Here is a 55486-nt window from a genome sequence, read left to right on the forward strand (position 1 = left end):
GACCTTCGCGCTTCTCATAAGGCTTGCCTTCTGGACGCGGCCCTTTGCTGAATGGCCTGTCGCCACTTTTGAAGTCGGGCTTCGGCCGCTCGCCGTCGGCAGCTATCGGTCGGTCACCGCGCGGCGCGTAGGGCTTGCGCGGACCTTCGCGCTTCTCATAAGGCTTGCCTTCTGGACGCGGCCCTTTGCTGAATGGCCTGTCGCCACTTTTGAAGTCGGGCTTCGGGCGCTCGCCGTCGGCGCCCATCGGGCGCTCGCCGCGTGGCGCGTAGGGCTTGCGCGCCCCTTCCCGCTTTTCATAGGGCTTGCCTTCAGGGCGAGGCCCCTTGCTGAACGGCCTATCGCCACTTTTGAAGTCACGCTTTGGCCGCTCGCCGTCAGCCGCCATCGGGCGGTCGCCGCGCGGCGCATAAGGCTTTTTCGCGCCGAAGGACGGCTTACCGCCCTTGCCGGCAGCGGCATCACGCCCACGCGGGCCCGACGGTTTCGGGCCGCTCTTGCCCGGACCCTTTTGGCGCGGGAATTTCTTGTTTTTGTCGTCCATGTGGCCTTTGCTCGTTTGGGCGGGTAGATAACAGCATCACGCCTCAGTAGCGAGGAGATAATAGGAAATGGAAACCGCTTGAAGCGGCCGGATTTCATGGCGCTGGCGCTGAAGGAGGCCGAAGCCGCCGCCCTGCGCGGCGAAGTGCCGGTCGGCGCGGTCATCGCCAGCGGCGATACGGTCGTTGCCAGTGCCGGCAACGGCACCCGCGAGCTTGCCGACCCCACCGCCCATGCCGAGATGCTGGCGATCCGCGAGGCCTGCCGCAAGCTGTCGAGCGAGCGGCTCACCGGCCACGATCTCTATGTGACGCTGGAGCCCTGCGCCATGTGCGCCGGCGCCATTTCCTTCGCCAGGTTGCGCCGGCTTTATTTCGGCGCCGCCGACGAGAAGGGCGGCGCTGTAGTCAACGGCGTGCGCTTCTTCGCCTCACCGACCTGCCACCATGTGCCAGACATTTATCCAGGCATGGCCGAGAGCGACGCGGCGCTGCTTCTGAAGGATTTTTTCAGGGGACGACGCGAACCGTAGCGTCGCCAGCTTTCCCTAGCGCCGGCAGCTTACCACGGCAGCCAGTCGAACATGCCGCCGCTCTTGTTCTTGGCGGCCGCTTCCTTCTTGAGGCGGCGTTCTTTCTTGTACTCGTCCTCGCCGAGGTCGTCCACCGGCGCGGTGGCGGCAGCGGCGCGGTATTGCACCGGCGGCTCGCTCAGATATCTGCGGCTGTTCGGATCACCCTGCTTGGCTTCGGCGAGGCGGCGCTTGACCTCGGCGGCGCGGCCCTTGTCCGAATCCGCTGGCGTCCAGGCCGGCGGATGACTGGAAGCCGACTGCGCCATCGCAGCTTTGATCGCCGCCGGATCCGTCTGGACGTCATCGACGATCTGCGCCTGGTAGGACGGATCGTCCTGATTGAGCGTGGCCTCGGCGCGCAGGCGAGCCCGGCGTTGCTCGGGCGATTCCGGCCAATCGGCGCTTGCCGTCGCGATGCTATCCTGCGGCGGCGGCAGTTCCTTCTGACCCGGCGCCGGCTTCACCAGTTCGGGACGCGGCTTGTAATCGATCTTTTCCTTGTTCTTCGGCATGACTGAAAAAGCGCTGGTGAGATCGCCGGCAAGCTGGGCGGAGGCGGTCTTGTCGGTCCCGTAGGTCGGCGAGCCCATGCAGCCGGACAGGGCCAAGCCGGATACGACAAGCGGCGCCAGCAGCGCAACGCGCGCGCAAGTTCTTTCGGTCATGCCAAAAAGTCCCACTCTAGACAGCCTCTCGATCGCCACCGGCCAAAGGTCCGGTCCCCATCGCCTATGCTCTTCCGACGGAAATCCGGCGACAATTTGTCGTCCGGAGTTTCGCGTGTTTACCTCAACCACTCGTTAAGGGCAACGAGCGGGGGCCGATCAGCCCCCCGCCGTGGCATTTGTGCACCGCCTTATGTACGGCCAAGCGCCTTCAATTCATGCAGAACCGCTGCGTCGCGCGCGGAAACGTCGGGGAATTCCTTGTCCCGCCCGACATCGGATGTGTAGCGCCATGACCGCGCGCATTTGACCAGACCCCGGTCCTCGGCCTTCTCGACCACCACGGCGACGCCCTTGACGTCGTCCAGCGTGAAGGCGCCAGAAGGCGCGTTGCCATACGCAACGACCAAATCGCTGGTGATCGCCATTTCGGCCATGTCGACATCGGCGATCGCCGCTTCGAGCGCCGCATCATCGAGCGTGACGACCGGCACCGCTTCCAGCGACGAGCCGATGACCTTCTGGGCGCGTGCGATCTCCAGCGCGCCGGTGACGACACGGCGGACCTGCCGCACCTTGCGCCATTTTTCCGCCAGCGCCTCGTTCTTCCAGTCGGCCGGGATTTGCGGGAATTGGTCGAGATGCACCGAGAGGGCGTTCGGGTGACGGTCGAGCCAGGCTTCCTCCATGGTGAAAGGCAGCATCGGCGCCAGCCATTTCACGAGGCAATCGAACAGATGGCGTACCACCTGCACGGACGCCTTGCGCTTCACGCTGGACGGCGCTTCGCAGTAGAGCGCGTCCTTGCGGATGTCGAAATAGAAGGCCGACAGTTCGACCACCATGAAATCGAGCAGCGTGCGGGTGATGCGCTTGAACTCGAAGGCGTCATAGCCGGCGCGCACGACTTCATCGAGTTCGGAAAGCCGGTGCAGCATCAGCCGCTCCAGCTCCGGCATCTTGTCCAGCGGCACTTCCTCGCCATCGTCATGGGCAAGCGTGCCCAGCATCCAGCGGATGGTGTTGCGGAGCTTGCGATAGGCGTCGATGTTGGTCTGCAGCACGTTCTTGCCGAGCCGCTGATCTTCCCAGTAGTCGGTCGTCACCACCCATAGTCGCAGGATATCGGCGCCCGATTGCTTGATGACGTCCTGCGGCACGACTGTATTGCCGAGCGACTTCGACATTTTCCGCCCCTCCTCGTCCATGGTGAAACCATGGGTGACGACGGTGTCGTAGGGTGCCCTGCCCCTGGTGCCGCAGCTTTCGAGCAGCGAGGAGTGGAACCAGCCGCGATGCTGGTCGGAGCCTTCGAGATAGACGTCGGCCGGCCATTTCAGGTCCGGACGATCCTCCAGGGTGAAGGCATGGGTCGAGCCGGAATCGAACCAGACGTCGAGGATGTCCATCACCTGCTGCCATTTCGAGGCATCGTGATTGCCGAGGAAACGCTCTTTGGCGCCGGGCGCAAACCAGGCGTCGGCGCCTTCCTTTTCGAAGGCGTCCATGATGCGCTGGTTGACCGCCTCATCGCGCAGAACGTTGCCGTCGGCATCGGCGAAGACGGCGATCGGCACGCCCCAGGCGCGCTGGCGCGACAGCACCCAATCGGGGCGCTCCTCGATCATGGCGCGGATGCGGTTCTGGCCGGCGGCCGGGACGAAGCGGGTGTCGTCGATCGCCTTCAAGGCACGGCTGCGCAGCGTCGTGCCGTCGCCCAGCTCCTTGTCCATGTAGACGAACCATTGCGGCGTGTTGCGGAAGATGATCGGCTTCTTCGACCGCCAGGAATGCGGATAGGAATGCTTCAACCGCCCGCGCGCGAACAGCGCGTTGCGCTGGATCAGCTCGTCGATGACCGCCTGGTTGGCATTGCCCTTCTTGCCGTTGTCGTCGATGACACCCGCCGCTCCGCCCTCGCGGTCCGCGCCAAAGCCCGGCGCGTCCTTGGTGAAGAAGCCGGCATCATCGACGGTGAACGGGATCGCGGTATCGATGCCGCGCTGGCGCAAGTCCTGTGCTGCATCCATCCAGGCGTCGAAATCCTCGCGGCCGTGGCCCGGCGCGGTGTGGACGAAACCGGTGCCGGCCTCGTCGGTGACATGCTCGCCGGCGAGCATTGGGACGGGGAATTCGTAGCCGCCATTCAAACCTTTGAAGGGATGAGAAAGCGTAAGGCTTCCAAGCTCTTCCGCCGAAACGCTGCGGAGACGATTCATCGTCACTTTGGCTTTGATCGCAGACTCTTCCGCCAGCGCGTCGGCAAAGATCAGCCTTTCGCCAGGCTGCGGCCCGAAAGCGTTCTCTGCCGCTGTGACCTCGTAGAGGCCATAATTGATGCGTGGCGAATAGTTCACGGCACGGTTGCCGGGGATGGTCCACGGGGTGGTCGTCCAGATGACGACATGGGCCTTCAGCAAGTCCAGGGACGTCTGCGTCAGCTTTGGATCCAAAGCTGGCTGTCCATCTTCGACGCTAGTGACTTGCCGGGCAAGGCTGACGACCGGAAACTTCGCCCAGATCGTATCGCTCTCGTAGTCCTGGTATTCGACCTCGGCCTCAGCCAGTGCGGTGCGCTCGACCACGCTCCACATCACGGGCTTGGAGCCGCGATAGAGCTGGCCCGACATGGCGAATTTCAACAGTTCGCCGGCGATGCGCGCCTCGGCATGAAACGCCATCGTCGTATAGGGATTGTCGAAATCGCCGACGACTCCCAGCCGCTGGAATTCTGCGCCCTGCACCTTGATCCAGTGCGCGGCGAACTCGCGGCATTCCTTGCGGAACTCGTTGACCGGAACCTCGTCCTTGTTCTTGCCCTTGGCGCGGTATTGCTCCTCGATTTTCCATTCGATCGGCAGGCCGTGGCAATCCCAGCCGGGCACGTAGTTCGAATCGTAGCCGCGCATCTGGAACGAGCGGGTGATGACGTCCTTGAGGATCTTGTTCAGCGCGTGGCCGATATGGATGTTGCCGTTGGCGTAGGGCGGGCCGTCATGCAGCACGTATTTCTCGCGGCCGGCAGCATTTTCGCGCAGCTTGCGGTAAAGGTCCATGTCCTGCCAGCGCTTGACCAGCAGCGGCTCCTTCTCGGGCAAGCCGGCGCGCATCGGAAAATCCGTCTGCGGCAGATAAAGCGTTTTGGAATAATCGATCGTTTCAACAGTATCGGTCATTGGGGTATCGGTCATCGGTCTGCCATATGCGTTGCCCGGCGGCAAAGGAGCCCGGGCGTTGAACTATCATGATCTGAAAAAAGCGCGAGAGGCCGCGCGCAAAATTCCCGGCGGCTCCGGCGGCGCTCAAGCCGTCCGGAACACCGGGCTCGTAATTCGTATCGCAATCGCTAGAGGGCGCGAAACGCTCGTCATGCCTGGGCTTTTAACCGAGACAGGCGATATTGAAAAGCCCGAACTCTCGGTGCCTTCATTGCAGCTAATGACGTCATAATGCATCCGGCCGATACGCGATTGCCGGACTAAGCACTCACATCGAGAAATCGAAGCGATAGGTCGTCGATACGCCGATCATGAACTGATCTCTGGAGCCGCGCTCCTTGACCAGGCTGGAATCGGCCGCCGGGCCCATCAGGCGTGAATATTCGCCGAACAGGCTGGCCGTCATCGGCTCGGTCACTTTCCAGGTCACCGCGCCGCCGAGACCCGCCGACTTCACGCCGCCGCCCGGACGGTATTGGCTGAGGCCCGAAGCCACGGCTTCCTCGGCGTTGACGCCATAATAGGCGTCGAAATAGTCTGACGAGGCAAACGAGACGCGCGGCCCGCCCGAAATTCTGACGTCCGGCGTCACATCATAGAAGGCGTCGGCGGCGATGTCGGCGACAAAGCCGCTATGGGCGCGAATGCCGTGCCGCAATTCGGCGCGGGCGCGCAACCAGTCAAAAGGATAGAATTCGAAGAAGCCGCCGGCTTCGCCACCCCAGCGCACCGGATCGAGGCCTTTCAGCTCGTCGGCATCGTCGCCATCGCGCGAAAACAGCAATTTTCCGGCCAGGCCGGCGCGGAGGCCGCCGTCGTCGATCAACGCCAGCGAAATGTTGTCGTTGCGCGAGGTGAAGCGGGCCTGAGGGCCAGCCTTGCCGAGCGAGATGATCGGCTGGGCGCTGAGCATATAGCTCTTGCTGCCCTCGAAATCCGGGGCGACCAAGCCCGTCGCGCCGACCGTCAGATACCAGTCGCCGGACAGCCAGCCCAAAGCGCCCTCGCCGGCTTCGGCGGCACCGGGCGCGCCCAGCACGAAGCTGGCCAAGACCACCTGAAACACTCTGACAGAACGCATCGTCACTCCATACGCACGAAATGCCGGCGGGAACAACCGGCCTGGCCAAGAGCCATGGCGCCGGTTCAGTAAACTTTGATTTAAATTCGAAACGCTGCCTCGCTTTTTTGGCGTGCGTCCGGTGCAAGCTGCTCGCTGGACGAGCAAGGCCTTCGGCGCTACCCTCCAAATCGGCAAGATGCCAGGCGACCTCGATGGAGATGGCGGCAATGACCCTGCAAGGCGATGCTCTAAAGGATGCGATTGGTCAGACGCGGGCGAAATGGGGATGGTTCGTCGGGCTCGGCGTGCTGCTGCTGATCCTCGGCGGCATCGCATTCGGCAATCTGTTCATCGCCACGGTCGCCTCGGTCTATGTCGTCGGCTGGCTGATGCTGATGGCCGGCGCCATCGAGATCATGCATGCCTTCGGTGTGAAGACATGGAGCCGGTTCTTCTACTGGCTGCTCAGCGGCCTTCTCTATGCAGTCGCCGGGTTCTTCGCCTTCTATAATCCGCTGCTGGCGTCGGCGGTGCTGACCTTCCTGCTGGCGGTGCCCTTCTCGCTTCTGGCGTGCTCAGGGCTTGGGTCGGGTACAAGCACAGACCGGAAAAAGGCTGGGGCTGGCTGGTGGCGGCCGGCGTCATCAGCGCGCTGGCAGGCTTGGTCATCGCTATGGGCTGGCCAGTCAACAGCGTATGGGTGCTGGGGCTGTTTCTTGCCGTCGACCTGATCTTCCAGGGTTGGGCCTTCATTGCGGTCGGCCTGGCGCTGAAGAAGTAGGTCCTTGTTTTAGCATGATCTTGTCCGAAAACCGGTTCCCACTTTTCGGGATCATGCTTAGAAAGCAATGGCCGCGTCGAGCTCGGAAAGCGGGCTGACGCCTGCAAGCAGCGCCCTCGCCTCAGCCTCGTCACGTTTCATCTGCGCGACCAGCGCGTCGAGCCCGTCGAACTTCACCTCGGCGCGCAGGAAACCGAAGAAGGACACCGCGCATATCTCGCCGTAGAGATCGCCGGAGAAGTCGAAGACGAAGGTTTCCAGAAGCGGCGCGCCACTGTCATCGACGGTCGGGCGGCGGCCGAAGCTGGCGACACCATCATGAAGCGTGCCGTCGGCACGGCGGAAGCGGACGGCGTAAATCCCTTCCTTCAGAGTGGCTTCCGGCGAAAGCCTCATATTGGCGGTTGGAAAGCCGAGCGTTCGGCCAAGCTGCTGGCCGCCGATCACCTCGCTTTCGACCGTGAAGCGGTAGCCGAGCAGGCCGGCCGCCTCGGCCACCGCGCCTTCGCAAAGCAGCGCCCGGATCCGGCTCGACGACACCACCTCGGCGCCCTCGTCGCGAAAGGCGTCAACCAGGGTGACGCCGAAGCCGTGTCGTTCGCCTGCCGCCATCAGATAGGCCGGGCCGCCTTGCCTGTCCTTGCCGAAGTGGAAGTCGAAGCCGGTCACGGCGTGAATGATGCCGAGATTCCTGTCCAGCACGTCGGTCACGAACGCTTCCGCCGACAGTGCGGCGAAGTCGCGCGTGAACGGCTGTTCGACGAGTGCGGCAAACCCCAGATACGACAACAGCCGTGCCTTCATCGGCGGCGGCGTCAGCACGAACAGCGGTATCCCGGGCCGGAACACCTTTCTCGGATGGGGCTCGAAGGTCAGAACCAGAGCCGGCACGCCGCGCCGGCGGGCCTCGGCAAGCGCGCGCTCGAGCACCGCCTGGTGGCCGCGGTGCACGCCGTCGAAATTGCCGATCGCCACCACGCCACCCCGCAAATGGGCCGGCAGCGGCGAGATTGCAGAAACGCGTTCGAAGGCGTCCGTCATTTCGGGGCTTCCGTCATCGAGCGACCCTACTGCAGTCTCGGAATGACCGCGACCGGCCAGTAGCCGTGCCTTTCCAGAAAGGCAATTAGCCTGGCCGGATCCGGTTGTAGCGGATCGCCGTAGTCGCGGGCATGGATGCCGCCCGACACGTAGAGCACATCGAAGCCGTTGTCGGCAGCACCCTTGATGTCGGTCATCATGCCGTCGCCGATGGCCAGCACGTCCGAGCGCTCGACCGGGTGGCCGAGCAGGTCGGCGATCTCCTTCATCGCGACGTCATAGACCGGGGCATAAGGTTTTCCGGCGATCAGCGTCCGCCCGCCGAGCTGGGCATAGTCGCGGGCCAAGGCCCCGGCGCACCAGATCATCCGCTCGCCGCGCTCGACCACGATGTCGGGATTGGCGCAGATGAAAGGCAGGTTCCTGGCGCGTAGCCGTCGCAGAAGATCGGCGTAGTCCTCCGGCTTCTCGACCTCGTCGTCGAACAGCCCGGTGCAGACCACGCCGGATGCCTCGAACTCCTCGACGAGTTCGACATCAAGCCCGTCATAGAGCGTGAAATCGCGATCGGCGCCGATATGGAAGATCCTTCGAGGGCCCTCGATGATCAGGTCGCGGGTTACATCGCCGGAGGTGACGACGCGGTCGTAGGCTGCCGAGGGAACGCCGATCGCATTCATCTGCGCCACCACATCGGCGCTGCGGCGTGGCGAATTGGTGATCAGCACCACAGGTATTTTCGCTTCGCGTGCGGTGGCCAGCGCCAGAGCCGCGGCCGGAAAATGTCGTTCGCCATTGTGGACCACACCCCACACGTCGCAAAGAATGGCAGAATAGGCTGCCGACAAATCCGCGAGCGAGCCGATGATATCGGGCGAATCCGCCATGTCGTTTCCCAGGTCATGATGGTTGCGAGCGCCGCCGCCGACGATCCGCAGCGACCGGACCGCATTAACCGAAGCTCTTGACCGTGTCACCAGCTTTCGCCGCGTTCAGCATTGCCGCCCCGCAATGAAGGCATGATCGCACGGCACAAAAATTTTCGTTTTCCAGGCTTTAGCCGATTCCGGAGGCTCCGCGGCGGTCCAATGGCGGCGGCATTGCGTTCATCGGCGGCCTGGTTAACGAGCTTTGAAAAAGTGTGTTGATCTTGGACATATTTTAGCAATTTGAAATTTAAGGATTGGTGGCATCACTCGCCGACAAAGGGGTTCTGGCGGGGTGCTGAAGACAATGATCCGAGAATTCGGTAGGGACCGGCGTGGCAACTATACGCTGATGACGGTCATCACCATGGTGCCGCTCATGGGCGGCTTGGCGCTCAGCGTCGACTACTCGGAACTGCTCCGCCAGAAGAACGCTACGTTGAATGCCCTGGACGGCGCCGGCCTCGCTACCGCTCATAAGATCGTCTCCGGCGCAAGCGACGACGACGCCAAGGCCTATGCCAAGACTTTCTTCGAAGCCAATCTCGGCCCTGTCGATCCGGCCAATACGCTGCTCACCGTCACCCTGCCCAACAGCAATGCGGGTGGCGGCACGTTAAAGCTCTGCAGCGCTCTGACGTATCACCCCTATTTTCTGCCGGCCGCCGCCATGCTGATTGGCGGCGGGACCACCAGCGATACAACCTTCACGGCGTGCTCGGAAATCCGCCTCAAGAACACACTGGAAGTAGCCCTTGTGCTCGATAATTCCGGCTCGATGAATAATCTGGGTTCCGGCACCGGCGCGAAGCGAATAGACCTGCTGAAGACTGCCGCCAAGCAGCTTGTCGATACGCTCGCGCTGCAGGCACAAAGATGAAGCAGGTCAGCAAACCGGTGCAGTTCTCCCTGGTGCCGTTCGCTGCTTCGGTCAATGTCGGTCCCACCCATGACCAAGATGGCTGGATGGACCAGGACGGCATCTCCCCGATCCAGCACGAGGATTTCGACTGGACGAAGATGACCCCCGCCAACGATCCAGACAAATACGCTGAGAAGCTCAACGGCGTCTGGTACAAGCGCGGCGCCGGCTGGGGCGACAGCGAGGATCAACCACTGACCCGCTTCAGCCTTTACGCCGACATTACGGTCGAGTCCGGCCGCGAAGAAGTGCCTAACACGAAACAGTATATCTGCGACACCTATAACAAAAAAGGCAACTGCAGCAGCGGCCACTGGACCACTCCGGAATATATCTACACCACCAGTCGCTATGCAAGTTGGCAGGGTTGCGTCGAGGCGAGGCCGCACCCGTATAATAACGACGACACGACGCCCAACACCGCCGCGCCTGCCACGCTGTTTGTGCCGATGTTTGCGCCGGACGAGGCTGGCACCCTCTGGCTCGATTTTAACCGCGACGGCGCTAACGACGTAACCTATCTGTCCTATGGTTACGGCAACAACTGGTGGGCCGACTGGCCCTACACCGCAAATCCGACCGCATCCGAGCGGCAGTCGGACATGCGCAAATATTTCCTGGTCAAGCCCTACGGTTCGAACTCGGCCGCCTCGGGCGACGGCCCGAATGCGTCCTGCACGACCAACCCGATAACGACGCTCAAGGACGTGAGCCAGATTGCCCAGAAAGAGGAGATCAATAACGCCATCGACGCTATGGCGCCGAACGGAAACACCAACGTGCCGGAAGGCCTTGCCTGGGGCTGGCGGACGGTGTCGAGCAATGAACCTTTCACCGAGGGCCGGCCAAATACCGAAAGGGGCAACGACAAAGTGGTGATCGTGCTGACTGACGGCGCCAATACCTACAGTGCCGTCAGCGACAGCGGCTATGCCAACAACAGGTCGACTTATGCCGCTTACGGCTACACCGGCCTGACATATCCGGGCTCTGGAAGCGTGACGCGCCTGTTCATGAACACGAGCACCGACATCGGCAAGACCACCTACACCGGCGCCAACTACACCGCCGCGCTGGACGAGCAGATGCAGACCCTTTGCGCCAATGCAAAGAATTCGAACGTTCTCGTCATGACAGTCGCGCTGGACCTGTCGACCACCGATGCCGGCGACAAGAAAGCACTCGACGCGCTGAAGGCATGCTCCTCGGACTCGCGCTTCCGCAAGGATTCCACCGATCCGACCAAGCCGGCCAAGCTGTTCTGGAACGCGACCGGGGCGACGCTGTCGGACAATTTCAAGGAAATCGCCAACGAATTGTCGAACCTGCGCATCGTCGGCTGACATGTAAGCGGCGAGGCGACGGGCTGGCGCAATGGCTTGCGCTGTCATGCTCTTGCGCGTGCGGACTAGCGAAGGCACTTGGGGTCGTTCGCCTGACCGTGCACATCGGATGGAGATCATCGGGAGGCGCGGACGGTCTTGTCGCCATCCGGAGATGCACCTGTGCCCGAAGCCACCAACCATCTCGCCTTCGCGCTGGTCTGCCTCGGCATGGTGCTGACGCCTGGCCCGAATATGATCTATTTGATCTCGCGATCGCTGTCACAGGGGCCGAAAGCCGGTCTGATCTCGCTCGGTGGCGTGGCGCTCGGCTTTGTCTTCTACGTGTTGTCGGCGGCATTCGGCATCACCGCGCTGCTGCTTGCCGTGCCTTACGCCTATGATGCGCTGCGCTTTGCCGGCGCGCTCTACCTTTTGTGGCTTGCCTGGCAAGCGGTGAGGCCAGGCGGACGCTCGCCATTCCAGGTCCGGGAACTGCCGAAGGACAGGCCGCGCAAATTGTTCGCCATGGGCCTCATGACCAATCTGCTCAACCCGAAGGTGGCAGTGCTTTATCTCTCGCTGCTGCCGCAGTTCATCAGCCCCGGAAAGGGCCACGTGCTGTCGCAGCTTCTGGTGCTCGGCACCACGCAGATCGCGATCAGCCTCACCGTCAACGCGATCATCGCGGTTACGGCCGGCTCGATCGCCGTCTTCCTGGCCGGCCGGCCGCTATGGCTGGTGATCCAGCGTTGGATGATGGGCACGGTGCTGACCTCACTGGCCCTGAGGATGGCGACCGACGCGCAGCGTTAACTAGAGCATCGGACCCAAAAGTGGGCACCGGTTTAGGGAAAATCCGATGCTCGAACAAAGATAGAGCGGCGGCACCGCTGCGCTAGCTTACATCGGCCGCCGGTCCTGCTGCGCCCGCTCCGGTTCGACCACCCTGCGATAGAGGTGCCACGTCGCATGGCCAAGCACGGGCATGACGACGGCGAGCCCGGCAAACAGCGGGATCGATCCGATGACCAGCAGCACGGCGACCATCAGGCCCCACAGCGCCATCTGCAGCGGATTTTTCATCACCGCCCGTGCCGATGTCTCGATTGCCGAGACCGCGCCGACATCGCGGTCGAGCAGCAGCGGGAAAGCGACGACGGTCGTCGCCAGCACGATCGCGGCGAAGACGAACCCGGCCGCATTGCCGAGCAGGATCAGCGTCCAGCCTTTGGGCGTTGTCAGCACGTCGCGCACAAAGCCGCCGATCGAGGCGGGCGGCTGATTGCCGAACAGGCCGGTGTAGATCGATTGCGCGGTGTAAAGCCAGAGCAGGAACAGTGCCACCAGCATGACGCCGATGACCGCAATCGCCGGCAGCGCCGGCGAGTGGCGCACGTCGAGCGCGTGCCACCAGGACGTGTTCATGCCGAGTTCGCGGCGGCGGCTGACCTCGTAGAGGCCTATCGCGGCGAAGGGTCCAAGCAGGGCGAAGCCGGACATCAGCGGGTAGAGCAGCTGGATAGCGTTGGAGCCGGATGTCGTCCACCGCGCCAGGATCAGTCCGACCACCGGATAGATCAGGCACATGAACACGTAGTGCGATGGCTTTGCCCAGAAATCCTCGACGCCGAGCCGCAGCGCATCCATCAGGTCCGCCGTGGTGATGCGGCGCACCGTGGGCTGCACGTGCATTCCACGTGCGTCCGACATGACATGAAAGCTGGCCATAACCATTCTCCCGTATCCGGGGGCGGCCACCGCCAGGATGGCCGCCCGTAGCTGCCACTTCAAGAGCGATGGCATGATAGCCGAATTCGATGTGCTTGTCGCGAATCGGGTGGTGTTGGAGCGCGCCGCGCGGCACAGGGCGTGTTCGCGCCGCGCGGCTGATGTATGCTAGGCAGCGAAGCGTTCAATCACTCTCAGCCAGCGGAATATGGCCAAGACAGGCACCCGAACCCGCCGGCTTTTCGCCATCCTCGATGGCCTGCGCGTACCGCACGTCCGGATCGCTTTCGATCCGGCGCCGCAACGCCGCCTGCTTGGGATAGGCGGCCCGTCGACCGCCTTGTGGAACTCCCAGCGCGCCACGCACCGCGCAGGCGCGGCCCTCCGATGGCTCATGGGCGGCTTGAAGCGGCGATCGCGGGATAGTCGGTATAGCCAGCGGAGCCGCCGCCATAGAGCGTCGCGGGGTTGAACTCCGTCAGCGGAGCGCGCGTCCTCAGCCGTTCCACAAGGTCGGGATTGGCGATGAACGGGCGCCCGAAGGCGAACAGGTCCGCTTTGCCCTCGGCGAGCCGCGACGCCGCGAGTTCGAGGTCATAGCCGTTATTGGCGATATAGGTGTTGTTAAAGCGCCGTCGGAGCGATCCGAAGTCGAACGGCGCGACATCGCGCGATCCGCCGGTAGCGCCCTCGACGACATGGATGTAGACGATGCCCAACGCGTCGAGTTGATCGACGATATAGTCGAACTGCGCCTGGGGGGCGCTGCTCGAGACGCCGTTGGCGGGCGAGATCGGCGAAATCCGGATCCCGGTGCGCTCAGCGCCGATCTCCTCGACCACCGCAGTCGCAACCTCCAGCATCAGCCGGGCGTGGTTCTCGACCGATCCGCCATAAGCATCCGTGCGGACGTTCGCGCCGTCCTTGGCGAACTGGTCCAGCAGATAGCCGTTGGCGCCGTGAATCTCGACGCCATCGAAGCCGGCCTCGATGGCGTTCGCGGCTGCTTGCCGGAAATCGTTAACGATCCCCGGAAGCTCGGCGAGCTCAAGCGCGCGGGGCTCCGACACGTCGGCAAAGCCGTTGTTCACGAACGTCTTGGTCGCGGCCCGGATCGCCGAGGGCGCCACGGGCGCGGCGCCGTTCTCCTGCAGATCGACGTGCGATACGCGACCGACATGCCAGAGCTGCAGGAAAATCCGCCCGCCCTTGGCGTGCACGGCGGTCGTGACCTTGCGCCAGCCGTCGATCTGAGCCCGGGAGTAGATGCCGGGCGTGTCCTGGTAACCTTGTCCCTGCTGCGAGATCTGCGTGGCTTCGGAAATCAGCAGGCCGGCCGCCGCGCGCTGGCCGTAATACTCCGCGGCGAGATCGCCTGGAACGAAGCCCGGGCCAGCACGATTGCGCGTCAGGGGCGCCATGACGATCCGATTTGAGAGGGTCAGCGAGCCGAGAGTATAGGGCTCAAACAGCGTTTTGCTCTTCATAGGTCACCTTTGTTTGTCCCGCCGCGGCGGGATCGTTTGTCGAAATGGCTTCGTTGGTGTTCAGGCGACCGTGCGGTACCGCTCGGCGGGATGTTCGTTCCGATAGTTCGGAAGCATGGCCTGGCGCGCGGCCTGAAGCGCGTCCCACTGACCGGCATCGGGAAGCGGCGGGATGGTCACCGGTTCGCGGCGGTCGAAGCCGACCAGCGCCGCATCAACCAGATCGTCCACCTCCATCACGTTGGAAAGCGTGTTGACGTCGGCGCCGACGTGTTCCCAAATCTCTGTGCGCGTCGTGGCGGGAAGCACGGCCTGGACGTAGACACCCTTCGGCGCGAGTTCGAGGCTGAGTCCCTGCGACAGAAACAGCACGAAGGCTTTGGTTGCGCCGTAGACCGTCATGCCGAACTCCGGCGCCAGGCCGACCACGGAGCCGATGTTGACGATCGCCCCTTCGCCGGCCGTCGCAAGACGCGGGGCGATGGCGCTGGCAAGCCGCAGAAGCGCGGTCGTGTTGAGCGCAACGAGCCGCGCGACGTCATCGGTGCTCTGCTCGATAAAGCTTCCGCCGATGGCCGTTCCGGCATTGTTGACGAGGATCCCGATGCGGCCGTCATCGCGCAGCCTCGTCTCTACCGTCGCAAGCTCGGCAGGCTGCGTAAGATCAGCCTGAATGATGTCGATCGCCACGCCATTTTCCTGACGCAGACGGGCCGCCAGAGCCTCCATTCGTGCCATGTCACGGGCAACCAGCACGAGGTCGTGCCCGCGGCGCGCGAAGCGCTCGGCATAGGCGGCTCCGATGCCGGTGGAGGCGCCGGTTATGAGGACTGACGGAATGGTGGTCATGGCATTGCTCTTTTCTCTGATGGACTCTATATTCATGACGATCATCATGATTGCTGCTAAATATGATAACCATCATGTAAATGTCAACGGGGCCGGCGGAGAATTTTGAAATGAAGGTCAGTCGAGAACAGATGGCGGAGAACCGTCGCCGAATTCTGGATGTTGCCAGCCGGCTGTTTCGCGACAAGGGGTTCGACGCGGTCAGCGTGGCGGAGGTGATGAACGCCGCCGGGCTCACCCATGGCGGCTTCTATGGCCATTTCAGTTCGAAGGACGACCTGATCGCGCAGACCCTTGCCCATGTCCTCGCTGCGGACTCAGGCGGAGGGCGCGATCTTCGCGCTTATGTGGATGCCTATCTTTCGCCCCGTCATCGCGACAACGCCGCCGGTGGTTGCCCGACGGCGGGCCTTGCCGCGGCCATTCGCCATCAGACCCCGGCTGCGCGCTCGGCCATGACGGAAGGCCTTCGATCGCAGATCGACCGTATCGGCAAGTCGCTCCCGGAGTTGGATCCGGCAGACAGGCGCCGCGCAGCGATCGGAAGCTGGGCAGCGATGGTAGGGGCAGTGATCCTCGCCCGGGCGATAGACGATCCCGCGCTTTCGGATGAAGTTCTGGAACAGACGCGTGCCTGGATCGATGCCGGGATCAGCCAAGTGTCTGCCGGCTAGCGGTCTGCGGCAGGAGTGCTCTTGTCGAGAGCAATGCGGCCATGGCGGTGGTTGGGTGACTATCTTGGAGACATCGCGCCGTAGCATGCAATCAGCGGGGTTCGCGGACGACTAAAGGCGCAGTGATCGAGATATTGAGTGCCTGCCCGGCAAAAGCCATGATTGCCGTTATGTCAGGCGGGCATGACCGCTGCCAAAATCGAAAATTCCGATGCCCGATCAAACTTTAACAGGCGAATGCTATTTAGGGCTGCCGGCCTCGCCGCGCTGGCCGGGCTCGCTGCCTGCGCCACCGTCCTGCCCACCGGCGAAGGCGCCGGGGTCTCCGCCTCCGCCGTCGGAACACTGGCGGGCATCCGTGCCTCAGCCGGTCTTGGACCGCTTGTCCCCGACCCTCAGCTCGAACAGGCAGCCCTGCAGCAGTCTGGCTATATGGCGCGCGGCGGCCGCATGACCCACACCACCGGCTGGGGCAAGGGATTTGCTTCGCGCGTCAAGGGCAACGGTATTGCCGGTGCTGCCGCCGAAAACATCGCCGAGGGCCGTTTCGATCAGCAGAAGCTGTTCGACATCTGGATGCATTCGGCCGGCCACCGCCGCAACATGCTCGACCCGCGCTTCACGCGCTTCGGTCTGGCCTATGTGCGGGACGGCCGCGACAGCTCGCTGCGCTACTGGAGCCTCGTTCTGGGCAAGTAGGAAGCGCGACCGGCACGTCGCGCCGATCCGCACTCATCAATCCATTTGCGCGGCAGGTGCTCCACCGGCGGCCGGACCCGGCTTTGGCTTGCGCAGCAGGAAAACAAACGGGATGGCGAGCAGCGTCATCATCATCAGCAGCTTGAAGTCATTGACGTAAGAGATCATCATCGCTTGGATATTGACCATGCCGTCCACTTGCGAAAGCGCCGTCGGATCGCCGCCCGCCGCTGCCGGCGACGACGCCCAGAGGTTGGGATTGAACGGATTGACGTAGGCCGAGAGCTCAGCATGGTTGATCTGCGTGTTGCGTACCAGCAGAACCGTCACCACCGATACGCCGATCGACGAGCCAAGATTGCGCACCAGGCTGAATAACGCCGTGGCATCGGTGCGGAAGCGCGCGTCGAGCGTGGCGAAGGCCGCGGTCGACAGCGGCACGAACACCATTCCCATTCCAAGGCCCTGGATGACGCCGGAGCTGAGGATGGGCCAGTTGTCCATCTGCGGTGAGAAGCCGGACATTGTGTATAGCGATTGCGCGGTCAGGAGGAAGCCGATGACGACGAGGATTCGGGCATCGACCTTATGCATCAGGCGGCCGACCAAGAGCATGGCAATCATCGTGCCGACGCCGCGTGGTCCCATAACGATACCGATGGTGAGGGTCGGATAGCCGAAGATGGTCGACAGCATTGGCGGCAGCAGCGCCATGCTCGCCAAAATGAGCACGCCCATGACAAAGATGAACGCCAGTCCGGTCACAAAATTGCGGTCGAGGAATATCTTCGGGTCGATGAAGGGCTGCTCCGCCGTCAACGTGTGAATGATGAACACCCAGAAGCCGGTGATGGAAAAACCGAGTTCGATCCAGATCTCGACCGAGGAAAACCAGTCGACCTCACCGCCGCGATCAAGCATCAGCTGAAGCGCGCCGACGCCGAGCGAGAGCATGGCGAAGCCGAAGAAATCGAAGCTGCGTATCCGCCTTGCAACGGCCGGCAAGTAGGCGGCCATACCAAGGAAGGCGAGGATGCCGACCGGAAGGTTGATGAAGAACACCCAGCGCCAGTTGAAATTCTCGGTCAACCAGCCACCGAGCGTCGGCCCAAGGATCGGTCCCAGCATGATGCCGGCGCCCCAGATAGCCATCGCCTGGCCGTGGCGTTCCCTCGGGTTGATGTCGAGCAGGAAGGTCTGCGACAGCGGCACGATCGCCGCGCCGAACACGCCTTGCATGAGGCGGAACAGCACCATGGTTTCAAGGCTCCATGCCAGACCGCACAGCATGGAGAAGACGGTGAAGCCGACCACCGACGTCAGGAACAGCTCCTTGCGGCCGAAGCGGTCGGCCAGCCAGCCGGTCACCGGCGTCATGATCGCCGCGGCAACGATGTAGGAGGTCAACACCCAGTTGATGTTGTCGGGGGAAGCGCCGAGGTCGCCGGTCATGGTCGGCAGCGCGACGTTGGCGATCGTGGTGTCGAGCGCCTGCATGATCGTCGCCAGCATCAACGCAACGGTGATCAGGCCGCGGTGCGGCACTTCGCGAAAGGGTTCTGGCGTGCTCATGAGTGGAACTTCCGGCAGGTAACAAAAACGTATACACTAGAGCGACGTGCGTCCATTTGGACGCACAAAGTACGCTCTAGTGCTTTGAGTAGCGCATCGTGCTTTCCGAAAATCGATTCCGATTTTCGGGCCGATGCGCGAGGCTTCCGGGCGGCGAGGCCTTCCGTGTGGAGAGACCCTCATCGCGTGGGACGCGAAATCGATGTGGGGGTTACATCGACCGAGCGTCTCGATAACGGGCGCCTGCCGCCCGGAAACCCGAGGACCGAAGGGGCCTGCGTCGGGTTATTCAGGCTTCGGCCTGGCCGCAATGCTGCCCGGTCCGAACCCCAACCCTCACCGCATCTCCCCTCAGACCAATCCTGTCATCTGCGTTCCTCTCCCTGCGCGGCCTGCATTCTACTCGTTGCGCCTCAGACCTCATCATCCAATGGAACGAGGTGCTCTATTGCGCCTCACCCGCTGTGGCGTGGCTGAAGATGCTTGGAAACCCGCGGGAGACGTCGGTGTCCACCGTGACGGTCGCGCTCATGCCGGTTCGCAGCGCCATCTTAGCGTCGGCATCGGTCAATTGCAGGCGCACCGGAATGCGCTGGGTGACCTTGACCCAGTTGCCGGTGGCGTTCTGGGCAGGCAACAGCGAGAACTCGGCTCCGGTGCCGGCGCCGATCGCCTTGACCGTGGCTTCGAACGTCTTGCCCGGATAGGTGTCGACCACAATTTCAGCCTTCTGGCCGGGCTTCATATTGGTGAGCTGGGTTTCCTTGAAATTGGCATCGATCCAGGTGTCGCCGGTCTCGACCAATGAAAACAGCGGCGTACCCGAGCCGACATATTGGCCGACCTTGAATGAGGCAGCCTGGCTGACGATGCCGTCGGCCGGCGCCCTGACCGTGGTCTGCGCCAAATCATAGGCAGCCTTGTCCCGCGCAGCGAGTGCCGCCATCACGGTCGGATGCATGTCGGTCTCGATATCGGGATTGCCGCCAAGCGCCGCCCTGGCGCTGAGGATGCCCTGCTCGGCCACGGTCAGTTGCTGCTTGGCCTTGTCGAGATCGTTCCTGGCCTCGTCCAGCGACGACTTGGCGTTGATGCCCTTGCGGGCAAGGTCGGCGGCCCGGTCATATTGCGACTGCGCGTAGTCGACTTGGCTGGCGTCGGACTTCTCCTGCGCTACCGCCTGGCTATAGGCCGCACGCAGCTGCTCGACATTAAGGCGCGCGCCGGCCACCGCCGCATCGGCCTGGGCCAGCGCGATCCGGTAGGGCTCGGGATCGATGGCGAACAGCACGTCGCCCTGCTTGACAGACTGGTTGTCGAAAATGTCGACCTGAACGATGCGGCCGGCCGTATCGGCGGCTATCGAGACCTTGGCCTGCTGCAGATTAGCGTTCTCGGTCTCCTGATAGCGGCCGCCGGTCACCCAGACGTAGCTGCCGCCGGCGATCAGTGCCACCGGGAGCGCAAACATTAAAAGGAAGCGGCCGGCACAGCGCTTCCTCTTCGGCGCCACCGGCGCCGACGCTAATTGCGGTGCGGCCGTTACCGGAGCTGCCGCCGGCTGCGCGGGAGCTTCCATCTCTAGCTTGGTCGCATTCTCGTCTACCTTGGCTACCGCGTTCATGCTGCTGCGCCTTCTGTACTCTCGACTTTTTCGCCGGACTCCGTCTCGCCGTCCGCCAGGTTCTTGGCCATAGCCTCCAGTCCCTTGATCAGGACACGGCGATCTTCGGGCGACACGCCGGTCAGCGATTCTTCATAGACTTCGCCAGCAAGGCTCTTGATCTCTGAGTAGGCCTCGCTGGCTTTGGCGGTCGGGAAGATCATGCGGACGCGGCGGTCGGTAGCGTCGGAACGGCGCTCGATCCAGCCGCCCTCCTCCATGCGGTCGACCAGGCGCGACACGCTGATCGGCTCGATCTCGAGAAGCTCGGCGAGCCGCGCCTGGGTGATGCCTTCTTCCTTGGCGACGCGGACCATAAGCCGCCATTGCGCGGAGGAAAGGCCGAGCCCGCTGGCCCTCGCCTCGAAGCGCTTGCGCATCAGGCGCTGCACGTCGTGGATCAAAAAGCCCAATCTGTCGATGCCGTCGGAAACCATGAGCACCATATATTATAAGCGTGCTCACTATTCAAGACACGGTATTATGCCAGAAGCCGGCAAGTGTGCATGGCAGTCGTTCAGGGTCGCTCGCAAAATCGCGATTGAGCAGGCTGAAATTGACCGATGGTCGGTCGAATTTGCGCAGTGCGCAATTTCGATCAAACTGCCTCCACCAGGAAGCGGCACCATGAGCTGGCCAATGCGACGACCAAGACCTAGTCCCATAGCAAGGAGACATATGAACCCGACCGAGAAAGCGCTATGGTTCGTCGAAAGCCATCTGCCGGAATCCGTCTCGCTCGACGATGTCGCCAAGAGCAGCGGTGTGTCGCGCTTTCACGTGACGCGAGCTTTCGGTGCGGCGACCGGCCGTTCGGTGATGGGCTATGTCCGTTCTCGTCGGCTGACCGAAGCCGCGCGCAAGCTAGCAGCCGGTGCACCCGACATCCTCTCGGTCGCGCTCGACGCCGGTTACGCCTCGCATGAGGCCTTCACCCGCGCCTTCCGCGACCAGTTCGGCACCACGCCGGAACTGGTGCGCGCGCAAGGCTCGCTCGACAATCTCGATCTCGTGGAGCCGATCCTGATGGACCAGTCCTTCCTCACCAACCTCGAGCCGCCGCGTTTTGAGGCCAGCCGGCCGTTTCTCATCGCCGGTCTCGGCGAGCGCTACAGCTGCCAAACCAGCGCCGGCATTCCGATGCAGTGGCAGCGGTTCGGCCCCTATATCGGCAACATTCCGGGCGAGATCGGCGACGTTGCCTATGGCGTCTGCGTCAACGGCGACGATGCAGGCAATTTCGACTATATCGCCGGCGTCGAGGTGACCGACTTCTCGGACCTGCCGAGGGAGTTTTCGCGCGTGCGCATGCCGGCGCAGAAATACGCCGTGTTCGCCCATCGTGATCACATCTCGACCATCCGCCGCACGGTCAACACGATCTGGAACAAATGGCTGCCGGCCTCCGGGCACGAGGTCGCCGATGCGCCCGAATTCGAGCGCTACGGCCCCGAATTCGATCCGCGCAGCGGCGATGGTGGGCTGGAAATCTGGATACCGGTCAAGGCCTAAAGCACCGCTACAGTTCCAGGTTCCAGTTCTGGCCGACCAGATCCTTGCCGAAGGCGTGGTGCCGCTCCTCGTCGGCCAATTTGAAACCGGCCGCCTCATAGATGCGGCGCGCTGAGATGAGCACGTCGTTGGTCCACAGCGTCAATGTCTTGTAGCCCTTGGCACGGGCAAAGCCGATGCATTCCTCGACCAGCCGCTTGCCGATGCCGAGACCGCGCGCCGAGGGTTCGACATAGAGCAGGCGCAGCTTCGCCACCGCGTCCGACTGGCGCACGACAAAGACCGAGCCGACGACTTCCCTTTCGCGCTCGGCGATCCAGCTGCGTTCCCATTTCGGATCCAAGGATTTGACAAAAGCGCCGAGGATTTCGGCGACCAGCGCCTCGTAGGTTTCGTCCCAGCCATATTCCTGCGCGTAGAGCAGGCCCTGGCGATGGATGATCCAGCCGATATCGCCGACCTGCAAAGGCCGCAGCATGTAAGGAATTTTGGGCTCCGCGCCATCGCCCAGCAGGCTCTGCACCGTCTGCATCGCCTTGACCAGCCTGTCCTGTTCCGGAGCGGGAAGCCGGTCGAGCAAGGCCGCGACCTGATCGTGCGAACCCTGGTTCAGCGGCGCGAACGCCACCCTTCCCGCCGGCGTCAGCGCGATCGACGAGCGCCGCGCATCGGCTTCCGTCGCCGCGCGCTCGACCAGACCGCGCTCCTCGAACTTTTTCAACAACCGGCTGAGATAGCCGGGGTCGAGACCGAGATCGCGCGCAAGATCGGTGGCGGTCAGGCGATCGCGATGCGCCAGTTCATAGAGCACGCGAGCCTCGGTCAGCGAGAAGGCGCTTTTCAGCAGCCCTTCGTCGAGCAGGCCGATCTGGCGGGTGTAGAAGCGGTTGAAGCCCCGCACTGCATCGATCCGCTCCTTGCCGGGTTGATGATGAATGGTCATGGCATCCTCCTGCCCGCACAAGATCAACCACTTATTTGACTTAGTCAAGTATCTGTTCGAAGCAGGGCATTATCCAATCCGGCGGATGAGGCCTTCGAGACTTATGCTTCGCGACGTTTGGCATGCTCGTCGACGAGGCGAGTAGCTGGTCGACGAAGTGCGCATCATGCCGGGCGGCCCCCATCCGCTGGCGGAACGATGCCCGCCGCTGGTGCCTGCTTCGCCGAGGCGCCAGTACTTCATCGCCAGGCGTCAATCGGTTCACTCAGCGCCTTGACTCTCGCCAGCCGCCGGCTTATCTCACCGCCACGTTAGCACTCGCCATTGGTGAGTGCTAAGCGTAGGTCCGGCGCCGCCGGACGGAGGAACTGTTCTAACCATTCTCATCGAGGAATAAAAAATGGCAAAGTCGAAGTTCCGCCCGCTTCATGACCGCGTGGTCGTACGCCGGGTTGAATCCGAATCCAAGACTGCCGGCGGGATCATCATCCCCGATACGGCGAAGGAAAAGCCGCAGGAAGGCGAGATCATCGCCGTTGGTTCCGGCGCGCGTGACGAAGCCGGCAAGCTCGTCCCGCTGGACGTCAAGGCCGGCGACCGCATCCTGTTCGGCAAGTGGTCGGGCACCGAAGTCAAGCTCAATGGCGAAGACCTTCTGATCATGAAGGAATCCGACATCATGGGCATCATCGGCTGAATATCGGCCTCACCGTCACTTAAATCTTCGGGCTCAATTCAAGCCCCTGCCAGGAGCTAAAAATGGCTGCCAAAGACGTAAAATTTTCCCGCGATGCCCGTGAGCGCATGCTGCGCGGCGTCAACATCCTCGCCGACGCCGTGAAGGTCACGCTCGGCCCCAAGGGCCGCAACGTCGTCATCGATAAGTCGTTCGGCGCACCGCGCATCACCAAGGACGGCGTCACCGTCGCCAAGGAAATCGAGCTTGAGGACAAGTTCGAGAACATGGGCGCGCAGATGGTCCGCGAAGTCGCTTCGAAGACCAACGACATCGCCGGCGACGGTACCACGACCGCGACCGTTCTGGCTCAGTCGATCGTCCAGGAAGGCCACAAGGCGGTTGCCGCCGGCATGAACCCGATGGACCTGAAGCGCGGCATCGATCTCGCGGTTAGCGACGTCGTCGCGACGCTGATCAAGAACGCCAAGAAGATCAAGACCTCGGAAGAGGTTGCCCAGGTGGGCACAATCGCCGGCAATGGCGATGCTTCGGTCGGCTCGATGATCGCCGAAGCGATGCAGAAGGTCGGCAATGAGGGCGTCATCACGGTCGAGGAAGCCAAGACCGCCGAGACCGAACTCGAAGTCGTCGAAGGCATGCAGTTCGACCGCGGCTATCTCTCGCCCTACTTCGTCACCAACGCCGACAAGATGGTTGCGGATCTGGAAGACGCTTACATCCTTCTCCACGAGAAGAAGCTCTCCAACCTGCAGGCCATGCTGCCGATCCTCGAGGCTGTCGTGCAGACCTCAAAGCCGCTGGTCATCATCTCGGAAGACGTCGAAGGCGAGGCTCTGGCCACGCTGGTCGTCAACAAGCTGCGCGGCGGCCTGAAGATCGCCGCCGTCAAGGCGCCGGGCTTCGGTGATCGCCGCAAGGCCATGCTGGAAGACATCGCTATCCTCACGGGTGGCCAGGTCATTTCCGAAGACCTCGGCATCAAGCTCGAGAATGTTGGCCTCAACATGCTCGGCCGCGCCAAGAAGGTGTCGATCTCCAAGGAGAACACCACCATCGTCGACGGCGCCGGCAAGAAGGCCGAGATCCAGGGCCGCGTCGCCCAGATCAAGCAGCAGATCGAGGAGACCACCTCGGACTACGACAAGGAGAAGCTGCAGGAACGTCTCGCCAAGCTGGCGGGCGGAGTTGCCGTCATCCGCGTCGGCGGTGCGACGGAGATCGAAGTCAAGGAAAAGAAGGACCGCGTCGATGACGCCCTCAACGCGACCCGTGCGGCCGTCGAAGAAGGCATCGTTCCCGGCGGCGGCGTCGCACTCCTGCGCGCTTCGCTGAGCATCAAGGCTATCGGCGCCAACTCCGACCAGACCGCGGGCATCAGCATCGTGCGTCGCGCGCTGCAGGCCCCGGCCCGCCAGATCGCGGCCAACGCCGGTGCGGAAGCATCGATCGTTGCCGGCAAGATCCTCGAGAACAAGGGCCCGACGTTCGGCTTCAACGCCCAGACCGGCGAATATGGCGACATGATCGCCATGGGTATCGTTGATCCGGTCAAGGTCGTGCGCACGGCTCTCCAGGACGCGGCCTCGGTCGCCGGCCTGCTGGTCACCACCGAAGCCATGATCGCGGAGGCTCCGAAGAAGGAGTCGGCCGGCGGCGGCATGCCTGGCGGCATGGGCGGCGGCGGCATGGGCGGCATGGGCGGTATGGATTTCTAATCCAACCCATCAGCCTCAGTTATGGAAAGGGCGGCAGCGATGCCGCCCTTTTTCGTTGATGTGGCGTTCATGCTCTGAGGTGACCGTGGGATTGAGGAGCTTGATCACAAGCAAGGGGCGCATTCTACACGGGCGCGTCCTTTCGACCACTGTCACGGCATGGATCCTAGGGTCTCCGCAACGTCGCTTCGCTCCTGCTCCGCCCTAGGATGACGAAGGCGTAGTGACCTGCGGCCAATCACGAACGTCGGCGTTTAGAAGGTGACTACAGACAACAGATGATCGGAGGCCGCACTGCGTAAAGATGCGCGGTTGATGGCAAATCGCAAGCCTTCGGGATTGGCCGAAAATCAAACTGCCTTCGTCATCCTAGGGCGAAGCAGGAGCGAAGCGACGTTGCGGAGACCCTAGGATCCATGCCGTTGCTTCCAGGCGTCGCGGCGGTGCAGAACATGAATCGCGGTGCAGAACATGAATCGCCGCGCTGAGGTCTCGGCCTTCGCCCCTTTTCGGCAGCATCCGAACCAGCTTCAATCGATAACGGCCACAAAACGTCACCTCGCCTGAACAGCACCCTCTTTGGCAGGCAAGGCACCTTCAATCAGCGCGGCGACTTCATCGGCCACCGCCAGCACCGGGGCGCGGTCGCGGGTGGCGCGCGCGATCACCATCAGCCCTTCCAGCGATGATTCGACAAGCAGCGCCAGAGCGCGGGCGCGGCGCTCGGGCACCCCTGCCCTGACGAAGGCCGCCTGCAGCAAGCCTATCCATTGCTCGAACGCCGACCGGCACAGTTCGGCCAGCTCCGGCACGTCGATCGGCGAGTCCAGCACCACGGGTGCGATCGGACAGCCAAGCGTGAACTGGTTGTCCTCCAGCATGCGCGCGACCGACTGATAGATATGGTGGACGGCCACCGCCGGATCTTTTTCGGCGGCCAGCTCTGCGCCAAGCCTTTCCGTCACCTTGTCAACGCTATCGCGGGTCACCTCGATGACCAGCTGGTCCTTGCCGCCCGGAAAGTGAAAGTAGAGCGATCCTCTTGGTGCACCGGAGGCGCTCAAGATGTCGTTGAGCGAGGTGCCGTGATAGCCGCGCTGCCTCAGCAGCAGCGCTGTCGCCTCGATCATGCGGGTGCGGGTGTCATTCGCCATGTCAGCCTCTGTCAGGAGCGAGCATTATAGGGCTTGCCCCCAATATGACAATCGGTTTACATAATATGTAGATCAGTCTATATATTGCGGCGGTTTGTTTCATCGGGGGAGGAGAACGACAAATGACCATCCGTGAAGCAGAGGCCCAGTGGCAAGGCTCGTTGAAAGAAGGTTCGGGCCGGCTACGGCTCGGCAGCGGCGTCTTCGAAGGTGCCTATTCCTTCCCGTCGCGCTTCGAGAACGGTCCCGGCACGAATCCCGAGGAACTGATTGCGGCGGCGCATGCCGGCTGCTTTTCGATGGCGCTGAGCGCCATACTGGGCAGCGGCGGTCATGTCCCCGTACGGATCCACACCGTCGCCAAGGTGCATCTCGGAACGAGCACGGCCGGACCGACGCTCACCCGCATCGACCTCGAAACGGAAGCCGAGATCCCGGGCCTGGCGCCCGAGGAATTCCAGCGCTTTGCCCAATCCGCGAAAGCAACATGCCTCGTCTCCCGGGCCTTGGCAGGCGTCGCTGATATCAGGCTCAAGGCCGACCTCGTCACGGGCGCCGCTGCGGAAAAATGAAATCAGGAGATATCGAGATGAAACGGGATAGCATCATGGTCGTCCATCCAGACGACCAATCCAGACAGACGGCCGAGATCATGCGGCGCTTCAACGGCGTGTTCCAAAATCATGATCCGTCGGCACTCCCGGGCCTGGTGGCCGAGGACTGCGTCATCGAAAACACCGTGCCGGCGCCGGATGGCGCCCGCCATGCCGGCCGGGAGGCCTGCGAGCGGCTGTGGTCGGCGATCGCCAGCGAACCCGGCACGCGCTTCGATATTGAAGAGACGTTCGTCGCCGGTGAACGGGCGACAATCCGCTGGCGTTACTGGCGTGCCGACGGCAATTCCATCCGTGGCGTCAATTTGATGCGCGTAACGGACGGACAGATCGTCGAGGCGATGGGATACGTCAAGGGATAGCGCCAACAGGCGTTACCGCTCGGTCAGCGCCAGTTTTGCGCCGAGCGCGACGAAGGCGCCGGCGAAGGTGCGGCGCATCCAGGTCAGCACCATCGGCCGCGACACGACATGGCTGCGGATCGAGGCGGCGAAGATGCCGTAGCCGACAAAGACGACAAACGTCAAAAGCATAAAGACGGTGCTGAGCTCCAGCATCTTCGACAGCGCATGCGGTTCGGTGGTGCTGACGAACTGCGGCAGGAAGGCGAAGAAGAAAATCGACAGCTTCGGGTTGAGGATATTGATGAGGATGCCCGAGGTGATCACCTTGCCGGCAGAGCGCGGCGCGACATCCTGCCCGACGCTCAAGCCGCCGCTCTCCTTCAGCGTGTTCCACGCCATGTAGAGCAGGTAGGCGAGGCCCAGATATTTCAGCGTCTCGAAGGCGAGTGCGCTGGTGTGCAGCAGTGCCGCCAGACCGGTGATGGCGGCCGCCATATGCGGGATGATGCCGAGCGTGCAGCCGAAAGCAGCGATGATGCTGGCGCGCGCGCCACGCGAAAGCCCGGCGCTCAGCGTATAGAGAACGCCGGTGCCGGGCGAAGCCACGACAATCAGCGAGGTCAACAAGAATTCGATGCTCACGGATGATCCTCCGGCCTTGTTCCCTGCCGCCGGCAGCGTAGCCAGCGAACCGCACGGGCACAAGCCAGCCCGGGGGCCGGTAGTGTCTCATTTCAAGCATTGACCCTGAAGCGACATTCGCATTGAGGTCAACAGCCAGTCTGGTTGACTGGCTGCCGCATCGGCGCATAGTCGTCGACTTACGCGATGTTCCCTTGGGAACAGTCGTATGAGGGGAGGCAAGCCATGGAAGTCGCTGATGGCGCACGTGTCAACGTTCACGTCCCGTATATTCTCGTCCATTCCGATCGTGAGATCAGGCGTCTCAGCTATCAGGCGGCATCATTAACCCGATCACGCGAAGAATCTTGCTGTCTGCGGGCATAAGACCCGGGATGCGCGTGCTCGACGTCGGCTGTGGCGCGGGCGACGTTACATTTCTGGTTTCCGAGATGGTTGGCAGCGAAGGTCAGGTCATCGGCGCAGATCGGGCTCCGGCGGCTCTTGCGGCGGCGGAGGGGCGCGCGGCAGCGCATCCGCTCCAGAATGTCAGCTTCCGTGAAGGCGATCCCGCGGCACTATCGTTCGACCGACCGTTCGACGCCGTGATCGGCCGCTATGTTCTGATGTTTCAAGCCGATGCTGTGGCCATGCTGCGTGGCGTCGCTCGTCACCTCCGGCCTGGAGGGACCATCGTCTTCCATGAGCCGGATTGGGACGGCTGTCGATCCAGCCCGCCAGCGCCGACCTACGACGACTGCTGTCGATGGATCGTCGAGACGTTCCGGCGCAGCGGTATCGAGACCAATATGGGTATCAAGCTCGATGCGGCTTTCCGCGCGGCTGGATTGACCGCGCCCTCAATGCACTTGGAGGCGGTTGTTGGGGGAACCAAGAGCGGTCTCGACTGGTCACACCAGACCGCTGAACTCATTGTCACGATGCTGCCTGAAATACAGAGCCGGGGAGTTGCGACGGCCGCTGAGGTCGATATTGAAACTTTGGGACAGCGCATGCAGCTCGAAATCGAGGCGGGTAGCGTGATCGTGAGCCGCTCGGAAGTGGGCGCCTGGTCGCGTGCCCCGACCTAGTGACAAGACTGGAGCGACAGGGTAGCCCGTACCATCCTTCTCCTGGGTTCTGGGCGGCTGCCTCGCAGGAAAGACCAAGGCGAATATCCCGCTCTTGGCAACGTGCTTGTTCTGGCAGATGAACCGAACGGCGACTTCCCACCCATTCCGGGCGCGCTCCCTCGTCTGATCGCTTCCTCAGGCAAACCATGCACTGCTTGCCCTGGGATCACCACGATCGGCCTGACCTTCGATACGACCCTTCACCGCGAAAGAGGCCAGTCCGGAACACTTCTTGACCCCAATGCCGTATAAGCTACAAACTTGTCCTTCCACCGTGACCGCCTCTCCTCCTGAAGCGGGGTAATCGTCATGTGTCACAAATCCTTTGGATCGCAGGAGCCGACAAAAGGCAAGGTTGTGGGGCATGCCGTGTCCTGCGCCGCTGTGCTGTTCTTTCTTGCGCGCTCAGTTTTCACGAAACTTCGCTCTGGCAGAGAAATGCTTGCGGCGGCCCTCCTGCTTGGACTTTGCGCCACCACGAGCCCCGATGACGTACTTTTCGAAAACGTTCGCATCTTCGACGGAAAGGGCGCCGCACTTTCGGCTCCGTCGAATGTGCTGGTCCAGGGCAACCTGATCGCGCGGATCTCGACAAGTCCCATCGCGGCCGAAGGCGCGCGGCGCATTGCCGGCAACGGGCGAACGCTGATGCCGGGGCTGATCGATGCGCATTGGCACGCAATGCTGATTGCGTCCACGCCGGCAGAGGCGATGGGCGACGTCGGCTTCGCCAATCTTGCGGCCGGCGACGAGGCGACGGATACGCTGATGCGCGGCTTCACCACCGTTCGCGACGTGGGCGGGCCGGCGTTCGGCCTTAAGCGCGCGATAGATCAAGGCATCATAGCGGGGCCGCGCATCTATCCGTCCGGAGCCATGATCACCGTGACCAGCGGGCATGGAGATTTCCGCCAGCTCAGCGACTTGCCTCGGACGATCGGCGGCTTGTTCACTCCCATGGAGAGGAACGGCGGCAGCATAGTTGTGGACAGCCCCGACGAGGTGCGTTTGCGTGCCCGCGAGCAGTTCATGCAGGGGGCCGCGCTGCTGAAGTTGACAGCGGGCGGCGGAGTGTCGTCGCCCCACAGCCCGCTCGACGTCACCACCTTCACCGAGCCCGAACTACGGGCCGCCGTTGAAATTGCCGAGAATTGGGGCACCTACGTCGCCGCGCACGCCTTCACCTCGGATGCGATCCGGAAGGCTATCGCGGCTGGTGTTAAGTGCATCGAACACGGCTTCCTCATGGACGAGGCAACCGCCAAGCTGATCGCCGAAAAGGACATTTGGCTGAGCTTGCAGCCGCTTCCCGAATTGATGAGGACGGGCCTCCAAGAGGGTTCGGTCGAGCGAGCCAAGGCGGATGAGGTGTGGCCGGGCATCGGCAGGACCTACGAACTCGCGAAGAAATACAAGATCAAGACGGCATGGGGCACCGATGTCCTGTTCTCCCGCGCGTTGGCGCAGCAGCAGGGAGCAATTCTGACCTCGCTCGTCCGTTGGTACACGCCTGCCGAAGCGCTCGCCATGGCGACCGGGACCAATGCCGAGCTGCTCGCGCTGTCGGGCCTTCGCAACCCCTATCCGGGAAAGCTCGGCGTGATCGAAGAAGGCGCGCTGGCGGACCTCCTGCTCGTCGAAGGCAATCCGCTCGAGAATATCGACCTGGTGGCCGATCCTGCCGACAACTTCAAAATCATCATGAAAGATGGCCGGATCTACAAAAACACGCTGACCCAGTGAGGAACGACTGAGCCGCCTGTCTCTACTGGATGCCGCCGATGGCCGCTGGCCCAGAGCGCTGGCATTCCACACCCGAGCGACAAGGAATGGCCGCTCCCCACCCGAGGTGGAAATTCAAACTGAGACACACTGGGGCCGTTATCACAGCGTCGGCAATCCGTGGGCATGGCGCGCCATCAGGCAATCGTCGCCCCCGGGCATGCAGGTGCGGCAGACGTCCGGTCTGACCTCGTAAATGCCGCAAATAGTCGACTTGCCGACCTCGCCGGCAAGCGCCGAGCAGCGCTCGCCGTCGCAGCGCATGCCGGATTCGTCGGCGGCCACATACTTCTGCGGGATTAGGTCGAGCTGCGCGTCATCCTCGGTCGAAAAGCGCGGCCATTCGGCCGAATAGGAACAGCAGGCGCCGCAGCTCTGGCAGTCGAAGAGAGGGGCGGCGCTCTCCTCCAGTGACGAAAAATTCCCGGCGCTCGCCAAGGCAAGCAGCCCTGACGCAACCGGATTCAGGTCAGCGTTTCGCGGCAAAGGCGCTATTTTTTCTTCCTGGTCTTGCGCGACGCTACTTCCGCCGGCGACTTGAACAGATCGGTCGCATCCTCGGCGGGTTCATCGGCTTTCGGCGCGGCGGCCGGCTTGGCCAGCTTTGCGGTGGCAGTGGGTGCCGCCGGCTGATCCTTGGCGGAGAATTTTATGGCCATATCAATCCTCGTCGGAGAAACGCGATGATGGCGCATTCGGGTTGCGAAGGCGGCCGATCAGCGCCGAGACCGCCGTGATGTTCATTTCCTCGGGCGACCAGTTCCTGGCCTCCTCGATGTGCCGAGGCGCCAGCTCGCGATGCGTGCTGCCGCTATAGGCGGCATCCTGATGGGTGACGCGCTCGTTGGTCTTGGCATTTTCGCGGACAAACTCGATCAGATAGTTCGGGCATTCGGAGCGGCCACGCACGCCGAGCCTGACCTGGGCATCGCCATGGGCGCGCTTGCAGCGCTCGAGCTTTTCGAGCACGCGCCGGACATACTCGACCGGCTTGTCGAGGGCTCCCACGACATCGGCTATGGTCGAATCGGCGGCGATCGCCTTTTGCGGGACGCGCTTGGTGGCCATCAGCGTTTGCCCACGCGCTTCGGCGAGACAGGGAGCGCGGCGGCCGCAGCCATCTCGTCGGCTTCCTTTTCCAGGCGCAACTCGCGCAGCCGCGCGGTCTTGGCTTCCCGGGCCTGGCTGACAGCATCCTGTTCGGAAATGATGCGGTTGAGCGACATGGACTGGGTCTGGGTCTTGCTGAAGATGGATTCAGCCTGGTCGCGGGATTTCTTTGAAGTGGCGGTCAAGGTCTTTCTCCCGGTTCGGAGCGTAATGCCGAAAAATGGCGAGACCGGTCTTTTGACCAGGAGCACGCACAGAGCAATACGGCAGTCGGATTCAAATTGCTGGAGCAGCCTTAGCACGTTCAAGCGAACGCGCGGTGCTCTTTGTCGAATTTTTGAAGCGCCCCAAACGCAAAAGGCCAGGCATTGCCTGACCTTCCACTGGAGCGCCGCGCATCCTTTTGGACGCGCTGGCACTTTTTATCTGCGCATGATCCTTTCGGAAACGAGGTCTCCGGGGTCATGCGCTGGAATCCGCCATTCACCAGTGCCAGTACATCCGTGGTCACCGGCGAGGCTGAATTCCGTTTTAGGCCGCCTTCAACTGATCGGCGGACATCTTGCCCGACTTGTTGTCGCGGACCATCTCGTAGCCGAGCTTCTGGCCCTCAACGATGTCGCGCATTCCGGCGCGTTCTACGGCCGAGATGTGGACAAAAACGTCGGCAGAGCCGTCGTCAGGCTGAATAAAACCAAAACCCTTGGTGGCGTTGAACCATTTAACTGTGCCTGTGCTCATAACGAACCCTTTCCATGGCAAATATTCGTTCGCTGTTATGCGAATGCATAACAACGTTTGTCTCGATTTTGATGGGGGAAGTTCGTCAAAGGCGCGCCTAGACACGCGGATAACAAAAGTCGGTCAAACAAATATCGACAAACTGCTTATAGACTTCTTTTAGCGCCGTGTCAATTTTTGCTTTCGCCCCCGGTGGATTGGTCGCCGCAAGCCTGGCTGCGTAGGCAATCCGATGACGGATCTGGCGCCGAACCCAGGCCAGCGCCAGCTGTTAAAAAAAATCGTACCACGCCGGGAACCATTTTGGCATCCGTGCATTTTGGTTACCGTCAGAAGTTCATGAGAGAAATCTCAGGAAAGGCTGACACAAAGGACGCCTCCCGTGCAATAAAACGCGCGAGGGGCGTTCTTTTATGGCGAGTAACGATCCCCCGGCGGTCAGGGCCAAGCACGTGCCTCGTTAATGTCCGAGGAGGCCAGGCTCCGGAACCGAAAAACCAGCTGCCCGTTTCCCAAACGGCAGAATAATCCCGGGAGATGCGGCCATGGTGAACAAGGATCAGGTTGCGGGCCTAGCCAAGCAGGTCAAAGGTTCGGTGAAGAAAGCCGCCGGAAAGGCCACCGGCAACAGGCGCGTCCAGGCTGAAGGCGCGGCCGATAAGATCGCCGGCAAAATGCAGAAGGCCTATGGCGACATGAAGGACAAGCTCAGGAAGGTGCTCTGATCCCTGCGCTGCCGTTTCAATAGCGATGAGGAAAGCGGCTTAGGCGGCCTTTTTGTTTGCTTTCGGTTGCTGCCGTCACAAGTTCAAGCTCTTGAAGAAAGCGTTGGTGAAGGCGACCTCGCCATGGTCACCGATGGCTTCGCCAAGCACCACGTCCATGCTGTCGCTGGTCACCCGCGCCAGCGCGAAGCCGCCCATATAAGCGGCCTTCGGCTTGAACAGGTCGAGCCTATCGCTGCGGTAGATCATCGGTATCTCGTGCTGGTGGCCGTGGAAGATGCCGATGACGTTGTAGCCCTTGAGCGCCGCCAGCAGCGCCTGCCTGTCCGCCTCGCTCCACCAATGCGGCGCACCAGGTCCGTCATCGTCGAAGGTTCCTTTGGCGGCATCCCATCTTTCGATCGAGAAAACATCCCAGCCATAGTGCTGGAACAGGATAACGGGGCGGCCGTCCGCTGCATAGGTAGCCAGATCCTGCTTCAGCCATGGCAGGCCGGAGACCGCGCCGTGGCCGGTGTCGCCGGCAAAACGGTGCGTCTGGACGAGATGCAGGCCGCCCCAGTCCCATGAGTAGCAGTCGGTGTCGACATCGTAGTCGCTTACGGGCACCGGCGGCTTGAAGAACACGCCGGCACGATGGTTGACCTCGACATAATCGCGCATTTCGCGGCGATACCAGTCGACGTGGTTCGGCGGACCGTTCTGGTCGAGATCGTGGTTGCCGAGCCCGACATACACCGGCACATGCACGCGATCGGGACCGACGCCCTGCTGGTAGCGCTGGCTGAACTGGAGCAGCTGCGTGCCTTCGCTGGGCTGGGTGACCTGGCCGCCCCCGTCGTCGGTCATGTCGCCACCGAGGACGAGCCCGAGCGGCGTGCCGATGCGACTGCCGGCCGAGCGCAGGCCGGTGGCGATGCCGTTGATTTCGGCCGGCCAGTCCTTCTCGCCAACGCCGTTCAACGCGGCGACACTTCGCAGCAAGGCGGCGTCGGTCTTGCCTTCCTGCTGACAATTGGGGCTCAGCCCGCTGGCCATGCGGCAGGCATGGACATCGGCGACGAACAGGAAGGTGGCGTCGACAGGCGGAATGCGCTGCCCGGTCTGAGAGAGTGCCGGTCGCGCAAGGGCGATGGCCGCAGCAAACCCCGCCGCTTGCGCCAGGAAGCTGCGCCGGGAGAGTGATCCTGCCGAGACGCGATTCATGGCGTGAATTCAGCACAGCCGGCGCCTCTTCGTCCAGTTGCCGCGAACGGGATGTCGACACGCTGCCGCAGGTCTGGCATTGCTTTCAGGGTCAGGACTCAACTTGTGCGGGCAAACGAGGACGCTATGAAGACTATATCCATCGGCACGGCGCTCACCATCTTGGCGAGCGCCGCTCATGGTGCCGAGTGCATCGATGCCAAGGCCGCCAAGGCCGGCTTCATTCTCGAAAGGCCCGGCATCCACAGCGAGTTTCGACCGGCGGCGGGTGGCATGGTGTCGGTTGCCAACGAATACCAATCCCAATCGCCGCAGACGCAGTTTCTGTTCGGCGGTCTTATCGAGGTGTTTCGCGACAGTGAGACCGGTCAGCTTGCCATCATCCCGTTTTCCGATCTCAGAAAGCTGTTTCCGCTCAAGGCCGGGGCGAAGAGCAAGACCCTGTTCGTCCGTCTCGCAGCAAACAAACAACCGAAGGGCACAGAGACGCTCGAGATCAACGTCAAGGACAAGGAGACGTTCAGCCTGGGCGACTGCAAATACAACGTGCTCGCCGTCAGGCAGACGATCAAGAACGAGGCCGGCAAGACACAGGACGAATTCACCGCGCTCTACGCGCCCGACCTGCAAGCCGTTCTGGCGAGGCGCTATGACGAGGTCACCAACGCCGAAAACGTGGTCGGCTACGAGGTCATCAAACCGCTGCCGAATTAAGTCCCGGCAGGGCGGAGGGCGACTGGCGCTCCGGCATCAAAAGGCTTTGTACTGCCGCAGCACCCTGCGACGTCGCTTCGCTCCTGCCGAGGCAGTCCCCTGCTCCAGCGCGTTCAGGCAATCGCGCAGCACACCAGAATCCTGCGCTGTCTTGGCCATCGACATGGCGCCGGAATAGGTGGCGACCGCGAGGGCCGCGAAGCGCTGCGGATCGGTGCCCTGCTCCCTGCCCGCTTGCTGGTCGGCCCTGATCCTGTCGGCGATCGCCTCGCGCCATGCCGAAAAAACGCCGGCAAGGGCGGCGCGAAAATCCGGATCGGCGAGCGACAGCTCATGCGCCAGGTTATTGAGCGGGCAGCCGCGCACGAAACCCTGTTGCTCCAGTTCCGCCGCCACGGCCTCGAACACGCTGCGCACACCCTCGCGCGCCGTGCCTGCCGCCTTCACCGGCGCGATCCATGTTTCTTCCACGGCCGCCGCCACCCGCTCCTCGATCACCGCCAGCGCCAGCGCCTTCTTGGTCGGGAAATGATGATGCAGTGCGCCGCCGGTGACGCCTGCCGCCGCCATCAGGTCGCCGAGGCTGGAAGCATGGTAGCCGCGCGCCTGAAACGAGGCTTCGGCGACATCGAGCACGCGTTTGCGCAGGCCTTCCGGGTCGTTGGTGCGTTTGCCGGGCCGCACCTTTGGGCGAGCGGTCATCTCTGCTGACATTTCCACACGATAGCAGATTGACAAAACAGGACAACCGGTCTGTTTATAAAACAGGATGACTACCCTGTTTTGGAGATTGTGCGATGAACCTGCCCCTGAATGCCCCGTCGAAATCCCGCCTCAACGCCTCGCCGGTCGTCGAGCTCCGGCAGTACACGCTGAAACCTGGCCGGCGCGACACGCTGATCGACATCTTCGACGGTCACCTGATCGAGGGTCAGGAAGCGGCTGACATGACCATCATCGGTCAGTTCCGCGATCTCGACCGGCCTGACATTTTCGTATGGATGCGCGGCTTCGACGGCATGGTCGCGAGAAAGGATGCGCTGGCCGCTTTCTATGGGGGACCCGTGTGGGCTGCATATCGCGATGCCGCCAATGCCACGATGATTTCCTCCGACGACGTGCTGTTGCTGAAACCGGCATGGCCGGGCGCCGGCTTCGATCTGTCCAACTCGCAGCGGGCGGCCTTGCCGGGTCACGAAAAGCCAAGCAGATACAATCGTTTGTCGGATATTGTTGTTATCAAGATTCACCATCTGCGGCCCGGCGCCGAGGCCGACTTCGTCAACCGCTTCGAAACCGACGCGATTCCCGTGTTGGCGGCACTTGGCGCACGGCCGCTTGCTGCGTTTGTCACCGAGCATGCCGAAAACAGCTTTCCCCGCCTGCCGGTTCGATCAGGCGAAAACGTCTTCATCAGCCTCACCGCCTTCGACAGCGCGGACGCCCATGCCCGCCATGAGGCAGCCCTCGCCAGGTCCCCGGAGTGGCAGGCATTCGAGCGGGAGGCCCAGTCACGTCTGGCTAGATCGACCGAGACCCTGCGCCTATCTCCAACCTTACAGTCGCTGCTTGGGCGGTGAGAGGCGAGCCTGTTCCTTCTCCCCCTGCGGCAGAAGGAAGAGACGTTCCTTCAACCGATTTGCATCCTTGCCGCCCGCAATCTCCGCTTGAAGCCATTTGTGCAACGCGATACGCCGGTGCCGAATTCGACAGACCGGAGACACAAGTGAGCGCCCCAGAGACCAGAACCGAAACCGACACGTTCGGTCCCATCGAGGTCGCCGCCGACCGCTACTGGGGCGCGCAGGCGCAGCGTTCGCTGGGCAATTTCAAGATCGGCTGGGAAAAACAGCCGGCGTCGATCGTTCGCGCGCTCGGCATCGTCAAGCGGGCGGCGGCCGAAACCAATATGGAGCTGAAGCGGCTCGACCCGGCCATCGGCAAGGCGATCATCGAATCCTCTCAGGAAGTCATCGACGGCAAGCTCAACGATCATTTCCCGCTGGTCGTCTGGCAGACCGGCTCGGGCACTCAATCCAACATGAACGCCAACGAGGTGATCTCCAATCGGGCGATCGAACTGCTGGGCGGCGTCATGGGGTCCAAAAAACCGGTGCACCCCAACGACCACGTCAATATGAGCCAGTCGTCGAACGACACCTATCCGACGGCCATGCACATCGCCTGCGCGGAGCGCATCGTGCACGACCTGTTGCCCGCGCTGAAGCATTTGCATGCAGCGCTCGAAGCCAAGACCAAAGCTTTCGCCCACATCATCAAGATCGGCCGCACGCATACGCAGGACGCGACGCCCCTCACCCTTGGCCAGGAATTCTCAGGCTATGCCGCGCAGGTCGCCTCGTCGATCAAGCGCATCGAGATGACGCTGCCCGGCCTGCAGGAACTGGCGCAAGGCGGCACCGCCGTCGGCACCGGCCTCAACGCGCCGGTCGGCTTTGCCGAGAAGGTGGCGGCGCGAATCGCTGACATCACCGGCATCGCATTCGTCACCGCGCCGAACAAGTTCGAGGCGCTGGCGGCCCATGATTCCATGGTGTTCTCGCATGGCGCCATCAACGCCTGCGCCGGCGCCCTGTTCAAGATTGCCAACGACATTCGTCTGCTAGGCTCCGGCCCGCGCTCCGGCCTTGGTGAACTGTCGCTGCCGGAAAACGAGCCGGGTTCATCGATCATGCCGGGCAAGGTCAACCCCACCCAGTGCGAGGCCTTGACGCAGGTCTGCATCCAGGTGTTCGGCAATAATGCGGCCGTGACCTTCGCCGGCAGCCAGGGCCATTTCGAACTCAATGTCTACAACCCGCTCATGGCCTACAATTTCCTGCAGTCGGTGCAGCTGCTCGCTGATGCCTCCATCTCCTTCACCGACAATTGCGTCGTCGGCATCGAGGCGCGGGAAGACAACATCAAGGCCGCCCTCGACCGCTCGCTGATGCTGGTGACGGCACTGGCGCCGACCATCGGCTACGACAATGCCGCCAAGATCGCCAAGACCGCGCACAAGAACGGCACGACCTTGCGCGAGGAAGCGCTGGCCACCGGGCTGGTCACCGAAGCCGACTATGACCGCCTGGTGCGGCCGGAGGACATGACGCATCCCGGATGACGTACGTTCATCCCCGATGATCTTGCGCTGATCGCAAAAACGTTACCGCGGTGAACAATCTGTAACCAAATCTAAATCTTTGGTGAACAGTCGCCCTGCTCTATGTGGATGGGCAACGCAACCCTTCTGGAGAGAGCCCACCATGTCCACCAACACGTCCGTTGCCGGTTCCGGCACTGTTTCCAACGCCTCGGCCACCATCCTGCTTGGCCGCGTCCTGCTTTCAGTCATCTTCGTGCTTTCCGGTTTCGGCAAGCTCACTGCGATCGCCGGCACCGCCGGCTACTTCGGCAGCATGGGCCTGCCGATGCCGACCGTAACGGCTGTAATCGTCGGCCTGATTGAGCTGCTCGGCGGCGTCGCCATCCTCATCGGCTTTCAGACACGGATCACCGCCTGGGTGCTGGCAATATTCACCGTCGCCACGGGACTGGTCGCCCACACCGGCTGGGCCGATCAGATGCAGATGATCAGCTTCATGAAGAACCTGGCGATTGCCGGCGGCTTCCTCGTGCTCGCTTCCTCTGGCGCCGGCGCCTATTCGGTCGACGCCAAGCGCGGCTGAACCGGTCCAGGAACGATTTGCACCAAGGGGCGCGGAATTTTCCGCGCCCTTTTTCGTTGTCGATCTATCAGACTTTCGATTCGCCGGGCTGAGTGGCCTGGCTCGAATTTCTGCTAAGATCGAAGCGTCGGGGTGAAGCCAACCGGCTGGCCGACATCGGAGGTGACCAATGCCCCGCGATGCGCTGCTGCTGCTTTCCCGGCTGTTGCTCGCCGCTCTATTCGTTCCGTCTGGCTTCCACGTCCTTACCGACATTGCCGGCACATCCGGTTATTTTGCCGGCGTCGGCCTGCCGCTGCCGACACTCGCAGCCTGGGCGACCGGCCTGTTCGAGCTGATTGCCGGACTGCTCATCCTCGTCGGCCTCAAGACGCCGATCGTGGCGCTCCTGCTTGCCGCCTTCTGCATCGCGGCAGGCTTCATCGGCCACTATGGCCAGGGCGGCGACGATCCTACGCTGACCTTTATGCATTCACAGATGCTGATGAAGGACATCGCCCTATCAGGCGGGTTTCTGGCATTGGCGATGGTTGGCGCCGGCGCCTATTCGTTCGATGGGCGCGTGCCCAGGGCGATCGCTTCAGGCAAAAGCTAGCGCTCGACCGTCCAATTGTCGAAGTCGGCGCCGCCCCTCATCCGCCTGCCGGCACCTTCTCCCCGTAGTGACAGGGAGAAGGGGCTGGCCGCACCCTCGGCATCCCTTTTTTGCAACGCTGGAGATCGGCGAAACCCTTTGCGAAGGCGTCCTTCTCCCCGTCCCTATACGGGGAGAAGTGCCCGGCAGGGCGATGAGGGGCAGCGCAAACCTGAAGCGGTTGCCCTGGGATGGCTCCGAGGTTACTTGGCTGAGACAGACTATTTGACCGACTGACTAGACCCGCCCTCGACCGCCAGCACCAGCCGGCGGTTGGTGACCCTTGCCAGCTGTGCCAGCCGGCCAGCCGGCCGCTCGCCGTAAAGATCGGCCAGCGACGCCGGCAGCACCAGCGCAAGCACGCCATTGCCGCGGCTCTCCCATTTCAGCCGCGGCATGACGCCCGGCATCGCCGCCGTCAGCAGGTAGACGACGCGCATCACGGCGGCCAGGACGCGGGCGCGCTCGATATAGCGCGGTGTCGCCAGTGCCTTGATTTCCGGCGCGATCGATTCGTTGAAGATGCCCTCATGACGGTAGGCGTTGACCAGCGCCAGGAAGGCGCGGCCGGGATGGTCGACGCCGATGAAGGAGGCGTGGGCAATGATGTTGAGCGACTGCTTGCCGCGATATTCGGGATGCGCGCGCCAGCCGATGTCGGCAAGCAGACAGGCGGCCTGGCGGTAACGCGCCTCGTCCACGGTCTCCTCGATGCCGAAGGCGGCGAAGGTCTTGCCCGTCCACTCGACAAGCTCATGCGCGTGGGTGACCGAGCGCGAACGCAGCCGGGCGAGTTCCTCCGAGGCCGAGATCAGCGGATCTGCCTTCTGCTCGGCTTTGTCGAGCAGCGAATAGAGAAAGCCCTCGCGCACGCCCAGCGCCGAGACGATGATCTTGGACGGCTGCATCGCCGCCATGATCTCCTGCAGCACGATGGCGCCATAAGGCAGCAGCGAGCGGCGATTCTTTGAGACGCCTTCGATGCCCCTTACCTTCTCGATCTCGCCCTTGGCGACCTGCTTGAGGAAGTTCGCAGCGCTGTCGATGCCGATCTCGTAATGGTGCATGACGCTCAGCGGATAGCTGGTCATTTCCATGTACAGCCGGGCTAGGTTTCGCCAGGTGCCGCCGACCGCATAGAACGGCCTGCCCTGCCCGCCTTTCAGGAGCTTTGCCTTCGCGAGCTCGTCGCGCGCGATCTTTCCCGCCTGGGCCAGTGAGTTCTTGGCCATGTCCTGCAGGCGCAGGCCGCCCAGCGGCAGGGTGATGCCGTCGCCGATTGCCTCACCATCGACGTCGACCAGTTCGAGGCTGCCGCCGCCGAGGTCGCCGGCGATGCCGTTGGCCGGGTGGAAGCCGGAAATGACGCCGAGCGCGGAATAATGCGCTTCCTGGCGCCCGCTCAGCACCTGGACCTCGGTCTTGAGCACATCTTCGGCGCGGTGGATGAAATCGGGGCCGTTGACCGCCTCGCGGGCGGCAGCGGTCGCCAGCACGTACATATGCTCGGCGCCGGCCTGCTCGGACAGCGCGCGGAAACGCCGAAACTCCTCCATCGAGCGGGTCACCGCCTCGGGGTCGAGCTTTCCGGTCGAGACGATGCCGCGGCCGAGGCCGGCCAGCATCTTTTCGTTGAACAGCGTGGTCGGCGAGCGCGCCAGCCCCTCATAGACGACAAGACGGATCGAGTTCGACCCGATGTCGATGATGGACAGCGGTCGGCGGTCCTGAAGCCGGCCCTGGGACGTTGAAATCATCAGCCGGTCGCTGCGGCGTTTTTCTTGCGGCGCTTGAACTGCGCGATGCGCTTGGGCGCATGCGATTTCAGCGCATCGCCCCGTCCGGAAAGGCTCGGATTGGTCATGAAATATTCCTGCGCGTTGAACGGTTCCTCGCCCTCCTCGAGCGTGGCGCGCCGGGAGGTTCCGTCAGCCAATACGTCGAAACTTTGCTGGTTGTCCATGATGTTGCCCAGCATGATCTGACCGAGGACTTGTTCATGCACCGTTGGATTGGTGATCGGCACCATGGTTTCGACGCGGCGGTCGAGATTGCGCGGCATCAAATCGGCCGATGAGATGTAGACGACCGCCCCATCCGACGGCAATCCGTGGCCGTTGCCGAAACAATAGATGCGGCTGTGTTCGAGGAAGCGGCCGACGATCGACTTGACCCTTATGTTTTCCGACAGACCCGGCACCTGGGGTCTCAGGCAGCAGATGCCGCGCACGACGAGATCGATCTCGACGCCGGCGCGGCTGGCGTCATAGAGCGCGTCGATGATGATCGGGTCGACCAGCGAATTCATCTTCATCCAGATGCGGGCCGGCCTGCCTTCCAGCGCATGGGCAATCTCGTCCGAAATGTGCTTGAGGATACGTTTGCGCAGCGTGAACGGCGAGATGGCCAGCCGCATCTCATCGGTCGGCTCGGCGTAGCCGGTGATGAAATTGAAAAGCTGGGCGACATCGCGGGCGATCGTCGGAGCGGTGGTGAAGAAGGACAGGTCGGTGTAGATGCGCGCGGTGACCGGGTGATAGTTGCCGGTGCCGAGATGCACGTAATTGCGCAGCTTGCCGTCCTCGCGCCGCACCACCAGCGACATTTTCGCATGGGTCTTCAGTTCGAGGAAGCCGAACACGACCTGAACGCCGGCGCGCTCGAGGTCGCGCGCCCAGCGGATGTTGGCTTCCTCGTCGAAACGCGCCTTGAGTTCGACCAGCGCCGTCACCGACTTGCCGGCCTCCGCCGCGTCGACCAAAGCACGCACGATCGGGCTGTCGTTCGAGGTGCGATAGAGCGTCTGCTTGATCGCCACCACTTCCGGGTCGGCCATCGCCTGGCGCAGGAACTGCACCACCACGTCGAAGGATTCGTAGGGGTGATGAACGACGATGTCCTTCTCGCGGATGGCGGCGAAACAGTCACCGCCGTGCTCGCGGATGCGCTCGGGAAAGCGCGGATTATAGGGCGTGAACTTGAGATCGTCGCGGGCGATGGCGACGATCTCGGAAATCTGGCTGAGCGCCAGCGGACCGGTGAGCACGCTGATGCGGCTCGACGAGACGGCAAGCTCGCCGGCGACGAACTCGCGCAGTTCGGCCGGCATCAGCTTATCGAATTCGATGCGGATGACCGAGCCGCGGCGGCGGCGCTTCAGCGCCGTCTCGAACAGGCGCACGAGATCCTCGGACTCCTCCTCGACCTCGATGTCACTGTCGCGGATGATGCGGAACGTGCCGGAGCCCTTGACTTCGTAGCCGGGGAACAGCTTGCCGATATAGAGACCGACCGCCTCTTCCAGCGGAATGAAGCGGACATGGCGCTTGCGGTCAGGCAAGCGGATGAAGCGCTTCAGCGCCACCGGCAGACGCAGCAGCGCACTCATCTCCTCGCCATTCCTGCGATGGCGCAGTTGCAGGGCCATCGAGAAGCCGAGATTGGGAATGAACGGGAACGGGTGCGCCGGATCGATCGAAAGCGGTGTGAGCACCGGAAACACCTGCTCCTGGAAATGATCCTCGAGCCAGGTCTTCTCGTCCTTGGTCAGCGCATCGCGGCTGATGCTCTCGATGCCTTCCTTGTCGAGCAGCAGCATCAGCGCGGAAAGGCTCTTCTGCTGGTCCTCCTGCAGGCGCTCGACCTCGCGCAGCAATTGTTCCAGCTGTTGTTCGGGGGTGCGGCCGTCCGGGCTCTTCAGCTTGATGCCTTCGCGAACCTGGCCGGCGAGACCGGCGACACGGACCATGAAGAACTCGTCGAGATTGGCGGCCGAAATCGACAGGAAGCGGACCCGCTCGAGCAGCGGATGGTTGGCGTTCTGCGATTCCTCGAGGACGCGGCGGTTGAATTGCAGCCAGGAAAACTCACGGTTGACGAAGCGGTCTGGGTTGCCGCCCTCTGGGCTCGCCACCTCGACAGTGGTGAATTCGCTCTGCACTGGCTTTAGTTCGTTCATGGTTCCTGCTCGTTTCGCACCCGCTGGCCGCGGCGTCGCGCCTTTGCAGACGCGCAAAGGACGCTCTATCACTCTTAAGCTACGCATGATCCCCAGCGAAACCGAATTCGGTTTTCGGACCATGCCTTAACCGGCTTAGCTTATCCTGTGACAGGCTTTTACGACAGTTTGATTTCATCGATCTTGCAAAGAGACAGCTTATGATCCAGATGCAATCCAGGCTACAGCGCGGCCCGCCCTTGGACGCGCAAAGGACGCGGTGGAATTTTGATTTTTGCGCATGGGTTATGCGGCAAATGTAGGAGACGACAATGGCAGGCGGTTCCATTCCCCATTTCCAGAACGATGCGGGCTATGCGGCGATCGACATCGGCGTCAAGGAGTTCATGTGCACCGGCGCCAACCCGCCTTTCGACCATCCGCATGTTTTTCTCGACATGGGCGACGACAATGAAAAGGTCTGCCCCTATTGCTCGACGCTTTATCGCTATTCGTCAAAGCTGAAGGCGACGGAAACGCTGCCTGCGGGATGCCTCTATATCGACCAGGCCGCCTGACGCGCACGCCATTCCCATGGACGACACCCGGTCCCGGCAGGTCGTTATCGCCGGAGCCGGCGTCGCCGGACTGACTGCGGCACTGGCATTTTCCGAGCGCGGGTATCTGGTGCGGCTGTTCGAACAGGCGCCGCGCCTCGAAGCGGCCGGCGCCGGTATCCAGCTCTCACCCAACGCAACGCGCATCCTTCGCCAGCTCGGCGTGCTCGACCGGCTGTTGCCGGCGGCGGTGCGGCCGGAGGCGGTCGTGCTCAAGGACGCTGCCACGCTGCACGAGCTGGCGCGGGTGCCGCTTGGCGAAGCAGCCGAAAGGCGCTGGCAGGCGCCCTATCTCGTCGCTCATCGGGCTGACCTGCAAGACGCGCTGATTTCGCGACTTGCCGAACAGCCGGACATCAGTCTCGTCACCGGCGCGCGCGTCGGCGGCGTCGCCGCAGGACCGCGCCATACCACGGCAACGGTCGAGATTGCCGGCAAGACGGTCGAAGCCGACGGCTTTCTGTTGATCGGTGCCGACGGCGTCTGGTCAACGATCCGCGCTTTTGGCGGGCTTCTGGCCAAAAGCCGGTTTTCAGGCGAGCTTGCCTGGCGCGCTACGATCAGTACAGACAGTGTCGCGGGAGAAGCCCTTGCGGCGGTCGGCGCCGTCAATTGCGTGACCACCTTCCTGCATCCCGGCTTCCACCTCGTCGCCTATCCGGTCAGCAACGGCACGGCGTTCAACCTGGCCGCCTTCACCAGGGGCGAGGTTATCGCCGAAGGCTGGTCGGGCCACGCCGACCCCAACATCCTCGTCGGCGCCATGCATGGCACGGCGGCAGCACTGGCCCGGCTTGCCGAGGATGCCGGCCCCTGGACCGCATGGCCGATCCATACGGTCGACCAGGCACATCCATGGACGACGCCCGCCGGCATCGCGCTGATCGGCGATGCGGCGCATGCGATGACGCCGTTTGCGGCGCAGGGCGCGGCGATCGCGATCGAGGATGCCGCAACCCTTGCCGGCTTTGTCGCCGCCTCGCCTGCCGACCCCTGGAGCGCGCTTGCCGCCTGGGACAAGGTGCGGCGCCCGCGCATCGCCAAGGTCGCCCGCCGCGGTGCCGTCAACCGCTTCGCCTGGCATGCAGCGGGGCCGGTGGCCGTCGCGCGCAACCTGTTCCTGAAGCTGCGCTCGCCGGAAAAGCTCGCGGCCGATCTCGACTGGCTCTATGGCTGGCGGCCGCCGGAAATCGTCGATCGGCGATGAAAACTCGACGGTGGCGGGACAGAGGGGCGCGCGAAGGAATGAGGCAGTCGACTTCTGCCCCACTCGCAAAACCGGCTGATCAAGCCGGAACGACCATCAACTATAAAGCCGCATCGACAGGTCGAGCGAGGCCGGCAGCGGATTCCACCAGCCCGTCCGCAGGCCGGCGATACGCAGAGCCGCCGCCGTCCAGGTGTTGCAGCCGACCAGCGCATTGAAATGACCGTTGGCTTCGTAGAAGCGGTCGAACCTGGAATAGCCGGCATTCTCGATCAGGATCGGACCGCTAGGCCCTTGCTGGAAACTTGCGGCGATGAAGTCGAGCAGTCCACCCATGACCGGCGGCGTGAAGAAGGCATCGAGGCCCTTCTGGCTACGGCGCATCAGACAGGCGCCGACCTCGACAATGACCTGCAGGATCGCCCCGGCGCCGATGGCAAGGGCCAGCGCCGACCCTTGCGGCGCATACGCCAGGCTGCCGAGCCGCATGCCGAGAACCGCGGTCCCGCCGGGGAGCAAGGTCAGGCCGGCGAATGTCCACAGCGGCGGCCGCTCCTTCTTATTTTCTGCGTTGTAGCAAACTGCTCAAGCCGATTGAGGGGATGGTTTTTTGCCTTGAACCGTCGCGCGGTCATCGCCGTGTCGAAGGGTACGGCAGGCACCGGCCTTGCCGTCGGCGGCATTGCGCAGTAATGACGGGAATACAGCGGCGGTGCCGCTTGCACGTAGCAACGAGGTGTTCATGTCAGCGCGCATTTTCAGCCCAGCCAAAACCGCGATGCAGTCCGGCAAGGCCAAGACCGGCCACTGGGTGCTGGAATTCGATCCCGAGATGCGCAAGAAAATCGATCCGCTGATGGGCTACACCACGTCGGGTGACATGCGGAGTCAGATCAGGCTCACCTTCGACACCCGGGAAGAGGCGGTGGCCTATGCCGAGAAAGAGGGCCTGGCCTTCCGTGTCGAGGAGCCGAAGGAATCCAAGCGCCGCCAGATTTCCTATGCGGAGAATTTCCGCTATGACCGCAGGACGCCCTGGACGCATTGACCGGCAAATGCCGGGCGCCCAGCGCATAATTCGGCCGGCCCTTGGCGTCGGCCCAGCGGTCCCGTAGCTCAGCTGGATAGAGCACCGGCCTTCTAAGCCGATGGTCACAGGTTCGAATCCTGTCGGGATCGCCAGCATTTTCAGGGTCCATTCTGGACACATAGGTTACGGTTTATACCGGAGACATGGGTAACACTTTCGGCCTCATTGGGATCGAGGCGCGTTGCGGGAACCCGAGGGGTCGCGGGGGGCTTCGCGCGTGCCTGATCCAGTTGTAGATCAGGCGATTACCGCGGTCCTGACACGGCGTACCACGGACACTGTCTCGATCAGAGCGAACCAAATTCGGCAGGCTGCGCCTAATTTGGCAGCATCCAACGACGAGCGAGCTAGTTATCCTCGCCTTTCTACCAGATATTGGTGGCCCTCTCATTCCTCGAAATCACTTGTTGATCTTTCCCCAAATGTGGCACTCCCGCACACGGACGCGCAATAGCCTTCGACCTCCACGAATAATGCTGTGACACTCTTTGGGAGCTCGAAGTTTCCAGCAACGTTTTGACCTCCTCATGGAACCGTTTAGCCACCAAAGAGTTGCGTCTGAAACTAGGCGGACCATTATGGCAACCCGAGATAGGGACCGTGGCTTTCGAGAGTTGATCGGTTCGGAAGACAATCGCCGGAAGCTACGCAAACGATTAAGTCTGGAAGGGGATCAAACTCTGCCACCGAGGCTTGTCGCATTAGCGATGAAGCTTCAGGAGGAGCTTGAGCGGCGAGAGCAAGTGTTGGCTGGCGACAACCACCGGCTGCCCTAAGTTCCTCCCATAGTGTCTCATTTAAGTGACTGTGATGGCAAAGCGTGACAGGGCTGTGCACAAGTCCCTTGCCGAGGCCGTTCGGGAGTTGATCGTTACCGAAGACAATCGTCGTCACATAAATAAGCTGTTTGGGCTGAACGTCGAAGCAGAACTGCCGCCAACCCTCGTTTCATTGCTTGAGGCGATCGGTAAGGCCAGTCGGGACGAAACCCCATAGCTGCTCTAGTTTCCCCTCACGGCCTTGGTTTCACCCTCCGATCAACATTGAGACCGACCGACCTACCTCGCTCGTTGAGAGTTTTAACCGAGCCGCCGTCGCGACCTGCACCTCGATAACTAGGCGGGGTCGTTCCAACTGCCGGTTGGAGACGCGACGCAGCCGGCAGCCTATCATTTTTCACGATTCGCGAACCGGGCAAATCCCGACCCACCCCGCGCTCGGTAACCGCTTGATCGCCCCGTCGCACTTTAGGTGCGGCGGGCTTTTGTTTCCGTATGGAACACTGGCACGCGCAAGACGTTCGCCTCCTGCAGCAATATTTCGTTGCGCACATAGGAATGCTGCGAGATCGGATTGTCCCTCCGATCAGCCCGCGTCCTTCCCCTCCGTGGGCGCGGGCTTCTTCGGGAACGAAACGATCAAGGCTCGTCGGACGAGCAGCCCTGCGCGTTGGCACCGAGCAAGGCGTGTTCAGCCTCGATGGCGTCGGGCAGCGGCGCTCTGAATTCACGATGATGCAACCACCGCCATGTCTTTGCGTTTAACCGCCTTCAATCCTGCGGAGCGACAAAAATGACGGCGTTCATCCCGATTACAATCTACCTGAATCACAGGCCGATGGTGGTCGCGTCGATAGCGGACGCTGCGAAAGCGCTTGAGCAACCATGGCCATCCATGGACAAGCCGTCCCGACTTGAAGCAATCCGAATGATCGAGGAATGCCTGGCCGGACATTGCAGTCACCAAGCTGCGTTCGCCGCTTTGGAGGCGGCTGCAACTGAACAGGGACTTCTTAAGCAGAAGCCTCCAAGCGAAGGCCTCAAGCAATTCGACGGGGTTGCTGAAGATCTGATGTGAGGTCGTGCTCGCCCGCTCGCAGATCTTCCGCGAGGGCGCATCTCGCGTCTGCGATTCTGCAACGGGGTGCGGTTTTTTGGTGTATAATAATGCTGCACGAACAAAATCTCTGGGCGAAGGGGGTTTGTCATGCCGCTTCGTGGAAGAGCAGAGGATTCGGGTGTTTTCAACCCGTCCGAGCTGGCGCTACTTGGCCGCGTGTTCAATCGTTTGAAGATTGACGGCCAATCGGAACAACAGCGCGAGTCGCTCGCGTCCCGAATTATTGCCAATTACATGGCGGGAGTGGTGGACGAGGAAGAACTTCTGTCGGCTTCGAAACAAGCGCTGGGGCGGTAGGCCGGGTAAAGCAAGCTAACCGAGTTGACCCTTCCAACCGCCGGTTGGTAGACGCGACGCAGCCGGCGCGCGTAGGATTTCCTACGATCCGGGCACACCCACCCCCGCCCACCCTGTGCCTGGTGAACGACTGATTGCCCGCCGTGCCGAAAGGTGCGGCGGGCTTTTTTGCTTTGCGCAAGTTGCGAAGTCGGATTAGCTCCGCAAGTCCATCCGGAGGGTCACATGCCGATTTATCGGAAAGCTAAAGAAGCTGGCGTCTTCAATCCGTCCGATGTCGCCCTGCTTGGCCGCGTGTTCGACCGGCTCAAGATCGAGGGGCAATCCGAACAGCGACGTGAGGCGCTTGCATCCCGAATCCTTGCCAACTACTTGGCTGGTATCACGGATGAGGACGAACTTGTCTCGGTTTCCAAACTGCCGCTGGGGCGGTGAGCTAGTGATGACTGTGCGTCACGCGATCGAGGGAGCGGCGGGCTTCGGCCAAATTCTCGGCCAGAATCTCTAGCAGGGCTTCGCTTTCCGGGAGGATAAGTCCGCACCGGCGCTCATGCTCGACAACTCTGTCTTGAAAGGACAGCGCCTTCTCATAGTGCGTGACGAGGCTGGAATATAGATGTTGCATCGTGCTTCTCCCTCGTTAGGCGAAAGCACGTTGCTCGCTCTCAAGCGCTCAATTGCCGGAAGGTATGGGCGACCGGGAAACCCTACTCTCCTTAGGGGCAAAACGCCACCATAAGCCCACCGTGCCGAAAAGTGCCAACTGCCGGTTGGTAGACGCGACGCAACCGGCCGCATATGATTTTTCACGATCCGCGCACCGGGCGCACCCACCCCCGTCCAACCCCGCGCTCGGTGATCGCTTGATCGACCCGTCGCTCTCCTGTGCGGCGGGTTTTTTTGTTTCCGGATGGAACAGTTGGTTGGAGGGGAAGTTCGCTCCTTCCGGCATCTCTTGTGCAGAAATGCCGCGAGATCTGTTCGGAGAGTCGGATGAGTGTGCATAGGGTTGGTCCAATTGAAGAGCACGCAATCGCCGCAATTCTCAACCGCGCTGACCGTGGGGACACCGTTTCGGTCGAAGCGACATTGAACCATATCCGGCACGCTGCGCCTGATCTGGTCGCATCCAACGACGAGCTAGTGGAGGCTATTATAGAGGCAGCTATCGCCTTAGGCCTGTCCGTGGCTTCCGATGCGGGTGAGTAGTAGCCGTCAATTTCGCGCGTCAGTTGTCCTCGCCCCTCTATAGTTGTTCGCGGCCCCATTGTACGAAATTGGTTGTTGATTTTTACGAGCGGCGTGCCAACAAATGGGTGCTTGGGTTATGTCCAGGGGAGGCCTCAGGTGGACATTGGGACGGACCGCGAACGTATGGCCGTGGAGCTTGTGCACGAGGCCATCCAGAAGGTCCCGCACGGTGGCGCAGTCTCCGTCAAGGCCGTTATAGCTGCGGTTCGCAAACATGGCCCTCAACTCGCAATCAGTGACACGGCCCTGCTCGACCTTATTGTAGCGACCGCTCCGGCGTTTGGACGCGCAGTAGCCTTCGACCTTAACGAATAATGCTGTGACAACTTATCCGGGCGCTTCGGGGAACCCTTCAGCAACCAAATGAGTTGCGTAAAAAGCTAAGGCAAACCGTTATGGCTACCCGAGATAGGGATAATCGTTCCTTCCGAGAATTGATCAGTTCGGAAGATAATCGTCGGAAGTTGCGCAAGCAGCTAGGTCTGGAGAACGACCGACCTTTGCCGCCGAAGCTAGCTGCCTTAGCGGTGGAGCTTCAGGAGGAGCTTGAGCGGCGAGAGCAAGAATGGGCTGAGGAGACCGCGGCTGCCCTAGTTCCCAGCAACGTGCCGCATTTATTCAGCCCCTCGGTCAGCGTGAGAACTGAGCCTCCCGATCAGACGCGCAGCGTCGACACTGCTGAGGCAGCAGTTGAGGAACTCCTGAACTGCACTAAGCGTGGCCCCAAGTGGAACCTCGCGCTGCGCGTGTGCATTGCCGCGATTGCCGACAAGATGGAAGCTGAGGAGGCCCGTAAGGCATTCCTGGCTGCTGCCGAGGAGGAAGGAGTATTGCGCCACTTCGGTTAGGTCTCCGGGATAACTGTGCCCGCGCCAGCCCCTCTCCGATCGGCTCGCTCAGAAATTTCTACCAAACATTCCGACCCACTCTAGTTGTCCCTCAATGACAACGCTTTGGTTCGTCCCTCCGGTGTTCGTGAAGACTGAAACGGACGGCGGCAGGCATGGCTGTAACAATGCGAGGGCAGCCCTTGAGCAGCTCAAGAGTTGGACCCAGAGAGGACCTCGCTGGCACAAGGCGTGGACGCTTTGCCTGTCAGCGCTGGAGGGCGATCCGATTGACCCTCATGTCGTCCGCAAGGCTTTCGTGGCTGCCGCTAAGGAGGCGGAGATGTATCTCTCGCCCGAGTAGGAGGTGTCATGGCTCTCAATTGGTTTCACCCTCCGGTCAACATCGAGACCGACCGACCTGGGCTCACCTACGGCTGCAACAGCGTCGAAGGTGCCGCCGCGGAACTCATGAAGTGGACCAAGCGGGGCCTGAGTGGAAGAAGGCGGTCGAGGCCTGCATGGCCGTCCATGATGGCGAGGGCAAGCCGACGACGTAAGGAAGGCCTTCGAAGCTGCGGCTACTGAGGAGGGTTTGCTACGCTCCTTAATTAGCCTCACTTTGCGTGGGCGCTGTTCAACACCGGATGCCGCAGAGTCAGCTGCGCTATTTGCGTGCGAGCACGACATGAGCCTCTTGCGGGAACATCAGCTGCCCTCCAGTTGAATAGATAGCCAGCGAGGAACTTACATCACCGATGATCGCTGCGATGACTGCGTCCCGCTGTCCGGCATCTATTCCGCTGACCAGCCCAGCCTGCGGAGTCGCTGCCAGCTGTAGTCGCACATATTCCTTCGACGAGGGAAATCGGATGTTCTGGGTCGTTGTGTCGATGGTCACCTGACGAAATCCCGCCCCGGCCACCAATCGGTAAAGCTCGTCCACATCGGCGAGTGAATGCTCGGACCGTTTCGTTGCCGAAGCGCCTGGACCGAGATGCCGGTCCAGGGCATCCGCCAGCGCCTTCGCCGCAGGAGTGCGCTCAATAGCGCTGAAAACGCTTAAGGCCAGCCGGCCGTCAGGCACCAGAACCCGCAACATCTCACGTAGCGAACTCGATCGGTCCGGAAAAAACTGCAGTCCGAGCTGGCAAAGAACCAGATCGAAGGTGGAGTCAGGGAACGGCATTTCGAGCGCGCTTCCCTCGTACCACTCGATACGCGGTCCAGTGCCGCTCGGGAGCGATCGAGCGACGGCAAGCATGCCCGTATTGATGTCGAGGCCGACGACCTGCCCACTTCCCATACGCTCGGCGGCCGAGCGTGCCACCACACCGGTGCCGCAAGCTACGTCCAGAACCCGCTCATCAGATAGAGGCGCAGCGCGAACCAACAGGTCGGCAGCCCACAGGGTTGTGATTGCCGGGACCAGGTAGCGCTGGTAGAGTTCCGCGGCGCTGCCTTCCAGCTGCCACTGCTCCTGCCGGGCCATAGCGTCCCTCCCGCACCGCACAGCGAGCCGCTCGGCAAAAGGCTCGATCGGCGCTTTAAGCAGCCATCATAGGCGCGTGTCTGTCAAACAAGCAACCGGGCCAACCGCCGGTTGGTAGACGCGTCGCAGCCGGCGCGCGTAGGATTTCCTTCGATCCGGGCACACCCACCCCGCCCACCCTGTGCCTAGTGAACGACTGATCTCCCGCCGTGCCGAAAGGCGCGGCGGGCTTTTTAACTTCCGTATGGAACACCCGGCTCGGGAGGGCGTTCGGCTTCTGCCGCATCTCCTGTGAACCAAGCTGCGAGATCGGTGTCCCCTCCCGATCAAGGCCCGCGTGAAGCACTTGCGCAGCGAGGCAATCTTCGGCACGCCTCGCTTCCCAAGGCTTTGGGAAGACTAGTGCGACGTGATTGTTTTCGCTCGTTAAAAATTGGGTATGGACTCTGATTTGACAGGATTATGAATTATCCGGGCGCCGTTGTCGGGATGTCAGCGCACACCGTGCTCCTGCCCATCAAAGGAGGAGGATATGAGAAAGCCTCTGGCGCTCATCTTTGAGGACGAGCCGATGATCGTCATCGATATCGAGGCGTCACTCAGAGAGGCTGGCTTTGCGGTGGCCTCAGAGCCAAGTTGCGCTCGTGCAAGACAAATTTTGGCTCTTGTCGAGCCCGACGTCGTTATCCTGGACGTGCTCTTGCGCGACTGCATCAGCTCTTCGGTTGCCGAAGAACTCGTGGCCCGTAACATCCCTTTTGTAATTTATAGTGCTACGGACATCGAGGGCCGAGGTGAGGCCTTCAAGGCCGGGACTTTTGTCGAGAAACCTGCGGACGATTCCGTGCTCGTAGCTTTGGCGAGTTCGATGGCTAGGGCATCCACGGCTGCGAAGACGCTTCCAGTGGGCTAAAATCTATGCACGTCGGTACAATATGAGATCGCCAGCCACGCACAATGGGCGCTGACGCTTGGGAGCGACCATCGGACTCCTGCCCCCAAACGTAAGGCATTGTCCGATGGCAGAGGAAGCAGGGCGGGGCCCGCCCGACAGACGACTTTGTACGCTCACTTGCGCGGGAATCCGGTGCCACTGAGCAGCAGATACGCGACATTGCATCGCTGATCGGGCTTGATCGTGCTTCGGTCCTGAGAGAAGCGCGTCTCTTGCGCCGTGATCTAGGACCGAAGCTTTAAGAGCTCTCGCCGCGGCCGATTATCAGCACCTAGAACAGCCGGCCAGCGTATCATGGCACGCGCGGTCGCGAGTTGCGCCTCGCCCCTGACCTTTTCCTTTTGGATCAATCGGATGCGGCCGCAAACGCAGCGCTCTTTGTCGCCAGGAACATTTCGCCATTTCGGCGGTTGGGCAGAATTGGCCCGCAATAGGCGCCAAATGGTTGATGCCGGCGGGCCTTTGGGAGAACTCCTATGGAAACGCAAGGCAGTTTTCGTGTCTCTCGCCGCCGCATCGTGCTTGGGGGCGGCGCATTGCTGGTGGGTACGGCACTCGTCGCGCCGGTTTTCGACGTCTTCGGTCACGATTTGCCCGGTGTCATGAAGAAGGACGGGGGGTTGAAGCAGGTCTTCTTGCCTGAAGAAGGCGCGAAAGACCCGGTTGCGCATTCCCTCGCAGAAAATATGTTCTGGACCGATATCCTGGCGGAGCACGCTGCATTTTTCGCGATGCTGATGCCGGGACCGGAGCTCGCGGCGCAACGCAGCCGCGTCGAGAAATTCCAAGCGCAATTCAAAGCGCAGTTCGAAAAGGTCCGCGACGGGGGCGTGAGCGAAGATAATTACCTCGCTTTCAACGAATCTACTGTTGAGATGGTGAAGCCTTTCGTGGACTTCAAACATGAGATGCGAAAAGCCCAGGAATCCGGCCAACTCAAGAGTCTCGTATGGCCTCTGTTCTTCGATCACACCGCGCGCGAGGCTGAACGGTTCGGCAAACGGCTGGAACAGCTCTCGGGCGGCAATGTCGAGATCGAACGTGGCGAAGCGGTGAAGTTCTGGACGCGCATCATGGGCGAGCACGCGGACTTTGTCGCGCACCTGCTCGACCCCGAAGAAGCCGCGCTCATCAAGAAAGCCATGGAGACGAGCGATGCGTTCGACAAACTGCATGACAGTCCGCCGACCGCAAAGGAGCCCGTTGAGCAAGCAGTGCAGGAGATCATCGATTTCAAGACGGCGGCTGTGAAGGGGATAGAAACGGGTGAGATCAAGAGCATCATTCATCCGTTGCTTGCGGATCATGTCCGGCGAGAGGCTGTAAAGTGCGCCGATGAGTTAAAACGCGCGGCATAAGAGGCTTGTAGTTATCGCGAAGACTCGCCGCCCGCATCAGCACGGATGACTAGGATTGTGTTTCGCTTCCTGTTCGGCGTTCCGGCACGCGCCGGACGCCGCCGAAGACTGTTGCGCTTTGCCAAAATTTTCCAAACGTTCAAAAGCACCTGAGCGGACCGGCAAGCGAGGCGATCGACGCGGAGGGGCACGGCTGAACGTCGTCCGCTCGGATGCCGGTGAGGCGTGCACCAGTCAAAGGAACTTACCTTAGGTCAACACGTTGATATCGCGCAATGCGGGAGTGCGTTATGTTTCTGCTCGCAAAAGACACAATCAAGTTCAGCATTCTTGTTGCCTTTCGGCCATCTTCGTAGATGCCTCCATCGCCCACGGCCTGCTCTGGGAGAATGATCCCTACTGGACATACTGGATCACCAAGACCTTCCTGATCACCACGGTGTTTCTGTTCGGCACGGCCTTTCTCGGCATCGGCATCGTGCCCGGGCTGGTCCTGACTGCGGTCCACACGCTCATTCTGGAAGTCTACTATCAGTGGCTGGCGCCCGTCGGGCTGCCGCAGGAACCCGAGTGGCTCGATTTCAATCACCTATGGATCACCGGCGTGCCGGTGCACTTCCTGGCGATATTCGGTGGATACCTGATGGCGCTGTGGCTGTGGCGGCGCAACCATCCTGTCCTTGAGGCTGAGCGCGGGGAGACATGGCGGTTCGTCGTTTACGGGCTGGTCACCGCCCTCATCATAGTGGCATTGGACCGTATTCTGACCCAGTTGGTTCTGCTCCGCGATTTTCCCGGCATCACGTTCTTCGTCCAGCACCTTCTGATCACCTTCGTTTTCGTCTGTGTCTGGACGGCCTATGCCGGCGCCGGCCCGGTGGGCTGGGGCGTCGGCGCGCTCATGCTCGCCCTCGTCTGGACCACCTACAGCATGTATCTCGGGCCGCGCGGCCTGCCATTCGATCAGCCGTACTATTCCGGCTACAGGGATCTCTGGTGGCTGTCGTTTCCCGGCGGTTTCGTTTCGGCGCTGATCGGCTGGTGGATTGGCGTTTGGCTGATGAACAAGCGGCGCATGATCGGCGTTGCCGGGATCGCCATGTTAGTAGGCCTGCTGGGTGTTCCTGCCGATCCGGCGAGCGCTCAAACGAGGGGCACTGATGGCTTGGTTGCGACCGCACGTGCCTCAGGAGAAGGCCTACGGGTAACCGGCGCGGATCCGTTCGCCATGAACAGCACAGTGCCGATGAACGGCACCATTGCAATCGAAACCGTGGAGATGGGAAACCGCTGGTCGCACGTCCAGAACACCGATGACGCGGGTCTCGGCCGAATTCAGCGCCGGCGAAGCCAAGTATACTGTCAAGATCGACAAGCCGATGCCGAGGCACCCGCTCGGAAGCTATACGACTTGGTCCGGCGCAGTGTACGAGCACGAGATGCACGGCAACACCGGCATCGGCACCGGGAAACTGCCGAAGGTCCGGCC

57 protein-coding genes, 1 tRNA gene and 3 pseudogenes (1 of these 61 cut by a window edge) are annotated in these 55486 nt (G+C 62.1%); 33 read left to right on the forward strand and 28 right to left on the reverse strand.

Annotation, left to right across the window (positions count from 1 at the left end; all coding sequences use genetic code 11):
* Positions 1 to 544, reverse strand: a pseudogene (locus NKH36_RS12690) (pseudouridine synthase); the annotation flags it as partial.
* Positions 545 to 622: 78 nt separating this feature from the next.
* Here NKH36_RS12690 and NKH36_RS12695 point away from each other — a divergent pair.
* On the forward strand, positions 623 to 1075 hold the full coding sequence (locus NKH36_RS12695) for a nucleoside deaminase (RefSeq protein ID WP_352960102.1): 453 nt from the start codon (positions 623 to 625) through the stop codon (positions 1073 to 1075).
* Between the two features lie 29 nt (positions 1076 to 1104).
* Here the strand turns inward: NKH36_RS12695 and NKH36_RS12700 are convergent, their stop codons facing one another.
* A complete protein-coding gene (locus NKH36_RS12700) occupies positions 1105 to 1782 on the reverse strand; it encodes a hypothetical protein (RefSeq protein ID WP_352960100.1) in 678 nt (225 codons plus the stop codon).
* Positions 1783 to 1973: 191 nt separating this feature from the next.
* Complete coding sequence (ileS, locus tag NKH36_RS12705) at positions 1974 to 4958, reverse strand: isoleucine--tRNA ligase (RefSeq protein WP_352960098.1); 2985 nt, start codon at positions 4956 to 4958, stop codon at positions 1974 to 1976.
* A 58-nt stretch (positions 4959 to 5016) separates the two neighbouring features.
* Between ileS and NKH36_RS12710 the strand changes: the two genes are divergently transcribed.
* Positions 5017 to 5232 carry a hypothetical protein gene (locus NKH36_RS12710; protein WP_352960096.1) on the forward strand — a complete coding sequence of 72 codons (216 nt, stop codon included), beginning with the start codon at positions 5017 to 5019 and terminating at the stop codon, positions 5230 to 5232.
* Positions 5233 to 5268: 36 nt separating this feature from the next.
* Here the strand turns inward: NKH36_RS12710 and NKH36_RS12715 are convergent, their stop codons facing one another.
* Positions 5269 to 6081 (reverse strand): MipA/OmpV family protein, encoded by an 813-nt coding sequence (locus NKH36_RS12715; protein WP_352960094.1) that lies wholly within the window; start codon positions 6079 to 6081, stop codon positions 5269 to 5271.
* A gap of 209 nt (positions 6082 to 6290) precedes the next feature.
* Here NKH36_RS12715 and NKH36_RS12720 point away from each other — a divergent pair, with 209 nt between their 5' ends.
* Positions 6291 to 6794, forward strand: a complete 504-nt coding sequence (locus NKH36_RS12720) for an HdeD family acid-resistance protein (RefSeq protein WP_352960092.1) — start codon at positions 6291 to 6293, stop codon at positions 6792 to 6794.
* Between the two features lie 107 nt (positions 6795 to 6901).
* Here NKH36_RS12720 and NKH36_RS12725 read toward each other — a convergent pair whose 3' ends face one another.
* Both NKH36_RS12725 and NKH36_RS12730 read right to left on the reverse strand, forming a co-directional pair.
* Entirely contained in the window at positions 6902 to 7885 is a 984-nt protein-coding gene (locus tag NKH36_RS12725) for a bifunctional riboflavin kinase/FAD synthetase (RefSeq protein WP_352960090.1), read from the reverse strand.
* A gap of 26 nt (positions 7886 to 7911) precedes the next feature.
* A complete protein-coding gene (locus NKH36_RS12730; protein ID WP_352960088.1) occupies positions 7912 to 8772 on the reverse strand; it encodes a TIGR01459 family HAD-type hydrolase in 861 nt (286 codons plus the stop codon).
* Positions 8773 to 9118: 346 nt separating this feature from the next.
* On the opposite strand from NKH36_RS12730, the pseudogene NKH36_RS12735 reads away from it, so the two are divergent.
* Both NKH36_RS12735 and NKH36_RS12740 read left to right on the forward strand, forming a co-directional pair.
* A pseudogene (locus tag NKH36_RS12735) lies at positions 9119 to 11076 on the forward strand (TadE/TadG family type IV pilus assembly protein).
* A gap of 162 nt (positions 11077 to 11238) precedes the next feature.
* Positions 11239 to 11871: a LysE family translocator gene (locus NKH36_RS12740; protein WP_352960086.1), complete on the forward strand. Its 633-nt coding sequence runs from the start codon at positions 11239 to 11241 to the stop codon at positions 11869 to 11871.
* An 87-nt stretch (positions 11872 to 11958) separates the two neighbouring features.
* Here NKH36_RS12740 and NKH36_RS12745 read toward each other — a convergent pair whose 3' ends face one another.
* The 4 genes from NKH36_RS12745 to NKH36_RS12760 all read right to left on the reverse strand — a co-directional run bounded on the left by NKH36_RS12745 (position 11959) and on the right by NKH36_RS12760 (position 15122).
* Positions 11959 to 12786 carry a DUF2189 domain-containing protein gene (locus NKH36_RS12745; protein ID WP_352962338.1) on the reverse strand — a complete coding sequence of 276 codons (828 nt, stop codon included), beginning with the start codon at positions 12784 to 12786 and terminating at the stop codon, positions 11959 to 11961.
* Positions 12787 to 12970: 184 nt separating this feature from the next.
* A complete protein-coding gene (locus tag NKH36_RS12750) occupies positions 12971 to 13153 on the reverse strand; it encodes a hypothetical protein (protein WP_352962340.1) in 183 nt (60 codons plus the stop codon).
* Positions 13154 to 13178: 25 nt separating this feature from the next.
* A complete protein-coding gene (locus NKH36_RS12755; RefSeq protein WP_352960082.1) occupies positions 13179 to 14273 on the reverse strand; it encodes an alkene reductase in 1095 nt (364 codons plus the stop codon).
* Between the two features lie 60 nt (positions 14274 to 14333).
* A complete protein-coding gene (locus NKH36_RS12760; RefSeq protein ID WP_352960080.1) occupies positions 14334 to 15122 on the reverse strand; it encodes an SDR family NAD(P)-dependent oxidoreductase in 789 nt (262 codons plus the stop codon).
* A gap of 110 nt (positions 15123 to 15232) precedes the next feature.
* Here NKH36_RS12760 and NKH36_RS12765 point away from each other — a divergent pair, with 110 nt between their 5' ends.
* Both NKH36_RS12765 and NKH36_RS12770 read left to right on the forward strand, forming a co-directional pair.
* On the forward strand, positions 15233 to 15796 hold the full coding sequence (locus NKH36_RS12765) for a TetR/AcrR family transcriptional regulator (protein WP_352960078.1): 564 nt from the start codon (positions 15233 to 15235) through the stop codon (positions 15794 to 15796).
* Positions 15797 to 15979: 183 nt separating this feature from the next.
* Positions 15980 to 16495, forward strand: coding sequence for a CAP domain-containing protein (locus NKH36_RS12770; RefSeq protein WP_352960076.1), 516 nt, complete (start codon positions 15980 to 15982; stop codon positions 16493 to 16495).
* A 36-nt stretch (positions 16496 to 16531) separates the two neighbouring features.
* On the opposite strand, the gene NKH36_RS12775 is transcribed toward NKH36_RS12770, so the two are convergent.
* The 3 genes from NKH36_RS12775 to NKH36_RS12785 form a co-directional block, all read right to left on the reverse strand.
* On the reverse strand, positions 16532 to 18067 hold the full coding sequence (locus NKH36_RS12775) for a DHA2 family efflux MFS transporter permease subunit (RefSeq protein WP_352960074.1): 1536 nt from the start codon (positions 18065 to 18067) through the stop codon (positions 16532 to 16534).
* A 445-nt stretch (positions 18068 to 18512) separates the two neighbouring features.
* Complete coding sequence (locus tag NKH36_RS12780) at positions 18513 to 19691, reverse strand: HlyD family secretion protein (RefSeq protein WP_352960072.1); 1179 nt, start codon at positions 19689 to 19691, stop codon at positions 18513 to 18515.
* Positions 19688 to 20167 (reverse strand): MarR family winged helix-turn-helix transcriptional regulator, encoded by a 480-nt coding sequence (locus tag NKH36_RS12785; protein ID WP_352960213.1) that lies wholly within the window; start codon positions 20165 to 20167, stop codon positions 19688 to 19690. The genes NKH36_RS12780 and NKH36_RS12785 overlap by 4 nt, the downstream gene beginning before the upstream one ends.
* 241 nt (positions 20168 to 20408) lie before the next feature.
* Between NKH36_RS12785 and NKH36_RS12790 the strand changes: the two genes are divergently transcribed.
* Complete coding sequence (locus NKH36_RS12790; protein WP_352960070.1) at positions 20409 to 21242, forward strand: AraC family transcriptional regulator; 834 nt, start codon at positions 20409 to 20411, stop codon at positions 21240 to 21242.
* A gap of 7 nt (positions 21243 to 21249) precedes the next feature.
* Here the strand turns inward: NKH36_RS12790 and NKH36_RS12795 are convergent, their stop codons facing one another.
* Positions 21250 to 22185, reverse strand: a complete 936-nt coding sequence (locus NKH36_RS12795) for a bifunctional helix-turn-helix transcriptional regulator/GNAT family N-acetyltransferase (RefSeq protein WP_352960068.1) — start codon at positions 22183 to 22185, stop codon at positions 21250 to 21252.
* Between the two features lie 400 nt (positions 22186 to 22585).
* Here NKH36_RS12795 and groES point away from each other — a divergent pair, with 400 nt between their 5' ends.
* Together groES and groL are read left to right on the forward strand one after the other, a co-directional pair.
* Positions 22586 to 22882 (forward strand): co-chaperone GroES, encoded by a 297-nt coding sequence (groES, locus tag NKH36_RS12800; protein WP_006203049.1) that lies wholly within the window; start codon positions 22586 to 22588, stop codon positions 22880 to 22882.
* A gap of 62 nt (positions 22883 to 22944) precedes the next feature.
* The gene (gene groL, locus NKH36_RS12805) at positions 22945 to 24600 is read left to right on the forward strand and encodes a chaperonin GroEL (RefSeq protein WP_352962345.1); all 1656 of its coding nucleotides are present in this window, start codon (positions 22945 to 22947) and stop codon (positions 24598 to 24600) included.
* Between the two features lie 554 nt (positions 24601 to 25154).
* Here groL and NKH36_RS12810 read toward each other — a convergent pair.
* The gene (locus tag NKH36_RS12810) at positions 25155 to 25754 is read right to left on the reverse strand and encodes a TetR/AcrR family transcriptional regulator (RefSeq protein ID WP_352962347.1); all 600 of its coding nucleotides are present in this window, start codon (positions 25752 to 25754) and stop codon (positions 25155 to 25157) included.
* Positions 25755 to 25876: 122 nt separating this feature from the next.
* On the opposite strand from NKH36_RS12810, the gene NKH36_RS12815 reads away from it, so the two are divergent.
* Together NKH36_RS12815 and NKH36_RS12820 are read left to right on the forward strand one after the other, a co-directional pair.
* Positions 25877 to 26326, forward strand: coding sequence for an OsmC family protein (locus NKH36_RS12815; protein WP_352962349.1), 450 nt, complete (start codon positions 25877 to 25879; stop codon positions 26324 to 26326).
* Positions 26327 to 26343: 17 nt separating this feature from the next.
* On the forward strand, positions 26344 to 26730 hold the full coding sequence (locus NKH36_RS12820; RefSeq protein ID WP_352962352.1) for a nuclear transport factor 2 family protein: 387 nt from the start codon (positions 26344 to 26346) through the stop codon (positions 26728 to 26730).
* Positions 26731 to 26742: 12 nt separating this feature from the next.
* Here NKH36_RS12820 and NKH36_RS12825 read toward each other — a convergent pair whose 3' ends face one another.
* Entirely contained in the window at positions 26743 to 27354 is a 612-nt protein-coding gene (locus tag NKH36_RS12825; RefSeq protein WP_352962353.1) for a LysE family translocator, read from the reverse strand.
* A gap of 347 nt (positions 27355 to 27701) precedes the next feature.
* Here NKH36_RS12825 and NKH36_RS12830 point away from each other — a divergent pair, with 347 nt between their 5' ends.
* A complete protein-coding gene (locus tag NKH36_RS12830; RefSeq protein ID WP_352962355.1) occupies positions 27702 to 28424 on the forward strand; it encodes a class I SAM-dependent methyltransferase in 723 nt (240 codons plus the stop codon).
* 480 nt (positions 28425 to 28904) lie between these two features.
* Positions 28905 to 30209: a metal-dependent hydrolase family protein gene (locus NKH36_RS12835; RefSeq protein ID WP_352962357.1), complete on the forward strand. Its 1305-nt coding sequence runs from the start codon at positions 28905 to 28907 to the stop codon at positions 30207 to 30209.
* A gap of 141 nt (positions 30210 to 30350) precedes the next feature.
* Here the strand turns inward: NKH36_RS12835 and NKH36_RS12840 are convergent, their stop codons facing one another.
* The 5 genes from NKH36_RS12840 to NKH36_RS12860 form a co-directional block, all read right to left on the reverse strand.
* On the reverse strand, positions 30351 to 30734 hold the full coding sequence (locus tag NKH36_RS12840) for a YkgJ family cysteine cluster protein (RefSeq protein ID WP_502912026.1): 384 nt from the start codon (positions 30732 to 30734) through the stop codon (positions 30351 to 30353).
* A gap of 5 nt (positions 30735 to 30739) precedes the next feature.
* A complete protein-coding gene (locus NKH36_RS12845) occupies positions 30740 to 30907 on the reverse strand; it encodes a hypothetical protein (protein ID WP_352962363.1) in 168 nt (55 codons plus the stop codon).
* Between the two features lies 1 nt (position 30908).
* The gene (locus tag NKH36_RS12850; RefSeq protein ID WP_352962366.1) at positions 30909 to 31316 is read right to left on the reverse strand and encodes a hypothetical protein; all 408 of its coding nucleotides are present in this window, start codon (positions 31314 to 31316) and stop codon (positions 30909 to 30911) included.
* Positions 31316 to 31543: a hypothetical protein gene (locus tag NKH36_RS12855; RefSeq protein ID WP_352962369.1), complete on the reverse strand. Its 228-nt coding sequence runs from the start codon at positions 31541 to 31543 to the stop codon at positions 31316 to 31318. Before NKH36_RS12855 ends, NKH36_RS12850 begins: the two co-directional genes overlap by 1 nt.
* Positions 31544 to 31889: 346 nt before the next feature.
* Entirely contained in the window at positions 31890 to 32099 is a 210-nt protein-coding gene (locus NKH36_RS12860; RefSeq protein ID WP_010915421.1) for a cold-shock protein, read from the reverse strand.
* Positions 32100 to 32644: 545 nt separating this feature from the next.
* Here NKH36_RS12860 and NKH36_RS12865 point away from each other — a divergent pair.
* A complete protein-coding gene (locus tag NKH36_RS12865) occupies positions 32645 to 32824 on the forward strand; it encodes a CsbD family protein (RefSeq protein ID WP_352962370.1) in 180 nt (59 codons plus the stop codon).
* Between the two features lie 75 nt (positions 32825 to 32899).
* Here the strand turns inward: NKH36_RS12865 and NKH36_RS12870 are convergent, their stop codons facing one another.
* Positions 32900 to 34030 carry a metallophosphoesterase gene (locus NKH36_RS12870; RefSeq protein WP_352962372.1) on the reverse strand — a complete coding sequence of 377 codons (1131 nt, stop codon included), beginning with the start codon at positions 34028 to 34030 and terminating at the stop codon, positions 32900 to 32902.
* 126 nt (positions 34031 to 34156) lie between these two features.
* On the opposite strand from NKH36_RS12870, the gene NKH36_RS12875 reads away from it, so the two are divergent.
* Positions 34157 to 34744 (forward strand): hypothetical protein, encoded by a 588-nt coding sequence (locus NKH36_RS12875; protein ID WP_352962374.1) that lies wholly within the window; start codon positions 34157 to 34159, stop codon positions 34742 to 34744.
* A 36-nt stretch (positions 34745 to 34780) separates the two neighbouring features.
* On the opposite strand, the gene NKH36_RS12880 is transcribed toward NKH36_RS12875, so the two are convergent.
* On the reverse strand, positions 34781 to 35446 hold the full coding sequence (locus tag NKH36_RS12880) for a TetR/AcrR family transcriptional regulator (protein WP_352962376.1): 666 nt from the start codon (positions 35444 to 35446) through the stop codon (positions 34781 to 34783).
* Positions 35447 to 35541: 95 nt separating this feature from the next.
* Between NKH36_RS12880 and NKH36_RS12885 the strand changes: the two genes are divergently transcribed.
* The 4 genes from NKH36_RS12885 (at position 35542) to NKH36_RS12900 (ending at position 39028) form a co-directional block, all read left to right on the forward strand.
* Positions 35542 to 36324: an NIPSNAP family protein gene (locus tag NKH36_RS12885; RefSeq protein ID WP_352962378.1), complete on the forward strand. Its 783-nt coding sequence runs from the start codon at positions 35542 to 35544 to the stop codon at positions 36322 to 36324.
* Positions 36325 to 36470: 146 nt separating this feature from the next.
* The gene (gene fumC / locus NKH36_RS12890; RefSeq protein WP_352962381.1) at positions 36471 to 37868 is read left to right on the forward strand and encodes a class II fumarate hydratase; all 1398 of its coding nucleotides are present in this window, start codon (positions 36471 to 36473) and stop codon (positions 37866 to 37868) included.
* 142 nt (positions 37869 to 38010) lie between these two features.
* Positions 38011 to 38433, forward strand: a complete 423-nt coding sequence (locus NKH36_RS12895) for a DoxX family protein (protein ID WP_352962383.1) — start codon at positions 38011 to 38013, stop codon at positions 38431 to 38433.
* 169 nt (positions 38434 to 38602) lie between these two features.
* A complete protein-coding gene (locus NKH36_RS12900) occupies positions 38603 to 39028 on the forward strand; it encodes a DoxX family protein (protein WP_352962386.1) in 426 nt (141 codons plus the stop codon).
* 260 nt (positions 39029 to 39288) lie between these two features.
* On the opposite strand, the gene ppx is transcribed toward NKH36_RS12900, so the two are convergent.
* Positions 39289 to 40824 carry an exopolyphosphatase gene (gene ppx / locus NKH36_RS12905; protein WP_352962389.1) on the reverse strand — a complete coding sequence of 512 codons (1536 nt, stop codon included), beginning with the start codon at positions 40822 to 40824 and terminating at the stop codon, positions 39289 to 39291.
* The gene (locus tag NKH36_RS12910; protein WP_352962392.1) at positions 40824 to 43025 is read right to left on the reverse strand and encodes an RNA degradosome polyphosphate kinase; all 2202 of its coding nucleotides are present in this window, start codon (positions 43023 to 43025) and stop codon (positions 40824 to 40826) included. Before NKH36_RS12910 ends, ppx begins: the two co-directional genes overlap by 1 nt.
* A 311-nt stretch (positions 43026 to 43336) precedes the next feature.
* Here NKH36_RS12910 and NKH36_RS12915 point away from each other — a divergent pair, with 311 nt between their 5' ends.
* Together NKH36_RS12915 and NKH36_RS12920 are read left to right on the forward strand one after the other, a co-directional pair.
* Positions 43337 to 43582, forward strand: coding sequence for a zinc-finger domain-containing protein (locus NKH36_RS12915; protein ID WP_352962395.1), 246 nt, complete (start codon positions 43337 to 43339; stop codon positions 43580 to 43582).
* A gap of 16 nt (positions 43583 to 43598) precedes the next feature.
* Positions 43599 to 44828, forward strand: coding sequence for an FAD-dependent monooxygenase (locus tag NKH36_RS12920; protein ID WP_352962397.1), 1230 nt, complete (start codon positions 43599 to 43601; stop codon positions 44826 to 44828).
* Between the two features lie 96 nt (positions 44829 to 44924).
* Here the strand turns inward: NKH36_RS12920 and NKH36_RS12925 are convergent.
* Positions 44925 to 45155 (reverse strand): annotated as a pseudogene (locus NKH36_RS12925) (DUF2459 domain-containing protein); the annotation flags it as partial.
* 415 nt (positions 45156 to 45570) lie between these two features.
* On the opposite strand from NKH36_RS12925, the gene NKH36_RS12935 reads away from it, so the two are divergent.
* The 6 genes from NKH36_RS12935 to NKH36_RS12960 all read left to right on the forward strand — a co-directional run bounded on the left by NKH36_RS12935 (position 45571) and on the right by NKH36_RS12960 (position 48549).
* On the forward strand, positions 45571 to 45876 hold the full coding sequence (locus NKH36_RS12935; protein ID WP_127320127.1) for an ETC complex I subunit: 306 nt from the start codon (positions 45571 to 45573) through the stop codon (positions 45874 to 45876).
* A gap of 57 nt (positions 45877 to 45933) precedes the next feature.
* Positions 45934 to 46010: transfer RNA gene (locus NKH36_RS12940), tRNA-Arg, on the forward strand.
* Positions 46011 to 46728: 718 nt separating this feature from the next.
* The gene (locus NKH36_RS12945; protein ID WP_352962400.1) at positions 46729 to 46914 is read left to right on the forward strand and encodes a hypothetical protein; all 186 of its coding nucleotides are present in this window, start codon (positions 46729 to 46731) and stop codon (positions 46912 to 46914) included.
* Between the two features lie 576 nt (positions 46915 to 47490).
* Entirely contained in the window at positions 47491 to 47775 is a 285-nt protein-coding gene (locus NKH36_RS12950) for a DUF982 domain-containing protein (RefSeq protein WP_352962403.1), read from the forward strand.
* A gap of 129 nt (positions 47776 to 47904) precedes the next feature.
* Positions 47905 to 48114: a hypothetical protein gene (locus tag NKH36_RS12955; protein ID WP_352962406.1), complete on the forward strand. Its 210-nt coding sequence runs from the start codon at positions 47905 to 47907 to the stop codon at positions 48112 to 48114.
* A gap of 225 nt (positions 48115 to 48339) precedes the next feature.
* Positions 48340 to 48549: a hypothetical protein gene (locus NKH36_RS12960; RefSeq protein ID WP_077379297.1), complete on the forward strand. Its 210-nt coding sequence runs from the start codon at positions 48340 to 48342 to the stop codon at positions 48547 to 48549.
* Position 48550: 1 nt separating this feature from the next.
* Here NKH36_RS12960 and NKH36_RS12965 read toward each other — a convergent pair whose 3' ends face one another.
* The gene (locus tag NKH36_RS12965) at positions 48551 to 48739 is read right to left on the reverse strand and encodes a hypothetical protein (protein WP_352951705.1); all 189 of its coding nucleotides are present in this window, start codon (positions 48737 to 48739) and stop codon (positions 48551 to 48553) included.
* Positions 48740 to 49760: 1021 nt separating this feature from the next.
* Here NKH36_RS12965 and NKH36_RS12970 point away from each other — a divergent pair.
* Positions 49761 to 50213, forward strand: a complete 453-nt coding sequence (locus NKH36_RS12970; RefSeq protein ID WP_352962409.1) for a DUF982 domain-containing protein — start codon at positions 49761 to 49763, stop codon at positions 50211 to 50213.
* A gap of 94 nt (positions 50214 to 50307) precedes the next feature.
* Positions 50308 to 50556 (forward strand): DUF982 domain-containing protein, encoded by a 249-nt coding sequence (locus NKH36_RS12975; RefSeq protein ID WP_352962412.1) that lies wholly within the window; start codon positions 50308 to 50310, stop codon positions 50554 to 50556.
* Positions 50557 to 50859: 303 nt separating this feature from the next.
* Here NKH36_RS12975 and NKH36_RS12980 read toward each other — a convergent pair whose 3' ends face one another.
* Complete coding sequence (locus tag NKH36_RS12980; protein ID WP_352962415.1) at positions 50860 to 51684, reverse strand: class I SAM-dependent methyltransferase; 825 nt, start codon at positions 51682 to 51684, stop codon at positions 50860 to 50862.
* 532 nt (positions 51685 to 52216) lie between these two features.
* Here NKH36_RS12980 and NKH36_RS12985 point away from each other — a divergent pair.
* The 3 genes from NKH36_RS12985 to NKH36_RS12995 all read left to right on the forward strand — a co-directional run.
* Entirely contained in the window at positions 52217 to 52597 is a 381-nt protein-coding gene (locus NKH36_RS12985) for a response regulator (protein ID WP_352962418.1), read from the forward strand.
* 518 nt (positions 52598 to 53115) lie between these two features.
* Entirely contained in the window at positions 53116 to 53997 is an 882-nt protein-coding gene (locus NKH36_RS12990) for a DUF2935 domain-containing protein (protein WP_352962421.1), read from the forward strand.
* Between the two features lie 262 nt (positions 53998 to 54259).
* Positions 54260 to 55486: the 5' portion of an MFS transporter gene (locus NKH36_RS12995; RefSeq protein WP_352962424.1), read on the forward strand. 150 nt of this gene lie beyond the right edge of the window; 1227 of the gene's 1377 nt are visible here — the first part of the coding sequence; the start codon lies at positions 54260 to 54262; the stop codon falls past the right edge of the window.

The organism is Mesorhizobium sp. M1312 (assembly GCF_040318115.1).
Taxonomy (GTDB): domain Bacteria; phylum Pseudomonadota; class Alphaproteobacteria; order Rhizobiales; family Rhizobiaceae; genus Mesorhizobium.

Coding starts and splice junctions, on each gene's coding strand:
- NKH36_RS12700 (WP_352960100.1), bottom strand. CDS start 1,782: ATGACCGAAAGAACTTGCGCGCGCGTTGCGCTGCTGGCGCCGCTTGTC.
- ileS (WP_352960098.1), bottom strand. CDS start 4,958: ATGACCGATACTGTTGAAACGATCGATTATTCCAAAACGCTTTATCTG.
- NKH36_RS12715 (WP_352960094.1), bottom strand. CDS start 6,081: ATGCGTTCTGTCAGAGTGTTTCAGGTGGTCTTGGCCAGCTTCGTGCTG.
- NKH36_RS12720 (WP_352960092.1), top strand. CDS start 6,291: ATGACCCTGCAAGGCGATGCTCTAAAGGATGCGATTGGTCAGACGCGG.
- NKH36_RS12725 (WP_352960090.1), bottom strand. CDS start 7,885: ATGACGGACGCCTTCGAACGCGTTTCTGCAATCTCGCCGCTGCCGGCC.
- NKH36_RS12730 (WP_352960088.1), bottom strand. CDS start 8,772: ATGGCGGATTCGCCCGATATCATCGGCTCGCTCGCGGATTTGTCGGCA.
- NKH36_RS12745 (WP_352962338.1), bottom strand. CDS start 12,786: ATGGCCAGCTTTCATGTCATGTCGGACGCACGTGGAATGCACGTGCAG.
- NKH36_RS12755 (WP_352960082.1), bottom strand. CDS start 14,273: ATGAAGAGCAAAACGCTGTTTGAGCCCTATACTCTCGGCTCGCTGACC.
- NKH36_RS12760 (WP_352960080.1), bottom strand. CDS start 15,122: ATGACCACCATTCCGTCAGTCCTCATAACCGGCGCCTCCACCGGCATC.
- NKH36_RS12765 (WP_352960078.1), top strand. CDS start 15,233: ATGAAGGTCAGTCGAGAACAGATGGCGGAGAACCGTCGCCGAATTCTG.
- NKH36_RS12770 (WP_352960076.1), top strand. CDS start 15,980: ATGACCGCTGCCAAAATCGAAAATTCCGATGCCCGATCAAACTTTAAC.
- NKH36_RS12775 (WP_352960074.1), bottom strand. CDS start 18,067: ATGAGCACGCCAGAACCCTTTCGCGAAGTGCCGCACCGCGGCCTGATC.
- NKH36_RS12780 (WP_352960072.1), bottom strand. CDS start 19,691: ATGAACGCGGTAGCCAAGGTAGACGAGAATGCGACCAAGCTAGAGATG.
- NKH36_RS12785 (WP_352960213.1), bottom strand. CDS start 20,167: ATGGTTTCCGACGGCATCGACAGATTGGGCTTTTTGATCCACGACGTG.
- NKH36_RS12790 (WP_352960070.1), top strand. CDS start 20,409: ATGAACCCGACCGAGAAAGCGCTATGGTTCGTCGAAAGCCATCTGCCG.
- NKH36_RS12795 (WP_352960068.1), bottom strand. CDS start 22,185: ATGACCATTCATCATCAACCCGGCAAGGAGCGGATCGATGCAGTGCGG.
- groES (WP_006203049.1), top strand. CDS start 22,586: ATGGCAAAGTCGAAGTTCCGCCCGCTTCATGACCGCGTGGTCGTACGC.
- groL (WP_352962345.1), top strand. CDS start 22,945: ATGGCTGCCAAAGACGTAAAATTTTCCCGCGATGCCCGTGAGCGCATG.
- NKH36_RS12810 (WP_352962347.1), bottom strand. CDS start 25,754: ATGGCGAATGACACCCGCACCCGCATGATCGAGGCGACAGCGCTGCTG.
- NKH36_RS12815 (WP_352962349.1), top strand. CDS start 25,877: ATGACCATCCGTGAAGCAGAGGCCCAGTGGCAAGGCTCGTTGAAAGAA.
- NKH36_RS12820 (WP_352962352.1), top strand. CDS start 26,344: ATGAAACGGGATAGCATCATGGTCGTCCATCCAGACGACCAATCCAGA.
- NKH36_RS12835 (WP_352962357.1), top strand. CDS start 28,905: ATGCTTGCGGCGGCCCTCCTGCTTGGACTTTGCGCCACCACGAGCCCC.
- NKH36_RS12845 (WP_352962363.1), bottom strand. CDS start 30,907: ATGGCCATAAAATTCTCCGCCAAGGATCAGCCGGCGGCACCCACTGCC.
- NKH36_RS12850 (WP_352962366.1), bottom strand. CDS start 31,316: ATGGCCACCAAGCGCGTCCCGCAAAAGGCGATCGCCGCCGATTCGACC.
- NKH36_RS12860 (WP_010915421.1), bottom strand. CDS start 32,099: ATGAGCACAGGCACAGTTAAATGGTTCAACGCCACCAAGGGTTTTGGT.
- NKH36_RS12865 (WP_352962370.1), top strand. CDS start 32,645: ATGGTGAACAAGGATCAGGTTGCGGGCCTAGCCAAGCAGGTCAAAGGT.
- NKH36_RS12870 (WP_352962372.1), bottom strand. CDS start 34,030: ATGAATCGCGTCTCGGCAGGATCACTCTCCCGGCGCAGCTTCCTGGCG.
- NKH36_RS12875 (WP_352962374.1), top strand. CDS start 34,157: ATGAAGACTATATCCATCGGCACGGCGCTCACCATCTTGGCGAGCGCC.
- NKH36_RS12880 (WP_352962376.1), bottom strand. CDS start 35,446: ATGACCGCTCGCCCAAAGGTGCGGCCCGGCAAACGCACCAACGACCCG.
- NKH36_RS12885 (WP_352962378.1), top strand. CDS start 35,542: ATGAACCTGCCCCTGAATGCCCCGTCGAAATCCCGCCTCAACGCCTCG.
- NKH36_RS12895 (WP_352962383.1), top strand. CDS start 38,011: ATGTCCACCAACACGTCCGTTGCCGGTTCCGGCACTGTTTCCAACGCC.
- NKH36_RS12900 (WP_352962386.1), top strand. CDS start 38,603: ATGCCCCGCGATGCGCTGCTGCTGCTTTCCCGGCTGTTGCTCGCCGCT.
- ppx (WP_352962389.1), bottom strand. CDS start 40,824: ATGATTTCAACGTCCCAGGGCCGGCTTCAGGACCGCCGACCGCTGTCC.
- NKH36_RS12910 (WP_352962392.1), bottom strand. CDS start 43,025: ATGAACGAACTAAAGCCAGTGCAGAGCGAATTCACCACTGTCGAGGTG.
- NKH36_RS12915 (WP_352962395.1), top strand. CDS start 43,337: ATGGCAGGCGGTTCCATTCCCCATTTCCAGAACGATGCGGGCTATGCG.
- NKH36_RS12920 (WP_352962397.1), top strand. CDS start 43,599: ATGGACGACACCCGGTCCCGGCAGGTCGTTATCGCCGGAGCCGGCGTC.
- NKH36_RS12935 (WP_127320127.1), top strand. CDS start 45,571: ATGTCAGCGCGCATTTTCAGCCCAGCCAAAACCGCGATGCAGTCCGGC.
- NKH36_RS12945 (WP_352962400.1), top strand. CDS start 46,729: ATGGCAAAGCGTGACAGGGCTGTGCACAAGTCCCTTGCCGAGGCCGTT.
- NKH36_RS12950 (WP_352962403.1), top strand. CDS start 47,491: ATGACGGCGTTCATCCCGATTACAATCTACCTGAATCACAGGCCGATG.
- NKH36_RS12955 (WP_352962406.1), top strand. CDS start 47,905: ATGCCGCTTCGTGGAAGAGCAGAGGATTCGGGTGTTTTCAACCCGTCC.
- NKH36_RS12960 (WP_077379297.1), top strand. CDS start 48,340: ATGCCGATTTATCGGAAAGCTAAAGAAGCTGGCGTCTTCAATCCGTCC.
- NKH36_RS12965 (WP_352951705.1), bottom strand. CDS start 48,739: ATGCAACATCTATATTCCAGCCTCGTCACGCACTATGAGAAGGCGCTG.
- NKH36_RS12970 (WP_352962409.1), top strand. CDS start 49,761: ATGGCTACCCGAGATAGGGATAATCGTTCCTTCCGAGAATTGATCAGT.
- NKH36_RS12975 (WP_352962412.1), top strand. CDS start 50,308: ATGACAACGCTTTGGTTCGTCCCTCCGGTGTTCGTGAAGACTGAAACG.
- NKH36_RS12980 (WP_352962415.1), bottom strand. CDS start 51,684: ATGGCCCGGCAGGAGCAGTGGCAGCTGGAAGGCAGCGCCGCGGAACTC.
- NKH36_RS12985 (WP_352962418.1), top strand. CDS start 52,217: ATGAGAAAGCCTCTGGCGCTCATCTTTGAGGACGAGCCGATGATCGTC.
- NKH36_RS12990 (WP_352962421.1), top strand. CDS start 53,116: ATGGAAACGCAAGGCAGTTTTCGTGTCTCTCGCCGCCGCATCGTGCTT.